The sequence below is a fragment of the Sphingomonas sp. Leaf30 genome (assembly GCF_001422525.1).
Classification (GTDB): domain Bacteria; phylum Pseudomonadota; class Alphaproteobacteria; order Sphingomonadales; family Sphingomonadaceae; genus Sphingomonas; species Sphingomonas aerolata.
The window spans coordinates 642,725-699,486 of sequence record NZ_LMKZ01000018.1 but is presented as its reverse complement, the minus strand read 5'-3'; the positions used below and the strand labels follow the sequence as shown (position 1 = coordinate 699,486).

The window sequence follows — 56,762 nt, the reverse complement described above, 5'->3', positions numbered from 1 at the left end:
CACGCTCGTCGTGCCGCCGCGGATTTCCTTCACCTCCAGCGCACGCTCGGCGACATTGTCGCGGCCGAAGCGGAACGCACCGTCGATGCCCGAAAACCCGTCGCCATCGCGCAGCCGCAACACGGGGAACGCGGTCCCCGGCTTCCAGTCGCGCGCGATCCGCACCGTCAGAAGCACCGAATCATAGCCGAGGCTCGACAGGCGGTACGGTCCGCTGCCGAAGCGTGCACGGTATTTGGCGGCATATTGCCGGTACAGCGTATCCGACACGCTCGCATACCAGGCGCCGTTCAATGCCGGCTTGGCGGCGACGCTCGATTCGGAATTCCACAGCTCGGTGCCGAGGATCCGGGTCGATGCGCCCGCGCCGCGCTTCACCAGCGCCGCCGCCGACGCCGCGGTCGAACCACTGTCGGCGATCAGCACGGCGTCATAGGGTGCCTTTGCGGCGAGCCGCGTGACCGCGCCCGACACACCACCGGCGGTCCGGCCATAGGTCTGCAGCGACACGACCTGGCCGCCCGCCCCCTCGACCGCGCGGAGGAATGCGGTCGAGGCACGCTCGCCATACAGCCCGTTCGGGACCAGCCCGGCAAAGTTCGACACGCCGCGCTCGCGCGCAAAATCGACGACGCGCGAAATCGACTGGGTTGGCACATAGCCCATCAGATAGGCGCCGTTGCCGGCCACCCCGAGATCGTTCGAGAAGCTCAGCACCGGCACGCCCGCCGCGCGCGCGATCGGCGCGACCGTCCGCACGTCCTCGGACAGCAGCGGCCCCAGGATCAGCTGCGCGCCTTCCGCGATCGCGCGCTGAGCCGCAGCCGCGGCACCCGTCGCTGTATCGTAATTGGTGATCCGCACGCGCTGGTTCTGCGTGTCGAGCAGCGCCATCATCGTCGCATTGGCGATCGACGTGCCGACGCCCGCATTGCTGCCGGACAGCGGCACGAGCAGCGCGACGCGATTGCGCTCGGCATCGCGCGGGATGCCGGTCTCGACCCCGATCGTGGGCGTGTCGGTAGGACGGGTGGTCGGGCGCTGCTGCGACGGCTCGACGGGACCGCGCGGGACGATCGTCTGGCACGCGCCCAGCAGGCAGGCCAGCGTGAGTGCGGCCGAGCGCCCAAACGCGCGCATCCGGTGCCGGGCCGATTGCCCTATCGTCGCTGCGTCTGCCATGACAATCCCCATGAACCCTGAAACTCCACTGAACCCCGGCCTTTACATCGTCGCGACGCCGATCGGCAATCTCGGTGATCTGTCGCCGCGTGCCGCCGATATCCTCGCGCGTGCCGATGTCGTCGCGGTCGAGGACAGCCGTGTCACCGCCGGTCTGCTCCGCCATGTCGGGACCAAGACGCCGATGGTCCCCTATCATGATCACAGCGCCGAGGGCGTCCGCCCGGCGCTGATCGCGCGGATGGCGACCGAGGCGGTGGCGCTGGTGTCCGACGCGGGCACGCCGCTGATTTCCGACCCCGGGTTCAAGCTGGTGCGCGACGCGCGCGCGGCGGGGCATCTCGTGGTGACGATCCCCGGCCCCTGCGCCGCGGTCGCCGCGCTCACGCTGGCGGGACTGCCGACCGACCGGTTCCTGTTCGTCGGCTTCCTGCCGTCCAAGGCGCATGCCCGGTCGGAGGCGATCGCCGAGATCGCCACGATCCGCGCGACGCTGGTGCTCTACGAATCGGGTCCGCGGCTCGGTGCCAGCCTTGCCGCGCTCGCCGAAGGACTCGGCGACCGTGAGGCGGCGGTCACGCGCGAGATCACCAAGCGGTTCGAGGAGGCGGTGACGGGCACGCTGACGACCCTCGCCACCCGCTACGCCGACGCCCCGCCGCGCGGCGAGATCGTCATCGTCATCGCGCCGCCCGGCGACGCCCCCCCGGCCAGCGCGGCGGATGCCGACACGGCGCTGGCCGATGCCCTCACCCGCCTCTCCACCGGCCAGGCCGCGAGCGAGGTTGCGAAGGCACTCGGGCTCGACCGCAAGACGCTCTACGCCCGCGCGCTCGAACTGAAGGCGAAGGGGTGACCCTCCCGGCCCCCCGCCCCTCCCGCAGGCGGACGGCGAGCACCGCCGATCGACAAGTCGCGGAAGCTGCGGGGCGGCGCGGGGAGCGGCTGGCCGGCTGGTGGCTGCGACTGAAGGGCTGGAGCATCCTCGACCGTCGCGTCCGGACGCCTGCGGGCGAGGTCGACATCGTCGCGCGCAAGGGGACGCTGGTCGCGTTCGTCGAGGTGAAGACGCGCGCGACCGCCGCCGAACTCGACTTCGCGATCGACGAGCGGCGGCTCGCGCGGGTCGCCGCGGCGGCAGAGTTTTTGATGCCGCGCTATGCCGGACCCGGCGACGATATCCGCGTCGACGTGATCCTGCTCGCCCCCGGCACACGCCCCCGCCATATCGAGAATGCATGGATCGGCTGAGCGGGTCGGGTGACTTGCGGCCCGCGCGCACCTACATGCGCTCGACCGCATAGAAGGAAGACGCATGAGCCTCACCGTCGCCGTCCAGATGGACCCGCTCGACAGCATCAATATCGCGGGCGATTCGACCTTCGCGCTGATGCTCTCCGCACAGGAGCGCGGGCATCGCCTGTTCCATTACGCGGCGGAGGATCTCAACTACCGCGACGGCCGGGTCTGGGCGAAGGCGCACCCTGTCACCGTGCAGCGCGTGACCGGCGATCACTTCAGCGTCGGGCAGCCGGTGGACCTCGATCTCGGCGACGAGGCCGACGTCGTGCTCATGCGGCAGGACCCGCCCTTCGATCTCGGCTACATCACCGCGACGCATCTGCTCGAGCGGATCGCCGGCAAGACGCTGGTCGTCAACGACCCCGCACAGGTCCGCAACGCACCCGAAAAGGTGTTCGTGCTCGACTATCCGCAGTTCATGCCGCCAACGCTCGTCACGCGCAGCCTCGACGAGGCGCGCGCCTTCCTGGCCGAACACGGCGCGATCGTGATCAAGCCGCTCCACGGCAATGGCGGCAAGGCGATCTTCAAGGTCGAATCGGACGGCGCCAACCTGTCCGCGCTGATCGAGGTGTTCAACATGACGTGGCGCGAGCCGCACATGGTCCAGGCGTTCCTTCCCGACGTGGCCAAGGGCGACAAGCGCATCGTGCTCGTCGACGGCGAAGTCGCCGGCGCGATCAACCGCCTGCCGGGCGAGGGCGAGATCCGCTCCAACCTCGCGGTCGGCGGCTCGGCGGAAAAGACCGAGCTGACGCCGACCGAGCGCGAGATCTGCGCGGTCCTCGGGCCTGAACTCAAGAAGCGCGGGCTGCTATTCGTCGGCATCGACGTGATCGGCGGCAAATGGCTGACCGAGATCAACGTGACCTCGCCCACCGGCATCGTCGCGATCGAACGGTTCGACGGCACCGACGTCTCCGCGATGATCTGGGACGCGATCGAGGCGAAGGTCGCGGCGCGGTAGGAAAACCACCATCCCGGCTCAGGCCGGGATGGTGCGACCGCACTGTCGAGGGAACACATGAGGCTCCCCGGAAGTATCGGTTAGCCATGACCGAATTCATCATCAACCTGATCGCCTGGGGCGGCTATTTCGGCATCTTCCTGCTGATGGCGCTCGAGAATATTGTGCCCCCCGTGCCGTCCGAGGTGATCATGGGGCTCGGCGGCATTGCCGTCGCGCGCGGCCATATGGCGGTCGTGCCGCTGATCGTCGCGGGCACGGTCGGATCGGTCGCGGGCAATTACTTCTGGTATTATATCGGCCGGAACATCGGCTACGAGCGCTTCCGCCCGTTCGTCGAGCGGCATGGCCGCTGGCTGACGATCGAATGGTCGGATATCGAGAAGGTCCACCGCTTCTTCGTGAAGCGCGGCGGCTGGGTGATCTTCGTCTTCCGCTTCATGCCGACCTTCCGGACGATCATCTCGCTCCCGGCCGGCATGACGTACATGCCGTTGTGGAAGTTCGTGATCTGGACCGCTGCGGGCAGCGCGATCTGGAACACCGTGCTCGCCTATGCCGGCATCCTGCTCGGCTCGCGGTTCCAGCAGCTCGACCGCTATGTCGGCCCTGTCTCGGTCGCGACGTTCGTCATCATCGCGCTGGCCTATGGCTGGCGCGTGCTGACATGGAAGCCGAAAGGCTGACCCTGCGCTACGCCCGCGGATGCGCGTTGCGGTACACGTCCATCAGATGCGCGGCGTCGACCTGCGTATAGATCTGCGTCGAACTGAGGCTCGCATGGCCGAGCAGCTCCTGCAGCGCGCGCAGGTCCGCCCCGCGTCCCAGCAGATGCGTCGCAAAACTGTGGCGCAGTGCGTGCGGCGTCGTCCGCTCGCCAAGCCCGAGCCGCCCGCGTGCCCCGCGGACCGCGCGGCGCACGATCGCGGGGGCGAGCGGGCCACCCTTCGCGCCCCGGAACAGCGGCTCCCCCGGCACCAGCGCCCAGGGGCACGTTGCGACATAGGCCTCGACCGCGGTCCGGACCTGCGGCAACAGCGGCACGATCCGCGTCTTGGCGCGCTTGCCGGTTACCGACAGCGTCTCGCCGAGCGGCAGGATCGCTGGCGTCAGCAGCAATGCCTCGCCGATTCGCAGCCCGGCACCGTACAGCAGCATCAGCACCGCCCAGTCGCGCGCGCCGATCCACGGCTCGGCAGCATCGTCGGCGACCTCCCCGGCCAGCGCCACCGCTTCGGCCGGCGAGATCGGCCGCGGCACGCCGCGCTGGACCCGCGGCCCCTTCAGCCGCGGCGGCTCGGCATCCGCATTCGCCCATGCGAGGAAACCGCGCACCGCGGACAGCTCGCGCGCCGCCGATGCATTCCCCAGCCCCTGCCCGCGCCGATAGGCCAGATAGGCGCGAAGATCCGCCGTGCTCGTCCGGCCCAGCGCCGCGCGGTCGACCGCCCCCGCCCAGTGCCCGACGAGGAACGCCGTCAACCGCTCGGCGACTGCGCGATAGGCGCGCACCGTGTGCACCGACCGCATCCGGTCCCGCGCCAGATGCGTCGCCCAGAGCATCGACGGGGTAAGCGTGTCGGGTGAGGTCATTCCGGCATGCTAGAGCGTTTGAACGACAAAGAAAATTAACTAACGCAGGCCTATTCGAAGACATGTCGCTCCCCGAGTCCACCCCTCGCGAAATGCCCGGATCACCATCGCGTTTTGCCTCGGCCGACGAGGAACGCCGGGTGGCGACGCTCAACGCGCTCGCGCTGCTCGATACCGAACCGGAGCGCGAATTCGACGCGCTCGTCGCGCTGGCGGCCGAAATGCTCGACTGCCCCAGCGCAATGATGACGCTGATCGATCGTGACCGCTTGTGGATCAAGGCGGCCAATGACGGCGAACGCGGCGAGATCGCGCGCGACGTGACCATGTGCAACGTCACCATCCAGGGATCGGCGCCGCTGGTCGTGGAGGACCTGTCGGGTGATTCGCGATTCGCTGCCAACCCCCTGGTTGCCGCATCCGACGGGGTGCGATTCTATGCCGGTGCCCCGATCCACGCGATCGCCGACGACGGACGACGTCACCCGATCGGCGCGCTGTGCGTGCTCGACACCCATCCGCGCAGCCTGAACGCAGCAGGGCGGAAAGCGCTTGTGCATCTCGCCACGCTTGCCGAGGCTGCGATCGCCGCGCGGACCGCGGCAATGCAGGCGCTGGCGATCGCGGTGACCGCGGATCGCCAGTCGTCCGTTCTCGCTCGCCAGGATCGCATCTTCCGCCAGGCGGAACGGATGGCGGCGATCGGATCGTGGCGGGTGCTGTGGCCCGACGGTCCGCTCGAATGGTCCGACGGCGTCTTCCGGATCCACGAGCTGCCGCTTGGCGCGCAACCCGACCCGTCGAAGGCGATCGATCACTATCCCCCCCATGCCCGCGAACAGATCGCGCAGGCGCTCACCGACGTCATCCGGACCGGTGTGCCGATCGATCTCGAACTCGATTTCACCACTGCACTGGGCAATCCACGACGCGTGCGCGTGCAGGGCGAGCTCGAACATGCGGCCCAGCGGAACGTGGACGGTCCCGTCGCGATCGTCGGCATCTTCCAGGACGTGACCGAGCGTCACGCGCTCGAACTCACGCTGCGACGCACGGCCGAAACCGATGCGCTCACCGGTCTCGCCAACCGGGCCGCCTTCGACCGGGCGCTCGACGCGGCCATCACGCGCGCGCGTACAGCGGCAACGCCGTTGCTGCTCGCGCTGGTCGATCTCGACGGGTTCAAGGCGATCAACGACACGCTCGGCCACAACGCGGGCGACGACGTGCTGCGCGGCGTCGGCCAGATCCTGCAGGCGCCATGGCTTCGCGGCAGCCTAGCCGCGCGGCTTGGCGGTGACGAATTCGCGGTGATCGTCGACGACCCCGCGCTGGTCGGTGCACCCGAAGAGATCGTCAGCCGCCTGCAGGAGGCGTTGCAGGTGCCGGTCTCGGTCGACGGCCTGGCGATGATCAGCGCGGGCACGGTCGGCATCGCCGCGCTCGAAGCCGATTGCCAGACGGTCCGCGATTTCGTCCACCGCGTCGACATCGTCCTCTACCGCGCCAAGCGCGAACGGATCGGCGAACGGCGCCGCGCCGCCTGATCGGGTTCAGCCCGATGGGCGCCGCGACAACGACCACACGCCGCTAAAAGGTTTCCGTCGAGTCGATCTGCCCCCATATGCATCGGCCATGTCGTCGCGCGCCCGTGTCCTGATCCTCAACGCCGCCCTTGGGCCGCTCGACTATCGCGTGCCCGCGGGCATGGACGTCGCGCCCGGCTCGATCGTCGTCGCGCCGCTCGGCCCGCGCCAGCTGCTCGGCGTGGTGTGGGAGGCGGAGCGGATGCCGTCCGATGCGGAGGTCGGCGACAACCGCCTGCGCAATCTGCTCGCGGTTGCGGACGTACCGCCGCTCGGTGCGCCGCTTCGCCGGCTGATCGAATGGACCGCCGATTATTATCTGGCGCCCCCCGCCTCGGTGCTGCGGATGTCGCTCGCCTCGACTTCCGCGCTCGAGGGCGCGCGCACCGCGACCGAATATCGCGCGACCGGCACGATCCCCCCGCGCCTGACGCCGCAACGCGAACAGGCGCTCGAACGGATCGGCGATCGCCAGGGCCTGATCCGTGAACTGGCGCAGCTCGCCGAGGTAAGCGACGCGGTCATTCGCGGCCTCGTCAAGGTCGGCGGGATCGAAGCGGTCGAGGTGGATATCGACAGCCCTTATCCTGTCCCCGACCCGCTGCATCACGTTCCCACGCTGTCGCCCGATCAGCGCGCGGCGGCGGACTCGCTCGTCAAAGGCGTCGCCGACCACATCTTCACGCCGACTTTGCTCGACGGCGTGACCGGTTCAGGCAAGACCGAGGTCTATTTCGAGGCGGTCGCGCAGGCGATCCGCGACGGCCGCCAGACTCTGGTGCTGCTGCCCGAGATCGCATTGACCGAGCCCTTCCTCAAGCGCTTCCACGACCGGTTCGGCTGCGAGCCGATCGCGTGGCATTCGGGGCTGCGGTCGACCCAGCGAAGGCGCGCGTGGCGTGCGATCGCGAGCGGGGAAGCGCTGGTGACGGTCGGCGCACGATCCGCGCTGTTCCTGCCCTATCGCGATCTTGGCCTGATCGTCGTCGACGAGGCGCACGAGACCAGCTTCAAGCAGGAAGAGGGTGTGCATTATCATGCGCGCGACGTCGCGGTGATGCGCGGCAAGTTCGAGGGGTGCCCGGTCATCCTCGCCTCCGCCACCCCCGCGATCGAGACCCGCCAGCAGGTCGCGACCGGCCGCTATGCCGAACTGAAGCTGCCCGGCCGGTTCGGCGTGGCGGAGATGCCGACGATCGAACCGATCGACCTGATCAAGGAGCCGCCCGAGCGCGGTCGCTGGCTCGCCCCGCGACTGGTCCAGGCGATGCAGGCGACGCTGGAGAAGCGCGAACAGGCGCTGCTGTTCCTCAACCGCCGCGGCTATGCGCCGCTGACGCTGTGCCGCACCTGCGGGCACCGGTTCCAGTGCCCGAACTGCACCGCATGGATGGTCGAGCACCGGCTGACGCGGCGGCTTGCCTGCCATCATTGCGGCCATGCCGAGCCGACGCCGCGCGTCTGTCCCGAATGCCAGGGCGAGGATACGCTCGTCGCCTGCGGTCCCGGCGTCGAGCGGATCGCGGACGAGGTCGCCGCGCTGTTTCCCGAGGCGAAGACCGCGGTCGTCACCTCCGACACGATCTGGTCCCCCGCCAAGGCGGCGGAATTCGTCGACCGGATGGAGGCGGGCGATATCGACATCGTCGTCGGCACGCAGCTGGTGACCAAGGGCTATCACTTCCCCAATCTGACGCTGGTCGGCGTCGTCGATGCGGATCTGGGGCTCGACGGCGGCGACCTGCGCGCGGCCGAGCGCACTTTCCAGCAGATTCGCCAGGTGTCGGGGCGTGCCGGGCGCGGCGAGAAGCCCGGCCATGTCTTCATCCAGACGCACAGCCCCGCCGCGCAGGTGATGCAGGCGCTGATCACCGGCGACGCCGACGCCTTTTATGCGGCGGAAACCGAGGCGCGCAAGGATGCGGGCGCGCCGCCCTTTGGCCGTTATGCCGCGATCGTCGTCTCGTCCGAGGATCAGCGTTGCGCGCACGACACCGCCAATCTCGTCGGGCGAAGCGCGCCGCAGGTCGAGGGGATGCATGTCTATGGCCCCGCGCCCGCGCCGCTCGCGATGCTGCGCGGCCGGCACCGCTACCGCCTGCTCGTCCACGCGAAGCGCGCGCTCGACGTGCAGGACGTCATCCGTGCATGGCTCGGCACGCTCGACTGGCCGTCCAAGGTACGCGTCACCGTCGACGTCGATCCCTATAATTTTCTCTGATACGACAGCAACCGACGCTTAACCGCTAGCACGCTATCCAGGGTGGATGTCGGCGCAGCGTGTCACCCCGGTCCAATGGCTGCGCGCGCTCGCTGCAACGATCGTCGTTGCCGCGCATGCAGCGAACCTGGTCGAAGCGGGTCCGGTCCGGATCACCGGCGCGTTCATCCCGTCGGTGCCCAATCTCGCGGTGGTCGGCATCAGCGGCGTCGATCTCTTCTTCGTCATCAGCGGCTTCGTGATGGCGCAGTCGCTCGCGACCGCACCACGCGATCCCTGGGGCTTTCTCGTCCAGCGCTGGCGCCGCATCGTCCCGCTCTTCGCGCTCGCCAGCATCGCCTATATCCTCGTCGCGACCGAGCCGCAGCCGGTCGAGGCGATGCTGATGTCGATCACCGTCCTCCCGCTGCTCGATGGCGCCGACTATCATCAGCCTTCGCTCTATGTCGGCTGGACGCTGGGGTTCGAATTCGCCTTCTACGCGCTCGTCGCGCTCGCGATGACTGCCCGCCATCACAGGATCCGGTGGCTGCTGGTCGCGACGCTGGCCGTTGCGCTGATCGGCTGCATCGTTCAGCCCGGCTGGGCGCCGGCGCGGCTGCTCTTCAACCCGATGCAGCTGGAATTCGCGTTTGGCCTGCTTGTCTGGATCGCCTGGCGACGGGGCATCACCGCACCCGTCGCGGCGATGGCCACGGTTCTGGGGATCGCGCTGCTCGCCATCGGCATCGCCGTCGGGCTGGGTCCCGCGGTCTCGGGCGATGTCCAGGCGGCGGTCGCCGGCATCTCCGGTCTCGCCCGCAGCTGGACCTGGGGGCTGCCTTGGGCACTCGTCCTGCTCGGGGTGATCGACACGCCGGGTGGCGGCCGGTTCGACCGGATCGTCGCGCGGATCGGCGACGCCTCCTATTCGACCTATCTCGTCCACCCCTGCCTGATCGCCCTGCTGTGGCGCATCGGCGGGGTCCTGCCGGACTGCCCGGCGGGTGTCTTCGTCGCGCTCTTCGTGATGCTGTCGACGGTCGCGGGGCTCATCGTCCACCGCTGGATCGAACGGCCGCTGCTGCAGGTGCTAGCCCGGCAGCGCAAGGCGGCGGCGCCCGTCGCTACCGACGCGGCGCTCGCCTGAGGCTGTTTACTCGCCCGCCTGCTCGGCGAGGATGGTCAGGCCCGTGGCGTTGACCTCGGCGAAACCACCGCGGATCGCGATCGTCTCGGGCGTGCCGTTCTGCGTCCGATGCACCTGTACGCTCCCGTCACGGACGGTCGACATGAACGGCGCATGGCCTTCCAGCACGCCGAAGTCGCCTTCGGTGCCGGGGACGACGACCATATAGACCTCCTCCGACCGGACGAGCTTTTCTGGCGTGACGAGTTCGAAATGCAGCATGTCTATCTTCTCACTCCCCTCCCGCATGCGGGAGGGGCCGGGGGTGGGCTCGCGCTATCGGCCTCGCGCGACGTGGAGAGCGGGTGCCCACCCCCCAGCCCCCTCCCGCTTGCGGGAGGGGGAGTCAGGTTGGCTTACGCCTCCGCAGCCATCTTCTCGGCCTTGGCGACCGCTTCGTCGATGCCGCCGACCATGTAGAAGGCGCTCTCGGGCAGGTGATCATATTCGCCCTCGACGACCGCCTTGAACGAGCGGACGGTGTCCTCGAGCTGCACGAACTTGCCGCTGATGCCGGTGAAGACCTCCGCGACGTGGAACGGCTGGCTCAGGAACTTCTGGATCTTGCGCGCACGCTGCACGGTGAGCTTATCTTCTTCCGAAAGCTCGTCCATGCCGAGAATGGCGATGATGTCCTGCAGCGACTTGTACTTCTGCAGCGTCGACTGGACCGCACGCGCGGTGTCGTAATGCTCCTGGCCGACGACGCGCGGCTCGAGCAGACGCGACGTCGAGTCGAGCGGATCGACTGCCGGATAGATGCCCAGCTCCGAGATCGCACGGTTGAGGTTGGTCGTCGCATCGAGATGCGCGAACGACGTCGCCGGCGCCGGATCGGTAAGATCGTCCGCGGGAACGTACACGGCCTGCACCGAGGTGATCGACCCCTTGTTGGTCGAGGTGATGCGCTCCTGCAGCGCGCCCATGTCGGTCGACAGCGTCGGCTGATAGCCCACGGCCGACGGAATGCGGCCGAGCAGTGCCGACACCTCTGCGCCCGCCTGCGTGAAGCGGAAGATGTTGTCGACGAAGAACAGCACGTCCTGGCCTTCGACGTCGCGGAAATATTCGGCGATCGTCAGACCCGACAGAGCCACACGAGCACGTGCGCCCGGCGGCTCGTTCATCTGGCCGAATACGAGCGCGACCTTCGAGCCTTCCGACTGCGGATTGCCGTCCGCATCCTTGGCGATGACGCCCGCGTCGAGGAACTCGTGATACAGATCGTTACCCTCGCGGGTACGCTCGCCGACGCCGGCGAACACCGAGGTGCCGCCGTGACCCTTGGCGATGTTGTTGATCAGTTCCTGGATCAGCACGGTCTTGCCGACGCCGGCGCCGCCGAACAGGCCGATCTTGCCGCCCTTTGCATAGGGTGCGAGCAGATCGATGACCTTGATGCCGGTGACCAGGATCGCGCTCTCGGTCGACTGGTCGACGAACAGCGGTGCCGATGCGTGGATCGGGGCGGTCTGCTCTGCGCCGACGGGGCCGCGCTCGTCGATCGGCTCGCCGATGACGTTGAGGATGCGGCCGAGCGTCTTCGGGCCGACGGGCACGCGGATCTGCGAGCCGGTGTCGGTGACGGTCTGGCCGCGGGTCAGACCCTCGGTCGCGTCCATCGCGATCGTGCGGACGGTGTTCTCGCCGAGATGCTGCGCGACTTCCAGGACGAGCCGGTTGCCGTTGTTATCGGTTTCGAGCGCCGACAGAATCGCGGGCAGGTTGTCGGGGAAATGCACGTCGACGACCGCGCCGATCACCTGCGAGATGCGACCCGTGTTGTTCGTTGCCGCCACTGGGGCGATGGTCTCTGGGGCGGTTGCCATTATCTGCTTCCTTGGGCTTACTTGAGCGCTTCGGCGCCCGAGATGATTTCGACCAGCTCGGTCGTGATCGCGGCTTGGCGTGTACGGTTATACTGGATCGAGAGGCGCGTGATCATGTCGCCCGCGTTGCGCGTGGCGTTGTCCATCGCGTTCATGCGGCTGCCCTGCTCCGACGCTGCGTTTTCGAGCAGCGCGCGGAAGATCTGGATCGCGACGTTGCGCGGCAGCAGATCGGCCAGGATCGCTTCCTCGTCGGGCTCATACTCGACCACGGCTTCCGCAGGTGCGTTGGGTTTTGCCTCTGCGCCGGGGATTGTCGAGAGCGGCACGGGAACGATCTGGATGCCGGTCGGCACCTGCACGAGCGCCGAGACGAACTTGGCGTAGAACAGATGCGCGACATCGAACTGACCCTCGCCGAAGCGCTTGATCAGGTCTTCGGAGATCGCCTGCGCGTCGCTGAACGCGAGCTTCTTGATTCCGCCCATCTCGTGATCGGCGAGAATGTCGTTCGGGAAGAAGCGCTTGATCACACGCCCCTTCTTGCCGGCAACATAGAATTTCACGGTCTTGCCGGCCGCGATCAGCTCCTCGGCGTTGCGGCGTGCCGCACGGACGATGTTGGTGTTGAACGCACCGGCCAGACCACGCTCCGACGTCGCAATGACGATCAGATGGACCTGGTCCTTGCCGGTCCCGGCCAGCAGCGGCGATGCGCCCGGCGCGATGCCGACGCGCCCGGCAAGGCTCGCCATCACCGCTTCGAGCCGCTCGGCATAGGGCCGGCCGGCAACCGCCGCGTCCTGCGCACGGCGCAATTTCGCAGCGGCGACCATCTTCATCGCCTTGGTGATCTTCTGTGTCGACTTCACCGAGCCGATACGGATCTTGAGTGCCTTGAGGCTCGCCATCTACGTCCCTTTGTTCCCCCGCGAAGGCGGAGGCCCAGCCTGCCCCCGCGTCAGCGGGGGCATGTTCTACTTATGCAAACGTCTTGGCGAACGCCTCGAGCGCTGCCTTCAGCTTGTCCTTCGCCTCGTTACCCAGATCGCGGGTATCGCGGATCAGCTTGAGCACATCGGCGTGGTTCGCGCGCATGTCGGCCAACAGTGCCTGCTCGTAGCGGGTCACGTCGGCGACGGGCACCTTGTCGAGGAAACCGCTGGTGCCGGCGAAGATCGACACGGTCTGCTCTTCGAACGGCAGCGGCGAGAACTGCGCCTGCTTGAGCAGCTCGGTCAGACGCGCACCGCGGTTGAGCAGCTTCTGCGTCGACGCATCGAGATCCGACCCGAACTGCGCGAACGCCGCCATCTCGCGGTACTGCGCCAGCTCGAGCTTGATCGAGCCCGACACCTTCTTCATCGCCTTGGTCTGTGCGGCCGAGCCGACGCGGCTGACCGAGAGACCGACGTTGATCGCCGGGCGCACGCCCGAGAAGAACAGGTCGGTTTCGAGGAAGATCTGGCCGTCGGTGATCGAAATCACGTTGGTCGGGATGTACGCCGAAACGTCGCCCGCCTGGGTCTCGATGATCGGCAGCGCGGTCAGCGAGCCGCCGCCATTCGCGTCCGACATCTTGGCCGCACGCTCGAGCAGACGGCTGTGGAGATAGAACACGTCGCCGGGATAGGCTTCACGGCCCGGCGGACGACGCAGAAGCAGCGACATCTGGCGGTAGGCGACGGCCTGCTTCGACAGATCGTCGTAGCAGATGAGTGCGTGCATGCCGCGATCGCGGAAATACTCGCCCATCGCGACGCCGGTATAGGGCGCGAGATACTGGAGCGGTGCGGGGTCCGACGCGGTGGCTGCGACGACGATGGAATATTCCATCGCGCCATTCTCTTCGAGCGTCTTGACGAGCTGCGCGACCGTCGAGCGCTTCTGGCCGATCGCGACATAGACGCAATACAGCTTCTTCGACTCGTCGTCGCCCGCGTTCGCGGTCTTCTGGTTGATGAACGCGTCGATCGCGACGGCCGACTTGCCGGTCTGGCGATCGCCGATGATCAGCTCGCGCTGGCCCCGGCCGACGGGAACGAGTGCGTCGATCGCCTTGAGACCGGTCTGGACCGGCTCGCTGACCGACTGGCGCGGAATGATGCCCGGTGCCTTGACCTCGACGCGGCTGCGCTCGGTCGTGTGGATCGGGCCCTTGCCGTCGATCGGGTTGCCGAGACCATCGACCACGCGGCCGAGCAGCTCCTTGCCGATCGGCACGTCGACGATCGTGCCGGTGCGCTTGACGATGTCGCCTTCCTTGATCTCCGAGTCAGACCCGAAGATCACGACGCCGACATTGTCGGCCTCGAGGTTGAGCGCCATGCCCTGCACGCCGTTCGAGAATTCGACCATCTCGCCGGCCTGGACGTTGTCGAGGCCGAAGATGCGCGCGATGCCGTCGCCGACGCTCAGCACCTGGCCGGTCTCGCTGACCTGGGCCTCGGTGCCGAAATTGGCGATCTGATCCTTGATGATCTTCGAGATTTCTGCGGCGCGGATATCCATGGTCAGCCTTTCATCGCCTGCGCGAGCGTGTTCAAACGGGTGCGGATCGACGAATCGATCATCTGGCTGCCGACGCGGACGACGAGTCCGCCCAGCAGCGATGGGTCGACGTTGAGGTCGACGGAAACTTCACGGCCGACCCGCTGGCGGAGCTGATGCTTCAGCTCGATCACCTGCTCTTCGGACAGCGGATGCGCAGAGGTCACTTCGGCTGCGATCTCGCCGCGATGCTGCGCGGCAAGCGTGCGATACGCCTTGATGATCTTGGCGAGCGCGCCGAGCCGGTGGTTCTCGGCCAGCACGCCCAGGAAATTCTTCGTGGTCGCATCGACGCCAAGTTCGTCGGCGACGGCGGAGATCGCCTTCACCGCCGTGCCGCGCGATACCATCGGGCTCGTCGTGAGGTCGCGGAGCGTGTCGGACTGCGCCAGCGCGTCGCGCACGGTCGACAGGCTCTGCTCGACCGCGTCGATCGTCTTGGCGTCACGCGCCAGTTCGAACAGAGCGAGCGCATAACGCCCACCTAAGCTCGCCTGGATAGCGCCGCCGCCGTTACCGGGAAGTGTCTCCACGGACCTGTCAATCCTCGTCTGAAACCGAATGTCGCCGTCCCACAAGGGAAGAGGGCGCGAAAGCACCTCTACCGGGACGCGGCGCGGGTAGCATCGGGTTCCACCATTGGCAAGCCGGGCGGGCGGAGGAGACGACTGGTTTGTGACTGTTTTGTCATCGGCAGATGGTTGGAGGGCCCCACCTCGCCCTCATCGTCATACCCGCGCAGGCAGGGATCCATATCCTCCGGACCCAGCGCATTCATCGCAGGGCCTTCCACTATGGGTTCCCGCCTCCGCGGGAATGACGATAATGGTCGGAACAGGATCACATGACAAGGAATCGGAATGACCGGCACGATGGAAACGATGACCATGTCCGACGGCGCGACGATCGCGGTCTATCATGCGCAGCCGACAGGAGACCGTCGCGGCGGCCTCGTCCTCGTGCAGGAGATCTTCGGCGTCACCGACCATATCCGCGATCTGTGCGACGACTATGCGGCCGATGGCTATGAAGTGCTGGCACCCGCCCTGTTCGACCGGGAGCATCCAGGCTTCGAGGCGGACTATTCGGGTGACGGCCTCGCCCGCGGGATCGAGCTTGCGCGGCAGCTCCATCCGTTCGAACTGTCGCTGACCGACGTCCAGACCTGCATCGACTCGCTCGCCCCCGCCGGGCCGGTGTTCGTCGTCGGCTATTGCTATGGGGGATCGGTCGCGTGGTTCGCGGCCACCCGCCTCACCGGCGTGGCCGCCGCGAGCGGCTATTATGGCAGCATGATCCCGGCGGCGGCGGACGAAGAGCCCAAGGTCCCCGTCATCCTCCATTTCGGTCGCCATGATCACGGCATCCCGATGGAGGGCGTCGAGCAGGTGATCGCCAGGGACTGGCCGACCGCGACGGTCCATGTCTACGAGGCGGGCCACGGCTTCAACTCGGATCGCCGCAAGGATTATCACGAGCCGAGCGCCGATCTGGCAAAGGCGCTCACGCTTGCGCTGTTCCACGCGAATGGCGGCTGAAAAGCGCGGGCATCTGCTCCCCGGTTTGACCGCAAGCCGCGGGATGCAGCGCCCCGACCGACGCGCTACACCTTGGCCATGACGCACATCGCCCCAGATCCGGACACCGCCTGGACCGCCTTTGCCAACCGGGACCGGGCGTGGGACGGTCGGTTCATCGTCGCGGTGAAGACGACCGGCATCTATTGCAAGCCGAGTTGTCCGGCCCGCCATCCCAGACGCGAGAATGTCGTCTTCCATGATGACCCGGCCAGCGCCCGGGCGGCCGGGTTCCGGGCCTGCCTTCGCTGTACCCCGGACTCCGTGGGCCGCGACCGGATCGCGGTCGCCGCCGCCGTCGCGCTGCTCGAAGCCACGGACGACCGCCTTTCGCTCGACCAGCTCGCGGCGCAGGCGGGCTATGCGCCGCATCATTTCCACCGGCTGTTCAAGCGCGCGACCGGGGTCACGCCGGCCGCCTATGCCCGCGGCCTGCGCAGCGCACGCGCCGCCGACGCGCTGACCCGGGAGGCGCACGTCGCCGCCGCGATCTACGATGCGGGCTATGCCGCACCGAGTCGCTTCTATGCCGGCGCCGCGTCGCGCATGGGGATGCCGCCGAGCGTCTGGGCGCGCGGCGGCGACGGGGTCCGGATCCGCTGGACGGTCGTCGCGACCAGTCTCGGGCCGCTACTGATCGCCGCGACCGATACGGGGCTGTGCCGCGTGGCGTTCGACGAGGACGCGGCAGCCCTCGTCGCGCGCTTCCCCCGGGCGATCGTCACGCCCGGCGATACGGCACTCGCCGAGCTCGCCGCGCGCGTTGTCGCCACCGTCGAATCACCCGACCGCCAGCACGACCTCCCGCTCGACGTCCGCGGCACCGCGTTCCAGGAGGCGGTCTGGCAGGCGCTTGCCCGCATCCCCGCGGGCGAAACGCGCACCTATACGCAACTCGCCGCTGCCGCCGGCACCCCGGCCGCGGTTCGCGCCGTGGGCAGCGCGTGCGGCGCCAATCCGATCGCCATCCTCATCCCCTGCCACCGCGCGCTTCGCACCGACGGGACACTTGGCGGCTATGCCTATGGCCTCGATCGCAAACGTGCGCTGCTGGCGAAAGAGGCTCCGCGCGAACCCGCCATGTCGCCAGCACATTCAGGCGATCCTCAAACGTCGACATCGTGACGACGGTGGGGTTGGCGCCCTCCCGCTAATTCGCCGGTGTCGGCCCAGACGGCGTTGCCGCCACCGTCTCCCCCCGTGCCTTCGCAAGCGCGAGCATCGCCGCGGGCCCCGTCACGCCGGTATCGAGGATCGCGATCAGCCGCGCCGCCGGGTTGTCTGCCGACTGGTGCGGGTCATAGGCGAGCGGGCGCAGTGCGCGTCGGGCAGCATCGGTCTGACCATCCAGGATCGCCTGCGCCGCGACCTTGAAGCGCAGCGCCGGGTCCTGCGGCACCAGCTCGAGCGCGCGACCGATCCCCAGGATCGCAGCCGCGCTAGGAGCCTCGCCTGCCGCGGCGAAGCTGTCATAATAGAGCGACAGCGCCTCGGCATCGTCCGGCGCCTGGCGATTGGCCGTGACGATCCAGCGCCGTGCCGCACTCCATGCTGAAGCATCGCGCGGTGTCGCCGCAGCGGCGCGCCGCATCATCACCTGCGCCTTATACAGCATCGCCTGCCGGGACGTCGGATCGGCGGCGAGCGCGCGGTCGGCAGCACCCAGCGCCACATCGTCCTGCCCCGCATCATACGCCATCTCCGCCAGCCAGCCCTGCGCGAGCGCATCGTCGGGATAGGCCGCCGCGATCCGGGCGGCGCGCGCAAAGATCGGTGCGGCGGTGGCACGATTGACGCCGCGCTCCGACTGCATCCGCAGCTCGACCATCGCCGCGGCGCCCGGCGGCAACGGCGTCACGGCCACAGGCGCGACGGGCAGCTTATCGTACGCGATCCGCAGCCCCGGGATGCGCGACTGGCGAAGATACGCATCGAGCGCCTTGTCGAGCGCGCGCAGGTCGCCGAACGCCGCGGTGGCCGCGGTTACGCTCGGCGTTCCCGCGTTCAGCGCGGTCAGATACTGCTGGAGCTGCCGGCCGCGCGCCGCGTCGAACATCAGGTAGTGCGTCAGCAGCCATCCGCGCCCGTACATCACCCCGCGCTGCTCGTCGGTCAGCTGCTGCCCGGTCGCGAACAAAGTCGCCGCGGGCACCGGCTTCGCCGCGAGCAGGCTGTACGCCCGGTGCTGCGCCGCGCCGCCGAGCTGGACATACTCCTTCTCGAACGCGGCGGTCGAGACGAACTCGGCATAGCCCTCGGAGAACCATGCCGGATAGGCGGCGGCGTAATTGCCCAGCAGGAAGTGATGCGCATATTCGTGGAACAGGACGATCTGCGGAATTCCGCCGCCGCGCGTCGAACGGCTGCCGTCCCCGCCCTCGTCGATCCGCGGGGTGAAGGCGACCGACCCGCTCGCGCGCGGCAGGTAGAATCCGGCGATGCCGCGATCGCCCGACAATCGGCGGATCGCCGCGACGTCGTTCGCGACATAGACGGTGACGCGGTTCGCGCCCTTCGCGTCGGTGCCCTCCGGCGTACGATGGAGATGGCGGATCGCCCCGTCGAACTGCTCGAGCCGCGTCGCCATCGTCGTGAGCGCGGCGGGCGACATGTCGGCATAGATCTCGAAATGATCGGAGGTCGCGTGCGCCCATTTCGCCGCTGCCGGCGTCCAGGCCGCGACCAGTCCCGCCATGATCGTGACGCTCCACGCCACCCCATGCCTAACTCTGTGCATTACCCGCATCGCCATCCCCCTCAACACCGCCATCCTGCCATGCGGATCGGCGCGTGCCGAGGGGGTAAACGAGCCTCGATCAGTCTGCCGACGTGCAGGAATAGACGAGCTTCTCATTGGGCAGCGGCGGCAGCGTGGCCCGGACTGCAGACTGCTGGCCGACCAGCCGCGTGATCGCCGCCGGATCGGTCGTGCACTGCCCCGGCGTGTCGCCACGCGCCGCCCGCGCCGCGGTCATCCCCGCCGCCGACATCAGATAGCGCGTATTGGCGTAGGTGCGCGTCGCCGGGTCGAACGACAGCAGCGACACCGTCTGTTCGGCCTCGGGCACCAGCACGCGTTCCCACCGGCCATTGCCCGCGACATATTGGGTCTTGCCGTTGACGCAGCCACCCGCGCCCCAGCTGAGCGGCACGTCTTCGCTCGACGAGATCGTGATCCGGCTCCGTTCGGGGATCAGCCGGCACATTAGCCGGCCGAGCGCCTTGTCCTCGACCACTGGCCCCGAGCGCGCGACCGACGCCGCGGGAAGGTCGACCGCGCCCGACGGCCTGGCCACGAACACGACGACCGCCGCGACTACCGCGACGCCACCGCCTGCTGCCGTCCAAATCGCCGCACGCCGCCGGCTGCGCGATTCGAGCAGCCCCGCCGCACCGATCCCGAGCGCGCCTGCGACCAGCAGCAGCCCCGCGATCGCCATGACGTTCTCGCGCCGGCGCTCCGCCTCGATACGCGCCTGTTCCAGCGCGCGTTCGCGCGATAGCGCCGCCTGCGTCGCCACATCACGCCGCGCCGCCGCCGCATCGGCCGCCGCGCGCACGTCTGCGTCGCTGTCCTGCCGCAGCCGCTCCTCGATCGAGGTGCACGGCGTTCCGACCGCGCTATAGGGCTGCTTCGCCTCGCGCAGGAACGCGGCGAGCTCGGTATCCGCGATCGCGAAACCGAACGTCGAATCACCCTCCTCGCCGCGCGTGACCGCCGAATTGACGCCGATCACCCGCCCGCACCGGTCGAGCAGCGGGCCACCCGAATTCCCGCGCGCGATATTGGCGGTGTGCAACAGCACCTCAACATCGCTCAGACTGCGCCGGCCCGAGAACACGCCCTCCGACCGCACCGGGCTGGTCGGCCGGATATAGTCCGCGGCCGAGCGCGCGGTGGCGAGGTCGACATTGCCGGGAAAGCCCAGCGACACCACCGCCCCGCCCTCATCGATCGGTCCCGTATACAGCGCGGTCTGCGGCAGGCGCGCGCCGGTGAACTCGATCAGCGCCAGATCGCGCTGCACGTCATAGGCAATCACCTTGCCCTGATAGGATTTGTCCCCCTCAGTCGGCACAACGCCCACGACGACATTGTCGGGATAGCGTTCCGCCAGCTCGACGACATGCGCGTTGGTGACGATCCGGTTGGGCGCGACCGCGAAGCCGCTGCCATGACCGAAGCCGACGACCTGATCGTCGACCACCGCGATCGTCACGACACGCACGACCCCTCGCCCGGTCGCGCTGATGTCGTCGGCGCTGGCGGGGGCGGCGATGCCGATGAGCGCGGCGAGCGGAAGGACGAGCAGGGTTAGCAGGCGGATCAGCATGCGCCCCCCTTATCCGCCCGCGCGCCGCGGCAGAACCCGTTTCCGGACGCCGCGCGGTCGCCGACCGATTGGTTAGCGAATTGGCAAGGCTTCGCCGGTAACCCCGGCATTAACGATCGAGGGACTGGTGCATGAGCGCGTTCGGACGACGCAGTGGGATGAGTGGCGGAACGGCAGCGCGGCCCGCGTTCGGAGTCGCGCGACCGATGCAGGGCGGTGGCCCCGCCCCGCGACCCGATCCCGAGGGCGGCGCGCAATTCCCTGCGCTCGACACCCTCCTGCCGATGCCCGGCGAGACCGAGGGCGGCGTGCCGATCGGCCAGGTCGACGCGATGCAGCGACTCGCCGATCGTCAGGCCGCGTCGGGCGATGCGGGCGCGAGCAAGGTCGAGGGCTTCGAACAGTCGATCCACAAGATTAAGGAACAGGTACTCCCCCGCCTGCTCGAACGCGTCGATCCCGAGGCTGCGGCGACGCTCGGCAAGGACGAGCTGGCAGAGGAATTCCGCCCGATCATCGGCGAGGTGCTCGCCGAGCTGAAGCTGACGCTCAACCGCCGCGAACAGTTCGCGCTGGAAAAGGTGCTGGTCGACGAGCTGCTCGGGCTTGGGCCGTTGGAGGAACTGCTCGCGGATCCGAACATCACCGACATCATGGTGAACGGCCCCGAACAGACCTATGTCGAGCGCAAGGGCAAGCTCGAACTCGCCCCCATCCAGTTCCGCGACGAGGAGCATCTGTTCCAGATCGCGCAGCGGATCGTGAACTCGGTCGGCCGCCGCGTCGACCAGACCACGCCGCTCGCCGACGCCCGCCTCAAGGACGGCAGCCGCGTCAACGTGATCGTGCCGCCGCTGAGCTTGCGCGGCACCGCGATCTCGATTCGTAAGTTTTCGGCCAAGCCGATCACGCTCGACATGATGGCCGGGTTCGGCAGCATGAGCCCCAAGATGGCGACCGCGCTGAAGATCGCGGGCGCGTCGCGCTTCAACGTCGTCATCTCGGGCGGTACCGGCTCGGGCAAGACAACGATGCTCAACGCGCTATCGAAGATGATCGACCCGGGCGAGCGCGTGCTGACGATCGAGGACGCGGCCGAGCTTCGCCTGCAACAGCCGCACTGGCTGCCGCTCGAGACGCGGCCCGCCAATCTGGAGGGCCAGGGCGAGATCAGCATCCGCGATCTCGTCAAGAACGCGCTGCGTATGCGCCCCGACCGGATCATCCTGGGCGAAATCCGTGGCTCCGAGTGTTTCGACATGCTCGCGGCGATGAACACCGGTCACGACGGCTCGATGTGCACGCTCCACGCCAACTCCCCGCGCGAGGCGCTCGCGCGTATGGAGAACATGGTAATGATGTCGGACATCAAGGTCCCGAAGGAAGCGATCAGCCGCCAGATCGCCGATTCGGTCGAGCTGATCATCCAGGTGAAGCGCCTGCGCGACGGCTCGCGCCGCGTCACCAACATCACCGAGGTGATCGGCATGGAGGGCCCCGTGATCGTCACGCAGGAGCTGTTCAAGTTCGAATATCTCGACGAGAGCGCAGACGGCAAGATCCTCGGCGAATACCGCTCGATGGGCCTGCGCCCCTACACGCTCGACAAGGCCAAGCAGTTCGGCTTCGATCAGGCCTATCTGGAGGCGTGCCTCTGACCCCTGCCGGCTGCGTCAAGGGCAGGTGGTCGAAACCGTGCTAAAACTGGCCGGTCCGCTTACGCCCAGTTTCGACCGTCCCGGAACTTGATCCACGTTCCTGATTGCGGCCATTCATTCAGGTGCTAAAGACGAAGGCGAAGCCTGAAACATGGGTATGCGGTGCCATAAAGGCGTCAGTTTGGTGGAGTTAAGCCCTGCCCTTCGATTTCACATACCTAAAGTCGATCGCGCACGCTCGATCTCAGCGGTTCCGCTTTTCCGCCGACACTAGAGGTTGGCCGTATCGAATTTTTGATCTGGATTGGCGAGAGTGATAACGCTGCAGAAGCTGCCTATGGTTCACGATGTGGAGGAACTCTTTTGAAGTACCGCGTCCTGTTGGTTGCCGTTGCGTTGACGAGTTGGCCGGCGTCGTCACAAGTTCAGCGGCCCATGCCATATCCGACAACTGCGCAGCTTAACGCAGCCGGCGATAATTATCAGTCGCGAACGCTTCGGGATGGTCGTTCGCTAACTGATTTTTCCAAAGATCGGCGTGAATGCCTAACCCGCCGCAAGACGGGGCGCGTCGAATGTAGGACGCGCGAGCAGTGGCAGCGGCTTGCGGCCCATATGGGGACTAAAGATCGTTAAACGCGATTTTTTCATAGGCGGGCCTATCGACGCGGGCGTCTCGATCGCCATTCTCTACCGACATTAAGGCCGATCCGGTCCGTTCTTTGATTTAAACAACCGACGTACTTGGTAGAATATGGAGTGCCAGCTTTCTTAAAAGAGACCTCGAAAGAGGAAGGTCCGCTTTCCACCATCAATGGTCCATCTGGGGCAGGCGAGCACCGCACCAAGGGCAGAAGGCAATTTCAATAGCGCTGCTACCGCCATCGTGAAGCCGTAGCCGCCGTTCATTTCTGTAACGAAGGCATCGGGACAGTCCGTACGATCCGCGTGGACGACGCGAACCCGGTTCAAATTGTCGTCCATTCGAGCGCAGCATGGGATCGAAGTCATGGCGCAAAGTGGCGCTAACGCGACCAAAAGCAATGTCCGCTATCCTCCCCATACCAGACATTCCGCTTACGCCCACTTGCAGACGTTCAGATTCGCACTCGCCTTCCCTGAAAACAGCCGTTCGTTAGGAATGTACGCCTCTTAGTTGGCAGATTGCCGGCGCGTACGTCTGTATTCCACAATACCGAGTGTCAGGAAGAGGATGGTACCTATTCCAAATACCGCCGCCCTTGTGGTTTCGCCGCGAATTCACCCCCCGTGTGCCATCCAGAGATGCAAAACTGCGAGAAGCAACGTGCCAAGCCAACCCCACCTTGCCAACGCCGGTGCCAAGCGGCTCCAGTTCTGCACGCTGATGATGATCGCTGCTGCGAGTCCGATTGCGAGTAGGGAAGATATAAACAGCGCGGACCAAGTCATAAGGTAGATCTAGCCATAATATTTGACAGAACTATTGCTGGTACCGAGGATTTTCCCCCGGTGGCTGCCCTCACGTGTAGCCCTTAGCCCTCGTTGGCGTTTGCCAAGAGAATGCCCGCTATCTCATGCCCGGCTCCCGAAAGTCGTCTGACCGCTTACCACCACAAGCCGCCTGCTCGACCCTGCGCACGCGTAGCTTGTAAGGCCCCGCCAACGCGCTAGGGACGATTCACATGCGTTTGCTTATTCTCGCCATCGTCCCGCTGTTGGCGGCCCTGAGCATCACGACGCGGCAGCCGGCATCGCAGGCCGCGGCCGCGCCCATCCAGGCGAGCTCTACCCCAAGCACCTCGCCCGCCGACCGCGACCAGGGCGTCGCCCGGCTCGCCGCCGATACCGAAAGTCGCTGGGTGCCGTTCAACCTGACGCCGGGAAACCAGATCCGGTTCGCGATGCAGATTGACGGGCGCAGCATCACCGCGATCCTCGACACGGGGGTCAGCTACACGTTGCTCGCCGACACCTCCCCCGCGGTCGTCCGCCGCGCGCTGAAGCCCGGCGGGCGGGCGAGCGCGATCGGCGGGTCGGTTGCGCTGCGCTGGATGCCGACGCGGTCGATCGTGCTGGGCGGCCTGACCCGCAGCGGCGGCGGTGTCAGTGTCGCCGCCCTCCCCGCGCTCGCGACCGGCAGCGCGACGGCGGTCGACCTGCTGGTCGGGCGCGACCTGCTCGCCGCGCACGCGCTCGACATCGATTATGCCGCGCGCCGCTTCCGGCTGATCCCGACCGGGCGGCTGCCGTTCGCGGGCGAGACCGCGCCGCTGACGATCTCGTCCGATCGGCGCGTCTATGAAAGCGCGATCCGGATCGGCACGCACGCGCTGGCGCCGATCGTCGTCGATACCGGCGACGGATCGGCGATCACCGTAACCGCCGCCGGCTGGCGCCGTGCCGCGCCGCCGGGGCTGCCGACCACCACCGCGATCGCCTATGGGCTCGGCGGCTCGGTCGTCAGCGGCCTCGCGATCGCCCCCGAGATCCGCGTCGGCACGCTCGTCGCGCGCGACACCGAGGTGCGGATCGAACCCGAGGCAGGCTTTTCGCAGTCGATCGGCGCCGCCGGGCGGCTCGGCTCGGGGTTCCTCCAGCATTATCGCGTGCTGCTCGACCCGAGCGCAGCACGGATGGTCCTGCGCCGCGGTGACGTCGCCGATCCCCGCCCGATCCGGTCGACCAGCGGCCTGCTGATGGGGGTCGAAAGCAACCGGCTGAAGGTCCTGCACGTGATGCGCGGCGGCCCGGCCGAGGCGAGCGGGTGGCAGGTCGGCGACCTGATCTGTTCGATCGACGGCCAGCCCATCCCCCGCGACTATCCGACCAGCCCGCTGGCGAACTGGACCATCCGCCCACCCGCCAGCGTCGTCCGACTCGGGCTGTGCGACGGGACGACGCGCACGCTGACGCTCAGGACCTTCTACTGATGACATCGGCCACGACTGCACCGCCCGGATCCCGCTGGACGCCCGCGCTGATCCTGCTCCTGATCGCGCTGGCCATCCGCGCCTGGGATTTCGGCAATCCGGTGATCGCCGTCGACGAGCAATATTATCTGCTGGTCGGCGACCGGGTGCTGCACGGCGCGATCCCCTTTGTCGACATCTGGGATCGCAAGCCGATCGGGCTGTTCCTGCTGTTCGCGGCGATCCGGCTGCTCCCCGGCGACGGGATCCTCGCCTATCAGCTCGTCGCGACCGGCTGCGCCTGGCTGACTGCGGTCCTCGTTCATCACGGCGCGATGCGGATCGGCGCGACGCGGCGTGGTGCGCTGGCGGCGGGAGCGACCTATCTGGCCGGGCTGTCGCTGCTCAGCGGCGGCGGCGGGCAGGCGCCGGTCTTCTACAATCTGCCGATCGCCATCGCCGCGCTGCTGACCTTCCGCCTGCCCGCACTCGCGGCGGCGAACGACCGCCGCGCGATCGTGCGTGGCGGCGCGCTGGCCTGCCTGCTCGCCGGGATCGCGATCCAGATGAAATACACGCCCGCCTTCGAGGGCGCGTTCTTCGGGCTGGCGCATCTCTGGTTCCACCGCCGCACCGGCGCGCCGGTCTCAGCGACGCTGGGCGCGGCGCTGCTGTGGATCGCCGTCGGGCTCGCGCCGTCGCTCGCCGCGCTTGGCTGGTACACCGCGCACGACCTGTTCGCGACCTTCTGGTTCGCCAACGTCACCTCGATCTTCCTGCGCCCCGGCTATCCGCTCGCGCAGGTGGTAATGCGGCTGCTCGGCATCCTCGTCCAGCTGCTCCCGCTGATCGCCGCCGCGGCGATCACCTGGCATCGCCGCGCGCATCTCGGGACCGACCGCGCGGTCGCGCGGCTCGCCTTTGGCTGGCTGATCGCAGCGTCGCTCGGCTTCCTCGCGATCGGTACCTTCTTCGATCATTACGGCCTGCCGCTGATCGCCCCGCTGGCGATCGCCGCCGCGCCCGCGCTGTCACGCCATGCCAAGCTGCTCGCGATCGCGCTGATCGTCCCCTTCACGATCCTCGCGGTCGAACGCGTCGTCCGGCGCGACGACGCCGCCGGCGCCTATGCGCTGGCCCGCATCGTCCAGGCGAACAGCGGCGACGAATGCCCCTATGTGTTCCGCGGCGACACCGTCACCTATCTGCTCGCACGGACCTGCGTACCGACGCCCTACGCCTTTCCCAACCTGCTTAGCCTGTCGACCGAACAGGGTGCGACCGGGATCGACGAGGCGGCCGAGGTTCGCCGCATCCTCGCCAACCGCCCGCCGGTGATCGTCACCTCGACGCGCCACCTGTCGATCTGGAACGTCGGCAGCCTGCGCGCGCTGAAGGCGACGCTCGCGAGCGACTATCGCCTCGTCTTCACCACGCGCCGTCTGAAGGATCGCAGCGCCGTCTATCTGCGCAACGACCGCATGTTCGTCGCCCCCGGTCAGCGGGCTCCGTCGAGCCCCGTGCCCACCGCCGCCGACGGCAGGTAACGCGGCGCGCTCCGCGCCTTGGCCCGCTGTTCATAGGCATAGCCTGCGTTCAGCACGGTGCCGTCGCCGTAGCGCGTCGCGATGAACGACAGCCCGACCGGCAGTCCGCGGACCAGCCCCATCGGCACGGTCAGGTTGGGATAGCCGGCGACCGCGGGCAGTTCGCTCGCGCTCGGCCCGCCATATTGGTCGCCGTACACTGGCTCGCTGAGCCAGGCGGGACCATAGGTCGGCTCGACCAGCACCGTCGCCCGTGCGGTCTTCAGCATCGCGTCGATCCCCTCCGCGCCTGCCAGTCGCAGCGATTTCGCACGTGCCGCCTTGTAGGCCGGGTCGTCGAGCCCCTTGGTCTTGGCCGCCGCCTCGAACGTCTCCTGCGCGAAGAACGGCATCTCCGTTGCTGCATTGGCGCGGTTGAACGCGATCACCTGGTCGAGCGTCCGGGTCCGCACCGCCGCCGGGGTGGTCGCCAGATAGGTGTCGAGATCGGCCTTCAGCTCGGTCTGGAGTACCAGCAGCTCCGCCTCGCCGATCCCGTCGAGCTTGGGCTGCTTGACCTCGACGAGCACCGCGCCCGCGGCCTTGAGCACGCCCAGCGCGACCTCGTACCGCGCCGCGACGTCCGCGGTCATCTCGGGCCGGACGACCCCGATCCGCAACCCCGAGAGTGCGCTGGTCGACAGGGCGGCGGCATAGTCGCGCTTGTACGCGCCCGCCCCCGCGGTCGCGGCATCCGCCGGATCCGCCGCGATCATCGCCGAGAACATCGTCGCCACGTCGCGCACGCTGCGCGCCATCGGCCCTGGCGTGTCCTGGCTATGGCTGATCGGCACGACATGCGTGCGGCTGACCAGCCCGATCGTTGGCTTCAGCCCGACCAGCCCGTTGATCGATGACGGGCACACGACCGAGCCATCGGTTTCCGTGCCGATCGCGGCTGCTGCAAAGCTCGCCGCGATCGCTGCGCCCGACCCGCTCGACGATCCGCACGCGGTCCGGTCGAGCGCATAGGGATTGCGGACCAGCCCGCCGACTGCGCTCCACCCGCTCATCGACCGCGTCGAGCGGATGTTCGCCCATTCGCTGAGGTTGGTCTTGCCGAGGATTACCGCCCCCGCCGCGCGCAGCTGCGCGACCACGGGCGCGTCGCGGCGCGTCATATTGTCCTTGAGCGCCAGGCTGCCCGCGGTGGTCGGCATCGCGTCGGCGGTCTCGACATTGTCCTTGATCAGCACCGGCACACCGTGCAGCGGTCCGCGCACCCGCCCCGCCCGACGCTCGGCGTCGAGCGCCTTGGCCTGGGCCAGCGCGTCGGGGTTGAGCGCGATCACGCTGCGCAGCGTCGGCCCCTTGCGGTCCATCGCCGCGATCCGCGCGAGATACGCCCGGACCAGATCGACACTGCTCGCCGTCCCCGCCGTCATGCTTGCCTGAAGCTGATCGATCGAGCGTTCCTCGACCGCGACGGTCCTGGCCACCGCCGCCATTGGCATGGCGGCGGTGGCGAGCAGGATTCCGGTGATAATCTGGCGCATTTTCAGTCCCCTTTAGCCTGACGCTATCGGGGATCGGACGGCGCGCCAAGCGCCCTGGCGGGTCAGCCGACGAAGGCGCGCTCGATCACGAACGTGCCGGGCTTGGAATTCGCGCCCTCCTCGAAGCCCTGCGCCTCGAGCATCACCGCGAACTCCTTGATCATCTCGGTCGATCCGCACAGCATCGCGCGGTCGGTCTCGGGGTTCAGCTTCTGGTCGCCGCGCACCGGATGGCCGAACAGCGACGCGTCCTCGATCAGCGCACCGATCCGCCGCGTGGTACGGAAGGGCTCGCGCGTCACGGTCGGGATGTAGTGGAACTGCGTGGCCGCCTCCTCGGCGATTAGCGGATCCTCGGCGAGCAAGGCGACCATCTCGTCGTGATAGGCAAGGTCGCTGACGCGGCGCACGCTGTGCACGACGATCACCTGCTCATAGGCCGAATAAACGTCGGGATCGCGCATCAGGCTGAGGAACGGGGCAAGGCCGGTGCCCGTCGAGAACATGAACAGCCGCTTGCCCGGGAGCAGCGCGTCGAGCACCAAAGTGCCGGTCGGCTTCTTGCCCAGATACACCTCGTCGCCCGGCTGGATCAGCTGGAGCTTCGAGGTCAGCGGGCCGTCCTCGACCTTGATCGACAGGAATTCGAGCTCTTCCGAATAATGCGGGCTCGCGATTGAATAGGCGCGCATGATCGGCTTGCCGCCGTCCTGGGGGAGGCCGATCATCACGAATTCGCCCGAGCGGAAGCGGAAGGTCGACGGGCGCTCGATCGCGAAACTGAACAGATGCTCGTTCCAGTGGCGCACCCACAGAACCTTGGCGTTGAGGAACGCGGGCGTCTCCGGGATGAGCACAGGCGCGCGGGTTTCGAGGGTTTCGGCGGTCATGCGTCTATTCCTTGGCCGCGCGGAGTCGCGCCGGCGGGTCGATGGCTTGCGAAACGGTCGCATTATGGATGCGCGTGCAGTGGGTCAACATTAGCAAAGCTTGGGGCCGCACAATGCTCGCCGCATTAGAACGGCCGTCATTGGTGCGCAGGCGGGAATCCCTACTGGCAGCGCTCTCCCTTAAAATGCTGGCGGGGTAGGCTATGGATCCCCGCCTTCGCGGGGACGACGGGTGGTTTGCGGATTGACGAATGCCGGCAATGGCGGCGTTGTCGTCGTGCCACCTGTTCCCCATATTCCCCCTCGATGGCCATCCAGATCCGCACCAGCCTCGCCGAGCCCGAAACCGGCGACACCTTCGTCCCGCACCGCCCGACCGCGCGCCCTGCAAAGGTCGAGGGCGGCAAGCGGTTCAAGCTCGTCAGCGACTATGCGCCTGCGGGCGACCAGCCGACCGCGATCGCCGAACTCGTCTCGGCGATCGGCGAGGGCGAGAAGGATCAGGTGCTGCTCGGCGTCACCGGTTCGGGCAAGACCTTCACGATGGCGAGCGTGATCGAACGCGTGCAGCGGCCTGCGCTGATCCTCGCGCCGAACAAGATCCTCGCGGCGCAGCTCTACGGCGAGATGAAGTCGTTCTTCCCTGACAACGCCGTCGAATATTTCGTCAGCTATTACGATTATTACCAACCCGAGGCGTATGTCGCGCGGTCGGACACGTATATCGAGAAGGAATCCTCGACCAACGAGTCGATCGATCGGATGCGGCATTCGGCGACTCGCGCGCTGCTCGAACGCGACGACGTGATCATCGTCGCGTCGGTTTCGTGCCTGTACGGCATCGGCTCGGTCGAGACCTATTCGGCGATGATCTTCGACTTGAAAAAGGGCACGACGGTCGACCAGCGCGAGATCGTGCGCAAGCTCGTCGCGCTCCAGTACAAGCGCAACGACGCGGCGTTCCAGCGCGGCAATTTCCGCGTGAAGGGCGACACGCTCGAGATCTTCCCGTCGCATTACGAGGACAGCGCGTGGCGCATCTCGTTCTTCGGCGACGATATCGAGGAGATCACCGAGTTCGACCCGCTGACCGGCAAGAAGGTCGCGTCGCTCAACTCGGTGCGCGTCTATGCCAACTCGCATTACGTGACGCCCGGCCCGACGCTGAAACAGGCGGGCGAGGCGATCAAGCACGAGCTTGCCGAGCGGTTGAAGGAACTGGTGCTCGAGGGCAAGTTGCTCGAGGCGCAGCGGCTCGAGCAGCGCACGAACTTCGATCTCGAGATGATCGCGGCGACCGGCAGCTGCGCGGGGATCGAGAATTACTCACGCTTCCTCACCGGCCGGATGCCGGGCGAGCCGCCGCCCACTTTGTTCGAATATCTGCCCGACAACGCGCTGCTGTTCGTCGACGAGAGTCACGTCACGATCGGCCAGATCAACGGCATGTCGCGCGGCGATCACCGCCGCAAGCTGACACTTGCCGAATATGGCTTCCGCCTTCCCTCGGCGATCGACAACCGGCCGCTACGGTTCAACGAATGGGACGCGATGCGCCCGCCGACGACCTATGTCTCGGCGACGCCGGGCAGCTGGGAGATGGAGCAGACCGGTGGCGTATTCGCCGAACAGGTCATCCGCCCGACCGGGCTGATCGATCCGCCTGTCGAGATCAAGCCGGTCGAGGAGCAGGTGCAGGACCTGATCGTCGAGGTCGGGAAGACCACCGCGCTCGGATACCGTACGCTCGTCACGACGCTGACCAAGCGGATGGCGGAGGATCTGACCGAGTATATGCACGAGGCGGGGATCAAGGTCCGCTACATGCACAGCGACGTCGAGACGCTGGAGCGTATCGAGCTGATCCGCGACCTGCGGCTCGGCGTGTACGACGTGCTGATCGGCATCAACCTGTTGCGCGAGGGGTTGGACATTCCCGAATGCGGGCTGGTCGCGATCCTCGATGCGGACAAGGAGGGCTTTCTGCGGTCCGAGACCTCGCTGATCCAGACGATCGGTCGCGCGGCGCGTAACGTCGACGGGCGCGTGATCCTGTACGCCGATCGTGTCACGGGCTCTATGGAGCGCGCGATGAACGAGACGGCGCGCCGTCGCGAGAAGCAGGTCGCATACAATACCGAGCACGGCATCACGCCGACGACGATCCGCCGCAACATCGGCGACATCATCGCGCACGTCGCCAGCCAGGATCAGGTCACCGTCCCGATAGACGAGGACCGCCCGCACATGGTCGGACATAACCTGCGTGCGTATATCGAGGATCTGGAAAAACAGATGCGCAAGGCCGCGTCGGATCTGGAGTTCGAGACCGCCGGGCGGCTGCGAGACGAGATCCGGCAGCTGGAGAATGAGGAGCTTGGCCTGCCGGTGGACCAGCAGAAGGCGCCGGTCATGGGCCGTTCGAACGAGGGCAAGCCAGGCACCCGAAAAACGCGCTACGGGAAGAGCCAGAAGATGCGGATGGGTGGCTCGCGGTCTCGCTAAGGTCGCGCCTTGCTGCCGTTTTAAACGCCGGTTAAGGCTGGTAACCCTGGATCCTGACTTTCGTCAGGATGACGAGGAAGGGGTGGACAGCGCAAAGCTTAAATCCATTCCGTCATCCTGACGAAAGTCAGGATCCAGAGCCGCAAAAACCGCCCCTTCCCCGCGCTCGCGTCAGCCGACGACGAGATCCTCGCTGCTCGACCCGTAATAGCTCGCCACCCGGTCGGCATAGGCCTGATCGAAGACCGGCGCGTTGTTCGACCAGCTCGGGCCTCCCTCGAGCACGCGCTTGTCGATCGTCACCACATACAGATCACGCACCGCGTCGAACTGGAGCAACGCGAACGGCAGCGGGTAGAAGCTCTTGCCCATGCCCAGGAACCCGCCAAGGCTCAGCACGGCGTGCGTCGCGCGCCCGGTACCCTTGTGCACCATGAAGGCATAGACCGTCCCGACCGCGTCGCCGTCACGGCTCTCGACCTTCATCGTCCCCGAAATATTGGCCTGCACGAGCAGCTGGGTTGGGGTCTGGGCAACGGTATCGGACATGGATCGTCTCCTGATTTACAGTGTTCCGTCGCTGAACCGGTAGCAGCGTGCGCCGGTTCCCACGCGATCGCCGTCCTCGCGCCTTGAGCGGCCGCCGGGCGTGCCGCATAGCGGGTCATGCGCGCCCACACCCCTATCGCACCCGGCTGGCCCATCGCCGCCGGCCTCGCCACGCTGACGCTGATCGCCGGTTGCGTCGCGCCGCCCCGCGCCGAACCGACGCCGCCGCCGCCGCGCGTCGAGGCGCCCGCCCCCGCCCCACGCCCCGCCCCGCTCGCGGCGGATTGGCGCGACTGGCCCTATACGCCGGGAAGCTGGACCTATCGCCGCGATCCGCGCGGATCGGTGGCGAGCTTCGGAACGCAGGCGGCGCTGCCAGTGCTCACCCTGCAGTGCGATACCGGCACGCGGCAGATCCATCTGTCGCGCACCGCGGCGGCCGCCACGCCGATGACGATCCGCACGTCGAGCGTCACGCGCGCGCTGTCGGTCCAGCCCGGCAGCACGCCCGGCACCGTGACGGCGACACTGCCGGCCAGCGATCCGTTGCTCGAAGCGATGGGGTTCAGCCGCGGTCGGTTCGTGATCGACCAGCAGGGTCAGCCCGCCCTCGTCATCCCCTCATGGGCGGAGATCGAACGCGTGACCGAGGATTGCCGCGGGTAAGGGCGGGCATTCGCCCAGCGTGCCGCACAGCCTTTGAGGATTGCGCGAAATCTTCTGCAAAACAAGACTTGTATCAACAGGGCGCCCGGCACACATTGCGGTTGCGGTCAGGCTTGGCCGCGTTTTTTCAACAAGCGAAAGGAGGTGATCCGATGTCTCATGGTTCAGCAGTGAGTTCGGTTCGGTTCGTTCGGGGGACGCGCTACTGATATCCGACGGCATGTGCGGGAGGTATCGCCCTCCAATCAACGCACATGGCACAGGATGAGGTGGTACGCATGGTCCTCCGGGCTGGAGCTCTCCGGCCGCTGACCATGTCAGGAGGTTGTCGGGTCGTCGTGAGACGCCCCGGCAACCTCTTTTCATTTCCGGGTGGTTTTGTTTGGAGGATGCGGACGTGGCCCCACATCTTTAACAGAACGGTCCTCCCCCAACCCACACCGTCATCCTGACGAAAGTCAGGATCCAGAGCCACGCAGGTTGCCCCTAATTACCCTGGATCCTGACTTTCGTGAGGATGACGGGACGGGCGATGGCTAGCCGCCCTAGCGCACGCGCCGGTTACAGAAACGCCTTGGCCCGGTTGAGCACGAGGCTGCACATCTTCGTCTTCACCTGTCCGCCGAGATTGTCGAGCGACAGCCCCTGACCGTTCGGCGCCTGAAGCTCCCCCGCCTGTCCCGCTGCAAAGCCGGGCGACGTCCGCACGCCCTGCCGCCCTGTCAACCGCTGCAGGATCGACTGCGCGCCCGCTGCCTGGCCCGTCGCAGGAGCCTGCGTCCGGGACTGGGGCGCCGTTTGCCGCCCGGTTAACGCGCCAAGTGCCCCGCCCTGACCCAGCAGGTTGTTCTTGAGGCAATAGCCGAGCAGACCTGCCGCGTTGCCCGCACCGATCGAACCGATGCCCGACGCGCCACCGCCAAGCAGGCCGCCCAATCCGCCACCCAGTCCGCCGCCAAGCCCGCCGAGACTGTCACCCAAGCTGCCGAGGCCCCCGCTGGACGTACGGGGCGCGGGCGCAGGTGCCCCGCTCTGGGCAACGGCGCTCGTCGTCATCAATGTTGCGACCGCGATCGCGACGACGGGGTTGGCGGGCTTGAACATACGAAACTCCTCTGGTTCGCAAGCTCAACGGAAGGGCCGCCCTCCCCGTTCCACGTCATCAGGACGAACGGTCACGCCGGCGCGAGCAGCCCCTCCCGCGCGATCTTCTCGCGCCAGACGAGCGGCGCCAGCTGGTGGACGTTCTCGCCCGCCGAATCGACCGCGACCGTCACCGGGAAATCGGCGACCTCGAATTCGTAGATCGCTTCCATACCCAGATCCTCGAAGCCGACGACCTTCGATCCCTTGATCGCGCGCGCTACCAGATAGGCCGCACCGCCGACCGCCATCAGATAGGCCGACTTGGCCTCGGCGATTGCCTTGGTCGCATCGCCGCCGCGCTCGGCCTTGCCGACCATCGCGAGCAGGCCCTGGTCGAGCATCATGCGCGTGAACTTGTCCATCCGCGTCGCGGTAGTGGGGCCCGCGGGCCCGACCACCTCGTCGCCGACCGGATCGACCGGCCCGACATAATAGATCACGCGACCACGGAAATCGACGGGCAGCTCCTCGCCCCTGGCCAGCATATCCGCGATCCGCTTGTGCGCGGCGTCACGCCCGGTGAGCATCTTGCCGTTCAGCAGCAGGCGGTCGCCATGCTTCCACGTCTGCACGACCTCGGGCGTGAGCGTGTCGAGATCGACGCGGATCGCGGCCTTGTCGGGCGTCCAGTTGACGTCGGGCCACTCCTCGAGCTTTGGCGCCTCCAGATAGACCGGCCCCGAGCCGTCGAGCACGAAATGCGCGTGGCGCGTGGCGGCGCAGTTCGGAATCATCGCGACCGGCTTTGACGCGGCATGGGTCGGCCAGTCGAAGATCTTGACGTCGAGGATGGTGGAGAGTCCGCCTAGCCCCTGCGCGCCGATGCCGAGCGCGTTGACCTTGTCGTAGATCTCGATCCGCAGCGCCTCGATGTCGTTCTTGGGGCCCCGTTCCTTCAGCTGCGCCATGTCGATCGCGCCCATCAGCGACTGCTTGGCGAGGATCATCGACTTTTCCGCGGTGCCGCCGATGCCGATGCCGAGCATCCCCGGCGGGCACCAGCCCGCGCCCATCTGCGGGATCATCTCGAGCACCCAGTCGACGATCGAGTCGCTTGGGTTCATCATCTTGAACTTGGACTTGTTCTCGCTGCCGCCGCCCTTGGCCGCGACGTCGATCGACACCGTGTTGCCGGGCACCATCTCGACATGCATCACGCTCGGCGTGTTGTCCTTGGTGTTGCGGCGCGTGAAGGCGGGATCGGCGAGGATCGACGCGCGCAGCTTGTTCTCGGGGTTGAGATACGCCTTGCGCACGCCTTCATCGACGACCTCCTGCAAGGAACGGGTCGAGTCGAGGCGGCAGTCCTGGCCCCATTTGACGAAGATCGTGACGATGCCGGTATCCTGGCAGATCGGGCGATGACCCTCCGCGCACATCCGGCTGTTCGTCAGGATCTGCGCGATCGCATCCTTGGCGGCGGGGCTCTGCTCGGCTTCGTACGCGACGCCCAGCGCACGGATGTAGTCCATCGGATGGTAGTAGCTGATGAACTGGAGCGCGTCGGCGACGCTTTCGATCAGGTCGGCTTCGGTGATGACGGTCATGCAGCGCCTTTACGGATACGGGTTTGCAGGCGTCTTAGCGGCGATCGGGTGATTTATGAAGATAGGGTCGGCCGGGCGATCGCCGCGCGACCCGCCACGACGTCCGCGCCTGCACGAGGTCCGACGTGTGAGGTTCTCCAAACAAAAGGGGCTGGAGTGGACACATCACCACTCCAGCCCCTCACTTTAATTACGTGCAGCAGTCTTACATCGGCGGCGTCAGGCCATCCTTGCCGACCGCGACGGACCTCGCCCCCGACGCGCCGGTCGAGGTGATCGCGAACAGCTTCTGGCCCTTTGCGAAGATCGAACGCTCGGCCGGCTCGAACCGGACGATCGGCGTGCCGACGGGCACGACGACCTGCGCCTTGCCGCCCTTGTACGAGATGCTGAGCTTGGTTTCGCCGGCCTTGCCCGCGCCGCCGGTTACCGTCCCGTTGGTCATCCCGCTCTGTTGGTCGACGGTGCCGTTGGTCATCGCGCTCTGCCCGTCGACGGTGCCGTTGGTCATTGCACTCTGCCCATCGGCCGCGCCGCCGCCAGCGGCCGCGACCACGCCGGGAACGTCCCAGGGATAATGGCCCTCGCCGGTCCCGCGCATCGCCTCGGGGAAGATGACGAGCTCGACCGCGCGCAGCGCGTCGTCGGGACCGGTCGTCGCGGTGCCGATGAAGTCCCCGTCCTTCAGCGTCGACAGATCGGACTTCACCACCCAGGCGACCTTGGTTTTGGCGTCGAGCGGCACGCTGACCGACTTGCCGTCATAGGTCTGGACGGTCACTGTATCGGCGCCGACCGCGGTGATCACGCCGCGGACGCGGGTGACGTCGGGCGCTGCGCTCGCCGCCGCGCTGGTATTGACGGTGGCAGTGTTGGCGCCAGTCGATGTCGTGTCGCCACAGCCGCCAAGGACCGCGATCACGCCACTCAACAGCATCAGTTTTTTGGTCACCATCGCATTGGATCCTTCGAATATCATGGCGCGCGGTGCCATGACGGCATCGGCGAACGGTGTGCGGCCGGCCACAAAGACATGGTCGGTTCGGTTCAACGCCGTAAACGAGCAACCGGGCGCATCCCGCCGACCCGATGCTCGGAGACGCGAGATATCGGCGTGACTGCGGCTATCCTGGCGACAGCGCCATACGTAGAGGGTGACGATGCAGGATCTACGAAACATCGTCATTCTGACGGGTGCAGGAATTTCTGCCGAAAGCGGCATCGCGACGTTCCGCGGCCCGGGCGGCCTATGGGAAGGACACCGGGTCGAGGACGTCTGCACCCCCGAGGCACTCGCGGCGGATCCGGAGCTGGTGCACCGCTTCTACGATCTCCGTCGGGCGGCGCTGGCGACGGTCGAGCCCAATGCCGCGCACCGTGCGCTGGCGCGGCTGGACGAAGCGTGGGGCGGCGGATTGCTGATCGTCACGCAGAATGTCGACGACCTGCATGAGCGGGCGGGCGCGACGCGGATGCTGCACATGCATGGCGAACTGCTTTCCGCGCTATGTGCCGTTTGCGGTGCGCGCGAGCCTTGGACCGGCAGCTTGCCGGAGGGGTCGATATGCGGCGCCTGCGGGTCGGCGGCGCTGCGGCCTGACATCGTGTTCTTCGGCGAGATGCCGTACCAGATGGAGCGGATCGAGGCGGCACTGGCGCAGGCCGATCTGTTCGTGTCGATCGGAACGTCGGGCGCGGTCTATCCGGCGGCGGGGTTCGTACAGACCGCGGCCTATCACGGCGCCGCTACCTTGGAGCTGAACCTCGACCCTTCGATGGGGAGCGTGTTTTTCGAGGAGACGCGGATCGGCGCGGCCGGAATACTGGTGCCGGCCTGGGTCGATGAGGTGCTGGGGCGATAGTCACGGGGCGACGCGCGCGCGCTTGAGCGACCGGACGTAGAACCAGATGCCCGCGCCGATCATCGGCACGCTCAGCGTCTGCCCCATCGTCAGCCCCCACCACAGATGGTCGAGCCCGGCATCGGGCTGGCGGACGAATTCGAGCAGGAACCGCGCGGTGCCGTACAAGATCAGCCCCGCGCCGAGCAGGTGGCCGGGACGAAGCCGCGCGTCGGTGCGCCAGAACAGATAGGCCAGGACGATCATGCTGAGTCCGCCCTCAAGCGCGGCTTCGTAGAGCTGGCTCGGGTGCCGGGGGATGCCGTCATGCGTGCCCGGAAAGATCACCGCCCAGGGAAGCGAACTCGGCCGGCCCCACAACTCCCCGTTCACGAAATTGGCGATCCGCACCAGCACGAGGCCGAACGGCGTCGCGCAGGCGACGTAATCGCACATCCGGAGCAGCGACAGCCGATGACGCCGTGTGAACAGGACCGGGCTGACAATCACCCCCAGGAACCCGCCATGCAGCGACATGCCGCCCTGCCAGAGCTTCAGCACGTCGAGCGGCGCGCGCCAGATCTCGGGCCGGTAGAACACGCAATAGCCGAGCCGACCACCGATGATGATGCCCAGCGTCAGGTAGAAGACGAGATCGTCGACATGCCCCGCCGTCATCGGCGCACCGGACCGGCGGAGCATCCTCCGCAGACACGACCAGCCCAGCGCGATCATCGCGATATAGCTGAGCGCGTACCATCGGAGCTGGAACAGGCCGAAATCCAGCGCCACCGGGGACAGATGCAACTGGTCGTAGCGGATCGCGGACGTCGCATCGATCAGGGTCGGCATCGCGTGGTCCTCGTCCGGGTCAGCCGGTGAGGTCTACGGTAGCATCAATAGATTTCAGGAGGTCGCGGGTTTGGTACAATAGGCGTCGGTGTGACGCAGTGCCGAGCCAAAGCCTGCTCTCCCGCGAAGGCGGGAGTCCAGTCTGGGCCACCGCCTTCGCGGGGGAACATCCTTTTGCATCGAACACTACCACCCCGGCGGAGGCCGGGGCCCAGTTGGGAAGGCCCGAGTAACGGAGCGCTGTCCGTCGTGACCATCGTCCCCCAACTGGGCCCCGGGCTTCGCCGGGGTGGAGCGTGGTGGTCGCGGGTCAGTCGACCCAGTCTAGCCCGATATCGCGGTACACTTCCCGGTCTTCGTCCCAGCCCGGCTTCACCTTGACGTGCAGATACAGATGCACCGGCTTGCCCGTGATCGAGGCGAGCTCGATCCGTGAGCGCGCGCCGATTTCCTTGATCCGCACGCCGCCCTTGCCGAGCACGATCGCGCGCTGCGTCGGGCGTTCGACGAGGATCTGCTGGTGGATTTCCAGCGACCCGTCCTGGCGCTCGATATACTGCTCGGTCTCGATCGTGCTCGCATAGGGGAGCTCGGCGTGGAGCTGGAGATAGAGCTGCTCGCGCGTGACCTCGGACGCCAGCGCGCGCTCGGTCGAGTCGGACACCTGGTCTTCGGGATAATGCCACGGACCTTCGGGCATCGCCTTGGCGAGCTGCGTCTTGAAGTGCGCAAGGCCGTCGCCGGTGCCCGCGCTGATGAAGAACGTCTCGGCAAATGGAAGCAGTGCGTTCAGCTTTTCTGCGTGGATCAGCAGCTTGGTCTTGTCGGCGAGATCGACCTTGTTGAGGATCAGCCAGATCGGCTCAGGTCGACCGACCAGCGACTCGACGATCGTCGTGACCTTGCCGCCGATCCCGCCCTTGGCGTCGACCACCAGCGCGATGATGTCCGAGCCCTCAGCGCCGCCCCAGGCGGCGGCGACCATCGCGCGGTCGAACCGGCGCTTGGGCTCGAAGATGCCGGGGGTGTCGACGAGCAGGATCTGGGTGTCGCCCTCAATCGCGACGCCCATCAGCTTGGCGCGCGTAGTCTGCGCCTTGGGGCTGACGATCGCGACCTTCTGGCCGACGAGCGCGTTGACGAGCGTCGACTTGCCTGCGTTCGGGGCGCCGACGATGGCGACTAGGCCGCAATGCTTTGGATCGGGCTTGGTATTCGTTTCAGTCACATATGCTCTTTTCGAACTGGTGTTGCGGACACCTGTACAGCGAAAACGGCTGTTCGTCATCGCGTCGCGACAAGGCAGTTTGGTTCACGCGGAGCCGCGGAGGCGCGGAGATGATGTGGATGGGGATCGCGCCCGCTTCGATCATACGCCGCCGATTATCTCGGAGTCGTTCGGAGCGAGATCGGAGTTCCACTCGCTGCCGCCTCCGCGGCTCCGCGTGAACCATTCTTGTCAGCCCAGCTTCTCCAGCAGCGCCTTGGCCGCTGCGGTTTCGGCTTCCTGTTTGCTCGATCCCATGGCGGTCGCTTCGGCGAGCTTGCCGATCGAGACGAGGATCGTGAATTTGGGGGCGTGTCCGGGGCCGGAGCGTTCGACGACTGTGTATTCGGGGGGCTTGCGGTTATGCGCGGCCGCCCATTCCTGAAGCGCGGACTTGGGGTGCTGCGGCGCCTTGGCGCCGGCCTGGACGCGGTCACCCCATGCGCCGCGGACGAACGCACGTGCGGCGTCGAGCCCGGCCTCCTGGTACCAGGCGCCGATCAGTGCCTCCATCACGTCGCCCAGCACATTGTCGCTGTCGCTGGCGCCGTCGTCGCGCGCCTGCTTGCCGAGCTTCAGATGCGCGCGCACTCCGAGCTCACGCGCCACCTCGGCGCAGACCGGGCCCGTGACGAGCGCGTTCAGGCGTTTCGAGAGCGACCCTTCAGGATCAGTCGCGAACAGTTCGTACAACCATTCGGCGACGATTAGCCCCAGGACGCGGTCGCCGAGGAATTCCAGCCGCTCGTAATTCGCCTTCGCCTGGCTGCCATGCGTCAGTGCGCGCTCATAGGGTGCCAGATCGCGCGGCCGGCGACCGAATACGCCCGCCAGCCAGTCGCCGAGATCGCTCAAAAGCCTTCCCCGATCCGCTCCCAGCGCGCGGCGCTGACCCAGGTCCAGGGTTTCAGCCATTCGGCATTACCGTCGGTCGAGAAGAAGCTGACGACCGCCTTGCCCTCGACATTCTCGAGCGGGACATAACCCATCCCGCTTGGTGCGGGGAACCGGCTGTCACCGCTGTCGTCGCGGTTGTCGCCCATCACGAAGATATGGCCGGCGGGTACCGTATAGACGCCCGTGTCGTCGCGATCGGGCAGCTGCGCCTGGTCGAGCACGGAATAGCTACGGCCGCCGGGCAACGTCTCGCGGTAGCGCGGATAGCGACAGATCTGGACGCCGTCGGCGACGTCGACGAACGGCGCGCCGCATTTCTCCGCATCGAAATTGGCGGTCAACGGGATCGTGAAGTCGGCGATCCGCGCCTTGGGGATCGCGGTGCCGTTCAGGTACAGCGTGCCCTGCCGCATCTGCACCGTCTCGCCGGGCAGGCCGATCACGCGCTTGATGACGTCATGGTCGAGCACTTCGGGCGCGCGGAAGACGACGACATCGCCGCGCGTCGGCGTGCTGGCGAAAATCCGTCCCGGGATCAACGGCACGCCACCCGGCAGCGACCAGCGCGAATAGCCATAGCTCCACTTCGACACGAACAGATAATCGCCGATCAGCAGCCGGGGCAGCATCGATTCGGACGGAATGCTGAACGGCGCGAAGATGAAGCTGCGCAGGATCAATACGACCACCGCCAGCTTCAGCAGGAAGCGGAACGTCTCTGCGGTTTCGGATCGGGCCGGTTTGGTCTTCGCGTCTTTTGCCATGGCCGCGGGTTTGCTCAACCGGCGCGCGCCGTCAAGCATATGCAGCATCCGCCATGTCCGGAGACGATCCGGACACCCCCGGAGACCCAATCGCCTCCCGGGACGTTATGGTGTTCTTGCTCGCGTCGCCGTATCGGTGCGCACGAATTCCAAATCGGAGACTTTGCATGACCGCCGACTGGTCCAAACTCGAAGCCCTGCCCGCCGCCAAACTCACCGACCTGTTCGCCGCCGACTCTGAGCGGTTGTCCAAGCTGAGCCTCGACGTCGCAGGCATCCACTTCGACTGGTCGAAGACGCACCTGACCGCGGACATGGTCAGCGCGTTCGAGGAGATGGCCAAGGCGCAGGACCTGTCGGGCAAGCGCCAGGCGATGTTCGCGGGCGAGATCGTCAACGTCACCGAAGGCCGCGCGGTCGAGCACACCGCCGAGCGCGGCGAGGGCAAGCCCGAGAGCGTCGCGATCGCACAGGCGAGCCATTCGCGGATGCGCACGCTGATCGACGCGATCGAGGCGGATGCGCTCGGTCCCGTGCGGCATATCCTGCATGTTGGCATCGGCGGGTCCGCGCTGGGGCCGCAATTGCTGGTCGACTCACTCGGGCGCGACGACAAGCGCTATGATGTCGGGATCGTCGCCAATGTCGACGGCGTCGCGCTGGAGGATGTGTTCGAACGCTTCGATCCGGCCGCGACGTTGCTGGTGGTCGCGTCGAAGACCTTCACCACAACCGAGACGCTGATGAACGCCGAAGCGGTGCTTCAGTGGATGAACGAGCATAATGTCGAGGATCCGTACGGCCGCGTGATCGCGCTGACCGCCGCGCCCGAAAAGGCGATGGAATGGGGCGTCGACGAGACGCGGATCCTGCCGTTCGCCGAGAGCGTCGGCGGGCGCTATTCGCTGTGGTCGACGATCGGTTTTCCGGCCGCGATCGCGCTCGGCTGGGACCGGTTCGAGGAACTGCTCGAGGGGGCGGCCGAGATGGACCGCCATTTTCGCCTCGCCGCGCTGCACGAGAATGCGCCGGCACTCGCCGCGTTCGCCGACCTCTATTACACGCAGATCCGCCATGCCGAGACGCGTGCGACCTTTGCCTATGACGAGCGGTTGCGGTTGCTGCCAAGCTATCTCCAGCAGCTGGAGATGGAGTCGAACGGCAAGTCGGTGACCGCGGATGGCCAGCCGCTCGGGCGGCCGTCGGCGGCGATCACCTGGGGCGGGGTCGGCACCGAGGCGCAGCATGCGGTGTTCCAGCTGCTCCACCAGGGCACGCACCTGGTGCCGGTCGAGTTCGTCGCGTCGATCGAGCCGGGCGATACGTTGCCCGAGGAGCATCACAAGGCGCTGTTGCTCAACGCCTTTGCGCAGGGTGCGGCGCTGATGGCGGGTAAGCAGGTCGAGGATCCCGCGCGCAGCTATTCGGGCGACCGGCCGTCGTCGACACTGCTGCTCGACGATCTCGACGCGCGCACGCTGGGCGCGCTGATCGCGTTCTACGAGCACCGCGTGTTCGTGAACGGCGTGCTGCTGGGGATCAATTCGTTCGACCAGTTCGGGGTGGAGCTGGGCAAGGAGATGGCGAAGGCAGCGGAGAAGGGCGGGCAGACGTTCGATCCTTCGACCGACGATTTGATCAAGCGCGCGTTCGGGTAAGGGGGGGGCGTGCGCTGAGTGCGCCCCCCCCCCACTCCGCCACCCCGGCGAAGGCCGGGGTCGAGTTGGGCGAACCCCAGTTTATCACAGTGAGGCCTTCCCAACTGGGCCCCGGCCTTCGCCGGGGTGGTATTTGGGGGGACCGTGCGCGCACCTCGAGCGTTACCGCGGTATGGTCATCCTCCTCGCCGTAGCGCTCGCCGCCTCCCCTACCCTCGCGCAGATGCGCTGGGATCGCCGTGTGTTGATCGTCGCGGCCCCCTCCCCGCAGGACCCGGAACTTGCCGAGCAGCGGCGCATCCTCGACAATTGGACCACGAAACGCGACGAGCGCGACCTCACCGTCGTCGAAATCGTCGGTGATCAGGTTCGCGGCGCCGGTGACAACGCCCCCGCGCTGCGCCGCAAGTTCCGCCTTCCCCCCACCTTCACCGCGATCCTCATCGGCAAGGATGGCGGCGAGAACCTGCGCAGCGCACACCCCTTCCCCGCCGTCGTGCTGGAGCGGACGATCGACGCGATGCCGATGCGGAGGGCGGGTCGGCGATAGAGCCAGCCGATCACCCTGATCGCCGCATCGGTCTTGTCCGCGCATCCCCCCTGCCCCAGATGGCATCCAAAGCCGCAGCGCGACGTACAAGGATAGCCCGTGACCGATACCCAATTCGACTATGACCTCTTCGTCATCGGCGCCGGCTCGGGCGGTACGCGTGCATCGCGCGTTGCCGCCGCGCATGGCGCGCGCGTCGCGGTCGCCGAGGAATATCGCGTCGGCGGCACCTGCGTCATCCGTGGCTGCGTGCCGAAGAAGCTGCTGATCTATGGCGCCCATTTCGCCGAGGATCTGAAGGACGCCAAGCGCTTCGGCTGGCAGGTGCCCGACGATTGCGCGTTCAGCTGGCCGACGCTGCGCGACAACGTGATGGAGGAGGTCGACCGGATCAACGGCGCCTACACCCAGACGCTCGAGAACAACCATGTCGACATCATCCACCAGCGCGCGGTCGTCTCGGGCCCCAACGAAGTCACGCTCGCCGACGGCAGCAAGAAGACCGCGGCGAAAATCCTGATCGCGGTCGGCGCGCACCCGCTGGTGCCCGACTGCCCCGGTGCCGAGCACGGCATCACCTCGAACGAGGTGTTCCATCTCGACGACGTGCCGAAGCGCGTGCTGATCGCGGGCGCTGGCTACATCGCCAATGAATTCGCCGGCATCTTCCATCAGTTCGGATCGCACGTCACGCTGATCAACCGCACCGACGTGATCCTACGCGGCTATGACGAATCGATCCGCGATCGGCTGCTCCAGATCTCGATGAGCAAGGGCATCGACTTCCGCTTCAACGCGGCGTTCCAGGGAATCGACAAGGGCGAGGACGGTTGCCTGACCGTGCATACCAGCGGGCACGAGCCGATCGTCGTCGATCTCGTCCTGTTCGCGACCGGCCGCCTGCCGAACACCAAGGGCCTCGGGCTCGAGACGGCCGGGGTCGAACTCGACGCGGCGGGCGCGGTGGTGGTCGACGAGGACAATCGGTCGAGCTGCGACAGCATCTTCGCGGTCGGCGACGTCACCAACCGCATCCAGCTGACCCCGGTCGCGATCCGCGAGGGACAGGCGTTCGCCGACACCTTCTTCGGCAACAAGCCGACCCGCGTCGACTACGCCAACGTCCCCGCCGCGGTATTCAGCCACCCGCCGATGGCCGGCGTCGGCATGACCGAATCGCAGGCCAAGCAGGCGCTGGGCTCGGTGAAGGTCTACACGTCGGACTTCCGGCCGATGAAGAACGTGCTGGCAGGGCGCAACGAGCGCTCGCTCTACAAGATGATCTGCGACGGCGAGACCGACCGCGTTGTCGGCATCCACATGATCGGCCCCGACTGTCCCGAGATCCTCCAGTCCGCCGCGGTGGCGGTGAAGGCGGGGCTCAGCAAGGCCGATTTCGACGCGACGGTCGCGCTGCACCCGACGATGGCGGAAGAGCTCGTCCTGATGAAGTAGCGCCTAGTCGACGAACACCGCCGCGCGCTTTTCGAGATTGGCGCGGACCTGTTCTATCTGATTGGGCTTGCGCATGACCTTCCCCTGCACGTCGCTTTCGGCGCGCAGGATCGCCACCGAGTCCGCATCGGCGGCGAGCGTGTAGAGCGCTTTCGACCCCCGGATCGCCTGCGGATTCTTCGCGGCGATCGCACGTGCCATCGTCATCGCCGTGGCATGGGGATCCTCGTCCAGCCGGGTGACGAAGCCGTGGTGCAGAGCTTCCGCCCCGTCGAACTCGCGCGCGGTGTAGGTCAATTCGCGCAGCACGTCGTCGCGCGCCAGCGTCCGCCACAACGCGATCCCCGCCATGTCGGGTACCAGTCCCCAATGCGTCTCGCGGATCGCGAACCGCGCCTGCGGGTGGGCGATGCGGATATCGGCACCCGACATGATCTGGAACCCGCCGCCGAACGCCACGCCGTGGACCGCGGCGATCACCGGCATCGGCAACGTTCGCCAGCCCCAGGCGACCTGCTGCACCAGATTGGCGTCGCCATACGCCCGGTCGTCGAGTGACAGCCCCGACCCGCCGCCCGCCATCGACGCCATGTCGAGCCCCGCGCAGAACGCCCGCCCCTCGCCCGACAACACAACGACGCGCACCTCGGCCATTCCCGAAAGCCGATCGATCGCGGCGGCGATCCCCTCGAACATCGCCGGGTCGATCGCGTTCATCTTGTCCGCGCGGTTGAGGCGGACATCGGCGATCCCGTCCGCGACGGCGATGGTGACCCGGTCGTTCATGGCGATCCTCTCTCCTGATCTCGTTGCGCCCGATGCTAGCCCCGCCCCGCATGTGCGGCAATGTTGCGTGGCGGTCGCTGGCGTGTAGAGGTCGGGGCATGGATGGCTTCGACGCAGAGCGGTTTACACGACACGGGTTCGGCGGGCACGGCGCCGCGCTGGGGATGCGCTATCATGCGCATGGCGCGGACTGGGCTGAGCTTGCGCTGCCCTATGACGAAAAGCTGATCGGCGATCCGGCCAGCGGCGTGATCGCGTCGGGGCCGATCATCACGATGATGGACATGGCCGCCAGCATCGCGATCTGGATCCGCCGCGCGGCGTTCGTGCCGTACGCGACACTCGACCTGCGCGTCGATTATCTGCGCCCGGCGACGCCCGGCAAGACGGTGATCGGGCGCGGCGAATGCTACCGCATCACCCGGTCGATCGCGTTCGTCCGCGGCCAGGCGCATGACGGCGATCCCGCCGATCCGCTTGCGCATGTCGCGGGCACGTTCATGGTGCTGGGGTCATGGTGAGCACCCTGCCACCCTATGCCGCAACGCTGGGCGTCGAGATCGAACGCGACGCGGAGGGTTGGCCGGTGCTGCTGATGCCGTTCGGCGACGACGTGATCGGCCGCCCCGGATTCCTCCACGGCGGCGCGATATCGGGGCTGCTCGAGGTCGCGGCGATCGCCGCGCTCTACCATGCGATCGAGACCGAGGGGCCCGACGACGCCAGCGTACGGATCAAGCCGGTGACCGTCACCGTCGATTTCATGCGGGGCGGCCGCGACAAGCCGACGCGCGCGGCGGGCGTGGTCACCCGGCTCGGCACGCGCGTTGCCAATGTCGAGGCGATCGCGTGGCAGGACGACCGCGACAAACCAATCGCGGCCGCGAGGATGAATTACCTGATCGTTCGCGACTGACCCCGCCCCCCGCCCGTGGTCGGGGGGCGGCACAGCCTTACCGCGCCGTCAGCTTGATCAGACGTCCCTGCGATTCGCCACCGTCCTCCAGCACCCAGATCGCGCCGTCGGGACCCTGTTCCACTTCGCGAATACGCGCCCCCATGTCCCACTGGTCGCCTTTGGCGGCATTGCTGCCGTTCAGATCGACGCGGACGAGTGATTTTGACGACAGCCCGCCGATGAACGCATCGCCCTTCCACTGGGGGAACATGCTGCCCGAATAGATCATCAGCCCGCCCGGCGAGATCACCGGATTCCACGACACCTTGGGCGCTGCATAGCCGTCGCCGGGCTTGTGGTCGGGAATGTCGCGCCCGTCATAATGGCTGCCGTTCGACGCTTTGGGCCAGCCATAATTCTGGCCGGGCGTGATCAGATTGACCTCGTCGCCGCCCTTCGGCCCCATCTCCTGCTCCCAGAGATTGCCCTGCGCGTCGAATGCGATGCCAAGCAGGTTGCGATGGCCATAGCTCCAAATCTCGGGTGCGAAGCCCTTGGCCGCGAGCGGATTGCCGGGCGCGGGCTTGCCGTCGAGCGTCAGGCGGAGGACTTTCCCCAACGTGACCTTGGGATCCTGCGCCGGGGTAAATTTCTGGCGGTCGCCATTAGTGAAGAACAGATATTTGCCGTCCGGCGAAAACGCGATGCGGCCCGAATAGTGACCATTGCCCTCGACGAACGGCCGCGCGTTGAAGATCACTTCGATCTCGCCGAGCCGCTCGCCCCCACCACCGTCGGGCCGCAACCGACCCCGCGCGAGAACCACGCCCTTGCCGCCAGCACCCGCCGACGAATAGCTGAAATACACACGCTTGCTCGTCGCGAAGTCGGGCGCGAGGACGACGTCCATCAACCCGCCCTGCCCTGCCGAATCGACGGTGATCGTCGCGACCGTCTGGCGCTGTTTTCCATCGGCCGAGACGAGGAGCATTTCACCGGCCTTCTCCGTCACCAGCATCCGCCCGTCGGGCAGCACCGTCATCGCCCAGGGTGACTCGAAATCGGCGACGACCGTTTGCTGGAACGGCATATTCCCCGGCGCGGGCTGTGCGGAACAGGCGGCCGCGGCGAGCAAAGTGGCGGATATCAGGCCGGTGGCGGCCAATGTGCGACGGATCATGATCTTCTCCCGGAAATCCCTGCGCCAACGCGGCGTGACGAACGAAGGTTGCTCCCGCTTGCGAAGCGTTGCCATCGCGGGTATGGAGATCCTACTTTCTCTACATCGCCAGATGAAGAGGCTGCGGGGTTCGCTCCGCGGCGCTGATCACCTGTGCTTTGGCCCTGTTTGGAATTGCGATGGCGAATATCGCCCTGTTGACCGAATTGATCGAACCCGAAGCCAAGGCGCTCGGGCTCAGCCTCGTGCGCGTGCGCATGCAAGGCGGCAAGTCCGATCCGACGCTGCAGGTGATGGCCGAGCGGCCCGACACCCGCCAGCTCGTGATCGAGGATTGCGCCGAGCTGTCGCGCCGCATCTCGGACAAGTTCGATGCGCTCGAGGCCGAGGGCAAGGACCCGGTCGGCGAGGACGCATATCGTCTCGAGGTGTCGAGTCCCGGTATCGACCGCCCGCTGACCCGGCTCCAGGACTTTGCCGACTGGGAAGGCCAGGAGGCGCGCATCCGCCTCGTCGAGCCGTTCGAGGATCGCAAGCAGATCTCGGGCAATCTGATGGGCGTCGAGGGGACCAAGATCACCGTCGACGTGAACAAGCACAAGATCATGACGATCGACTTCGCCCAGGTGGCCGACGCCAAGCTCGTCATGACCGACCGACTCATCGCCGCGACCGCGCCGCTTTCGACCGAAGGCGCGGACGAGGTTTTCTATCAAGATACGTCCGATGAGCCTGATGCTCGCGGCGTCGAGACCGAAGAAGGACAGCATTGATGGCCACGGCAGTCACCGCAAACCGCGCGGAACTGATCGCGATCGCGAATTCGGTCGCGTCGGAGAAGATGATCGACAAGGCGATCGTGATTGAGGCGATGGAGGACGCGATCCAGCGCGCCGCCCGCTCGCGCTACGGCGCCGAGAACGACATCCGCGCCAAGCTCGATCCGAACACCGGCGATCTGCGCTTGTGGCGCGTCGTCGAAGTGGTCGAGGCCGTCGATGACTATTTCAAGCAGGTCGACGTCAAGGGCGCACAGAAGCTCCAGAAAGACGCAGCACTCGGCGACTTCATCGTCGACCCGCTGCCCCCGATCGAGTTCGGCCGCATCGCCGCCCAGGCCGCCAAGCAGGTCATCTTCCAGAAGGTCCGCGACGCCGAGCGCGAGCGCCAGTTCGAAGAGTATAAGGACCGCGCAGGCGAGATCATCACCGGCGTCGTCAAGCGCGTCGAGTTCGGCCATGTCGTCGTCGACCTGGGCCGCGCCGAGGGCGTTATCCGCCGCGACGCGCAGATCCCGCGCGAAGTGGTGCGCGTCAACGACCGCATCCGCTCGCTGATCCTGAACGTCCGCCGCGAAAACCGCGGGCCGCAGATCTTCCTCAGCCGCGCGCACCCCGACTTCATGAAGAAGCTGTTCGCGCAGGAAGTCCCTGAAATCTACGACGGCATCATCGAGATCAAGGCTGCGGCGCGCGATCCTGGCAGCCGCGCGAAGATCGGCGTCATCAGCCATGATTCGTCGATCGATCCGGTCGGCGCCTGCGTCGGCATGAAGGGGTCGCGAGTTCAGGCCGTCGTGCAGGAAATGCAGGGCGAGAAGATCGACATCATCCCCTGGTCGCCCGACATCGCGACTTTCGTCGTCAACGCACTGCAGCCGGCTTCGGTCAGCCGCGTCGTGATCGACGAGGAGGAAGAGCGCATCGAGGTGGTCGTTCCCGACGACCAGCTTTCGCTGGCAATCGGCCGTCGTGGCCAGAACGTCCGCCTCGCGTCGCAGCTGACCGGCAAGGCGATCGACATTCTTACCGAGGCCGATGCGTCCGAGAAGCGCCAGAAGGACTTTGTCGAGCGCTCGGCGATGTTCGAGAAGGAGCTCGATGTCGACGAGACGCTCGCACAGCTGCTGGTCGCCGAAGGGTTCACCAGCCTCGAGGAAGTCGCCTATGTCGAGGTCGAGGAGATCGCCGGCATCGAGGGCTTCGACGAGGATCTGGCGGGCGAGTTGCAGAACCGCGCGACCGAGGCGCTCGAGCGTCGCGACGCGGCCAGCCGCGAAGAGCGTACCGCGCTCGGCGTAGAGGACGCGCTGATCGACATGCCGTATCTGAACGAGGCGATGCTCGTCACGCTCGGCAAGGCGGGCATCAAGACGCTCGACGATCTCGCGGATCTCGCGACCGACGAGCTGGTCGAGAAGAAGCGCGCCGAACCGCGCCGCCGTAACGACGATGCGCCCAAGCGTCCCGAGCCCAAGGGCGGGATTCTCGCGGAATATGGTCTGAGCGACGAGCAGGGTAACGAGATCATCATGGCCGCGCGTGCGCACTGGTTCGAGGACGAGGCCCCCGAGGCTGACGCCGTCGAGGCGGACGAGGCTTCGGTGGAAGAGGCTTCGGCCGAGGACACTGCGGCTGAGGACGTCGTGGCTGAGGACACTGCGGCGGACGACGTCGCGGCGGATGACGCTGCGGACACGACCGACGCGAAGAGCGAGGACGACAAGGCCTGATGCCGTTTGTCAGCATCCGCATTTCGGGGTCCGCCACCAAGGACCAGAAGGCCGGCATCGTCGCCGACGTCACCCAGTCGCTCGTCGAGCGGCTGGGAAAGAACCCGGCTGCGGTGCAGATCGTGATCGAAGAGGTGTCGACCGAGAATTACGCCGCGGGTGGCCAGCTGCTGGTCGACCGCGACGCCCCGAAGACGACTCCGGCGCAGGAGGACGCACATGCGGAACCCTCCCGATGAGACGCTAGGCGCTACCAACGGCCTTCCTTCCTCCCTTCCCGCAAGCGGGAAGGGACCGAGGGGTGGGCGCCCGGCTTCGGCCAAGGGCGATGGCGGCAATGGGGGAAAGCGCGTGCCCACCCCTGGCTCTTCCCGCATGCGGGAGGGGGACGAAGACTCGCCCGTGCGCAAGTGCATCCTGTCCGGCGAGCGTGACGTGCGGCCGCATCTCGTGCGACTCGCGCTTGCGCCCGACGGGCAGATTCATCCCGACGTGCGCGCCAAGGCGCCCGGGCGCGGTGCGTGGATCGGCGTCACCCGCGTCGAGCTCGAGGCTGCGATCAAGAAGGGCAAGCTGAAAGGCGCGCTCGCGCGTGCGTTCAAGACCGGCGAGTTCGCAATTCCCCCCGAACTGCCCGCGCAGATCGAAGCCGCGCTTGAGCGCAACGCACTCGACCGTCTCGGCCTCGAATCGCGCTCGGGCACCGTGCTGATCGGTTCGGACCGGATCGAGCAGAATGCGCGCCAGGGCAAGTTGAAGGCGCTGTATCATGCGTCCGACGCGGCCGAGGACGGCAACCGCAAGCTCGACCAGGCGTGGCGCATCGGCAACGATGTCGAAGGCTCGGGCCTGCGGGGGTTGGCACTGCCTGCGTCACGTACCATATTGGCATTGGCGCTGGGGCGGGAGAATGTGGTACACATTGGCCTGACTGACCGCGCTGCAGCAAAGCGGGTGAGCGAAGCGCTCGACCGTTGGCTGCATTTTATCGGCCCCGAACCTTCTCCCGTGTCTTGCGAAACGGCCTCGCAGGGCGCATCGGCGTCTCAACAAAACGGGACGTCACCCATAACAGGGGCGTCCGGATCGACCGGACACAGCCCGGCCGTGGACATGACTGAGGAATTTGAGTGAGCGACACGGACAACGAGAAGCCGAAACTTGGCATGCGCGCACCTTTGGGTGTGAAGCGCACGGTCGAGACCGGCCAGGTGAAGCAGAGCTTCAGCCACGGCCGATCGAATACGGTAATCGTGGAAACCAAGCGTGCGCGCGTCCTGCGCCGTCCGGGCGAGCCCGACGGTCCGGTCGCCGATGCGCCGGTTGCCGCGCCCGAGCCGGTTGCGGCCCCCGCACCGGCTCCGCAGGCGCGTGCGCCGCAGCCCGCCCCCGCACCGGTACGCCAGCAGGCACCGAGCAACCTGTCGCCGCAGGAGCGGCAGGCCAAGCTTCTCCGCGAGGCGGAAGAGCAGCGGATGAACACGCTCGAAGAGGGGCGTCGTCGCCAGGAAGCCGAGCGCGCCAAGGCCGCCGAGGACGAGCGCAACCGCATCGCCGAACGCGCGCGTGCCGAGGCGGAAGCCAAGGCTGCACCGGCGCCGAAGCCCGTCGAGGCGCCCGCACCTGCACCGGCACCCGTCGTCGAAGCAGCGCCGGTCGTAGCGCCGACGCCTGCGGCCGCGCCGGTTGAAGCTCCCGTTGCGGCGGCCCCTGCCCCCGCTGCGGCCCCGGCACCCGCGCCGACCCCGACGCCAGCTCCGGTGGCGGCACCAGCACCGGCCCCCAAGCCGGCGCCCGCGCCCGTCGCACCGCCGGCCCCGCCGCCGATTCTCGAATTGTCGCGCGATCCGTCGATGCCGGCACCCCGCCGGTTCTCGCCAGTCGCCCGTCCCGAGCGTCCTCCGCCGCCGCCGAAGCCCGTCCCGGCACCTGCACCTGCAGCGCCGGCGACGACCGCCAATGCCGGCACGACCGCAGCGCGCCCTGGTGCAACCGGTGCCAACGCGCCGGCTGGTGGCGTCCGTCGCGACGCACCCCCGGCACGGCCGCAGCAGCGTGACCGCAAGGGCGACGATCGTCGCACCTCGGGCAAGCTGACTGTCAACCGCGCCCTCGGCGATGGCGATGGCGCCCGCGCCCGCTCGCTCGCCGCGCTCAAGCGTGCGCGTGAGAAGGAGCGTCGTGGCACCGGTGGTCCGCGCGAGCCGCAGGCCAAGCAGGTCCGCGACGTGGTCGTCCCCGAGGCGATCACCGTGCAGGAACTCGCCATCCGTATGGCAGAGAAGGGTGCCGACCTCGTCAAGGCGCTGTTCAAGATGGGCATGCCCGTCACGATGACGCAGACGATCGACCAGGATACGGCCGAGCTGCTCGTCACCGAATTCGGTCACAACCTGACGCGCGTCAGCGATGTCGACCAGGATCTGGCGAACGACACGATCGACGATGCCGAGGAGACTCTGCGTCCGCGTGCCCCGGTCGTCACGATCATGGGTCACGTCGATCACGGCAAGACGTCGTTGCTCGATGCCCTGCGCGGCACCGACGTGGTGCGCGGCGAAGCGGGTGGCATCACCCAGCATATCGGCGCGTATCAGGTCACGCTGAAGGACAAGTCGAAGATCACCTTCCTCGACACGCCGGGCCATGAGGCGTTCACGCAGATGCGTGCGCGCGGTGCGGACGTCACCGACATCGTCATCCTGGTGGTGGCGGCGGACGACGGCTTGATGCCGCAGACGGTGGAGGCGATCGCTCACACCAAGGCGGCTGGCGTGCCGATGATCGTCGCGATCAACAAGATCGACAAGGAAGGCGCCAATGCTCAGAAGGTGCGCGAGCGCCTGCTGAGCGAGGAGATCGTGGTCGAGGACATGGGCGGCGACGTCCAGGACGTCGAAGTCTCCGCGACCAAGAAGATCGGTCTCGACACGTTGATCGAGAAGATCCAGCTCCAGGCCGAACTGCTTGAACTGCGCGCCAATCCGGATCGTGCGGCCGAGGGTACGGTGATCGAGGCCAAGCTCGACAAGGGTCGTGGCCCGGTCGCGACGATCCTCGTCAATCGTGGTACGCTCAAGGTCGGCGACATCTTCGTCGTCGGCGGCGAGAGCGGCAAGGTCCGTGCGCTGGTCGACGACAAGGGCAAGCAGATCAAGGAAGCGGGTCCGGCGATGCCGGTCGAGGTCCTCGGTCTGTCGGGCGTGCCGTCGGCGGGCGATCCGTTCCAGGTGGTCGAGAACGAGGCACGGGCCCGCGAAGTCGCGGAATATCGTCGCAGCGTGAAGACCGACAAGCGGACCGCATCGGTTCCGGCCAGCCTCGAGAGCATGTTCTCGGCGCTGAAGGAAAAGCAGGCAATCGAATATCCGCTGGTCGTGAAGGCGGATACGCAGGGCACGGTCGAGGCAATCGTCGGGGCGATCAACAAGATCTCCACCGATCTGATCAAGGCGCGCGTGCTGAGCTCGGGCGTCGGTGGCATCACCGAATCGGACGTCACGTTGGCGGCGGCATCGGGTGCACCGATCATCGGCTTCAACGTTCGTCCGAACGCCAAGGCCCGCGAGATCGCCGAGCGCCAGAAGGTCGCGTTCAAATATTATGACGTGATCTACGACCTGATTGACGAGATCCGGGCGGGGATGGCCGGCGAGCTTGGGCCGGAAGCGTTCGAGACGGTTGTCGGTCGTGCCGATATCCGCGAGGTCTTCTCGGCGGGCAAGCATGGCAAGGCGGCGGGTCTGCTCGTCACCGAGGGCAATATCCGCAAGGCGCTCAAGGCACGTATCACGCGCAACGACGTCATCATCTACCAAGGCGAAATCGCATCGCTGCGTCGCTTCAAGGATGATGTCGCCGAAGTCCGCGCCGGGCTGGAGTGTGGCGTGACGTTCACGTCGAACTTCGTCGACATCAAGGCCGGCGACGTCCTCGAGACGTTCGAAGTCGAGATGCGCGACCGCACGCTGTAATACTGAAACCCTCTCCCCCTCGGGGAGAGGGTTGGGTGAGGGGCAGTACCGGGCGGTAACGCCTGCGGCCGCCCCTCATCCCCACCCTCTCCCCGGAGGGGCGAGGGAGTTAGAAGAATGAAGACCGATACCCCAGAGATCAAAACCGTCCGCGCGCTGCGCGTGGGCGAGCAGGCGCGTCACGCGCTCAGCGACATCCTCGCGCGCGGCGACGTGCATGATCCGGTGCTCGAAAAGCACCTCGTCACGATCACCGAGGTGCGCATGTCCCCCGACCTGCGTCACGCCACCGTCTTCGTGAAACCGCTGCTCGGCAAGGACGAGGAAAAGGTGCTGAAGGCGCTGCGGACGAACACCGCCTATCTCCAGCGCGAAGTCGCGACCCGCGTGCAGACGCGCTATGCCGCCAAGCTGAAATTCGTCGCCGACGAGAGCTTCGACGAGGGCACGCACATCGACACACTGCTGCGCGATCCGCATATCGCGCGTGACCTGTCCGAGGATTGACGCCGCCGCGCGACGCGTCTTTGGGTTGAGCCGATGGCCAAGCTGTATTTCTATTATGCGTCGATGAACGCGGGCAAGTCGACCAACCTGCTCCAGGCGGACTTTAACTACCGCGAGCGCGGGATGCGGACGATGCTGTTCACCGCCGCGATCGATGACCGCTTTGCGGCGGGCACGATCACGTCGCGGATCGGGCTGGAGGCACCGGCGATCGCGTTCGACGCGGAGACCGATATCGGAGCCTGCATCGCCCGGCAGCACGCCGAGGATGCTATCTCCTGCGTGCTGGTGGACGAGGCACAGTTCCTGACTGCGCCTCAGGTCGACCAGCTCGCGCAGATCTGCGACGTGGTCGGCATCCCGGTGCTCGCCTACGGCTTGCGGACCGATTTCCAGGGCGCGCTGTTCCCCGGCTCGGCGCGGCTGCTCGCGCTGGCGGACTCGCTGGTCGAGATCAAGTCGGTGTGCATGTGCGGGCGCAAGGCGACGATGAACCTGCGCGTCGACGCGAACGGCCGCGCGATTGCCGAGGGGCTGCAGACCGAGATCGGCGGCAACGACCGCTATGTCGCACTGTGCCGCCGGCATTTTACCGAGGCTTTGGGGTAGCTCCCTGCCCTTCGCCCCTTCCCGTCATCCTGACGAAAGTCAGGACCCAGGGTACCAAACACCGTCTCTCGTGGCTCTGGGTCCTGACTTACGTCAGGATGACGGAGTGGGTGGGGCTCGCCCTGCCCCGATATTCAAGGACCCAACGACATGCATGGCTGGATCATACTCGACAAGCCGCTGGGGCTGGGCTCGACGCAGGGCGTATCCGCGGTGAAGCGCGCGCTGCGCAACGGCGGCTATGGCAAGTTCAAGGTCGGCCACGGCGGCACGCTCGATCCGCTCGCGACCGGCGTGCTGCCGATTGCGGTCGGCGAGGCGACCAAGCTTGCCGGGCGGATGCTCGACAGCGACAAGATCTATGATTTCACCATCATGTTCGGGGTCCAGACCGACACGCTCGACGCCGAGGGCGTTAGCATCGCCACCTCCGACGTGCGCCCGACGAAGGCGGCGGTCGAGGCGGTTCTGGCGCAGTTCACCGGCCCGATCGCGCAGGTGCCCCCCGCCTATTCCGCACTCAAAATTGATGGCGAGCGCGCCTACGACCTCGCCCGCGCCGGGCAGGAGGTCGTGCTCGCAAGCCGGAACGTGACGATCTACGCACTCACCCCCCACCCCACCCGTCTTTTGGATGACGAGGTCGGGGAGGAACTGGAGGCGGTCACCCTCACCGCGCACGTCTCCAAGGGCACCTATATCCGCTCCCTCGCGCGCGACATCGCGCTGGCGCTCGGGACCGTCGGCCACGTCACCATGCTACGCCGCGTAAAGGCCGGTCCGTTCGACCTCTTATCGGCGATATCGCTGGACAAACTGGACGAACTCGCTAAGGCCTCCGCGCTTGAAGATGTACTACTGCCCTTGAGGGTGGCGCTGGACGACATCCCGGCTCTCTCCCTCACCCCCGACCAGGCAGGGGCGCTCCGACAGGGGCGTATCTTGGCCGGGATCGCCGCAGACGATGGCCAATACTTCGCCGAACTGGACACCGTCCCGGTCGCGCTGGTCGAGGTCGAGGACGGAGACGTCCGGGTCGTTCGCGGTTTCAATCTGTGATGTCGAAGGACTGAGAATTCATGACGATTACCGCTGAACGCAAGACCGAGCTGGTCAAGATCCACGCACGCCAGGACGGCGACACGGGTTCGCCCGAAGTCCAGGTCGCGATCCTGACCGAGCGGATCAAGAACCTGACCGAGCACTTCAAGGGCCACAAGAAGGACAACCACTCGCGTCGTGGTCTCCTGATGATGGTCAACAAGCGCCGGTCGCTGCTGGACTATCTCCGTCACAAGGACGGCCAGCGCTATCTGGATCTGATCGCGAAGCTCGGTCTCCGCAAGTAAAACGAACGGCTCCCTTCGGGGGGCCGTTTTTGTATATACGACTTTGATTCCGCGCCATCGCGCGCGGAGGCAAACGCCAGGACGCAATTCGGTGGACTGGCAAGGAGCGACAACTCGCTCCACACCGCCGCGAGCCGGCTTAGCTCGCACATAGGCCCCGGTCGGCATCTGGCCGCCGGAGTGAAGGAAATGAAATGTTCGATACCAAAACCGTAAGCGCCCAGTGGGGCGGCAAGACGCTGACGCTCGAGACCGGCCGCGTGGCCCGTCAGGCAAACGGCGCCGTGCTCGCCACCCTCGGCGAGACCGTCGTTCTGTGCGCCGTTACGGCTGCACGGACCGTCAAGGAAGGGCAGGATTTCTTCCCGCTCACCGTCCATTACCAGGAGAAGTTCTCCGCGAGCGGCCGCATCCCCGGCG

Annotated in this window: 52 protein-coding genes (1 of these 52 cut by a window edge); 30 read left to right on the top strand and 22 right to left on the bottom strand. The window is 66.9% G+C overall.

The window, feature by feature from the left end; translation table 11 throughout:
* On the bottom strand, positions 1–1,182 hold the 5' portion of the coding sequence (locus tag ASE89_RS16925; protein WP_056680053.1) for a penicillin-binding protein activator. Its footprint begins 33 nt before the window's first position; 1,182 of the gene's 1,215 nt are visible here — the first part of the coding sequence; it begins with the start codon at positions 1,180–1,182; the stop codon falls past the left edge of the window.
* 10 nt (positions 1,183–1,192) lie between these two features.
* Here ASE89_RS16925 and rsmI point away from each other — a divergent pair, with 10 nt between their 5' ends.
* From rsmI to ASE89_RS16905, 4 genes are all read left to right on the top strand, one after another.
* A complete protein-coding gene (gene rsmI / locus ASE89_RS16920) occupies positions 1,193–2,038 on the top strand; it encodes a 16S rRNA (cytidine(1402)-2'-O)-methyltransferase (protein WP_236701844.1) in 846 nt (281 codons plus the stop codon).
* On the top strand, positions 2,035–2,433 hold the full coding sequence (locus ASE89_RS16915) for a YraN family protein (protein WP_052149316.1): 399 nt from the start codon (positions 2,035–2,037) through the stop codon (positions 2,431–2,433). The genes rsmI and ASE89_RS16915 overlap by 4 nt, the downstream gene beginning before the upstream one ends.
* Before the next feature lie 64 nt (positions 2,434–2,497).
* Complete coding sequence (gene gshB, locus ASE89_RS16910) at positions 2,498–3,451, top strand: glutathione synthase (protein WP_056680047.1); 954 nt, start codon at positions 2,498–2,500, stop codon at positions 3,449–3,451.
* A gap of 86 nt (positions 3,452–3,537) precedes the next feature.
* Positions 3,538–4,137: a DedA family protein gene (locus ASE89_RS16905; RefSeq protein ID WP_031441513.1), complete on the top strand. Its 600-nt coding sequence runs from the start codon at positions 3,538–3,540 to the stop codon at positions 4,135–4,137.
* Positions 4,138–4,144: 7 nt separating this feature from the next.
* Here the strand turns inward: ASE89_RS16905 and ASE89_RS16900 are convergent, their stop codons facing one another.
* Entirely contained in the window at positions 4,145–5,044 is a 900-nt protein-coding gene (locus ASE89_RS16900; protein WP_056680044.1) for a tyrosine recombinase XerC, read from the bottom strand.
* Positions 5,045–5,184: 140 nt separating this feature from the next.
* Here ASE89_RS16900 and ASE89_RS16895 point away from each other — a divergent pair, with 140 nt between their 5' ends.
* The 3 genes from ASE89_RS16895 (at position 5,185) to ASE89_RS16885 (ending at position 9,980) form a co-directional block, all read left to right on the top strand.
* Positions 5,185–6,591 carry a sensor domain-containing diguanylate cyclase gene (locus ASE89_RS16895; RefSeq protein ID WP_236701843.1) on the top strand — a complete coding sequence of 469 codons (1,407 nt, stop codon included), beginning with the start codon at positions 5,185–5,187 and terminating at the stop codon, positions 6,589–6,591.
* A gap of 88 nt (positions 6,592–6,679) precedes the next feature.
* Positions 6,680–8,851: a primosomal protein N' gene (locus ASE89_RS16890; protein ID WP_056680041.1), complete on the top strand. Its 2,172-nt coding sequence runs from the start codon at positions 6,680–6,682 to the stop codon at positions 8,849–8,851.
* A 46-nt stretch (positions 8,852–8,897) separates the two neighbouring features.
* Positions 8,898–9,980 (top strand): acyltransferase family protein, encoded by a 1,083-nt coding sequence (locus ASE89_RS16885; RefSeq protein ID WP_056680038.1) that lies wholly within the window; start codon positions 8,898–8,900, stop codon positions 9,978–9,980.
* A gap of 6 nt (positions 9,981–9,986) precedes the next feature.
* Here the strand turns inward: ASE89_RS16885 and ASE89_RS16880 are convergent, their stop codons facing one another.
* From ASE89_RS16880 to ASE89_RS16860, 5 genes are all read right to left on the bottom strand, one after another.
* Positions 9,987–10,241, bottom strand: a complete 255-nt coding sequence (locus ASE89_RS16880) for an ATP synthase F1 subunit epsilon (protein WP_056680035.1) — start codon at positions 10,239–10,241, stop codon at positions 9,987–9,989.
* A 134-nt stretch (positions 10,242–10,375) separates the two neighbouring features.
* Positions 10,376–11,848 (bottom strand): F0F1 ATP synthase subunit beta, encoded by a 1,473-nt coding sequence (gene atpD, locus ASE89_RS16875; protein WP_037530472.1) that lies wholly within the window; start codon positions 11,846–11,848, stop codon positions 10,376–10,378.
* 17 nt (positions 11,849–11,865) lie between these two features.
* A complete protein-coding gene (locus ASE89_RS16870) occupies positions 11,866–12,759 on the bottom strand; it encodes a F0F1 ATP synthase subunit gamma (protein ID WP_056680032.1) in 894 nt (297 codons plus the stop codon).
* 70 nt (positions 12,760–12,829) lie between these two features.
* Positions 12,830–14,359 (bottom strand): F0F1 ATP synthase subunit alpha, encoded by a 1,530-nt coding sequence (gene atpA / locus ASE89_RS16865; RefSeq protein WP_031394432.1) that lies wholly within the window; start codon positions 14,357–14,359, stop codon positions 12,830–12,832.
* A 2-nt stretch (positions 14,360–14,361) separates the two neighbouring features.
* Positions 14,362–14,931 (bottom strand): F0F1 ATP synthase subunit delta, encoded by a 570-nt coding sequence (locus ASE89_RS16860; protein WP_056680028.1) that lies wholly within the window; start codon positions 14,929–14,931, stop codon positions 14,362–14,364.
* A 327-nt stretch (positions 14,932–15,258) separates the two neighbouring features.
* Between ASE89_RS16860 and ASE89_RS16855 the strand changes: the two genes are divergently transcribed.
* Both ASE89_RS16855 and ada read left to right on the top strand, forming a co-directional pair.
* Positions 15,259–15,936, top strand: a complete 678-nt coding sequence (locus ASE89_RS16855; RefSeq protein WP_056680025.1) for a dienelactone hydrolase family protein — start codon at positions 15,259–15,261, stop codon at positions 15,934–15,936.
* A gap of 78 nt (positions 15,937–16,014) precedes the next feature.
* Positions 16,015–17,100, top strand: a complete 1,086-nt coding sequence (gene ada / locus ASE89_RS16850) for a bifunctional DNA-binding transcriptional regulator/O6-methylguanine-DNA methyltransferase Ada (RefSeq protein WP_056680022.1) — start codon at positions 16,015–16,017, stop codon at positions 17,098–17,100.
* Positions 17,101–17,125: 25 nt separating this feature from the next.
* Here the strand turns inward: ada and ASE89_RS16845 are convergent, their stop codons facing one another.
* Together ASE89_RS16845 and ASE89_RS16840 are read right to left on the bottom strand one after the other, a co-directional pair.
* Entirely contained in the window at positions 17,126–18,712 is a 1,587-nt protein-coding gene (locus ASE89_RS16845; RefSeq protein WP_236701842.1) for a tetratricopeptide repeat protein, read from the bottom strand.
* A gap of 79 nt (positions 18,713–18,791) precedes the next feature.
* Positions 18,792–20,309 (bottom strand): trypsin-like peptidase domain-containing protein, encoded by a 1,518-nt coding sequence (locus ASE89_RS16840; protein ID WP_056680019.1) that lies wholly within the window; start codon positions 20,307–20,309, stop codon positions 18,792–18,794.
* Positions 20,310–20,440: 131 nt separating this feature from the next.
* Between ASE89_RS16840 and ASE89_RS16835 the strand changes: the two genes are divergently transcribed.
* A complete protein-coding gene (locus ASE89_RS16835) occupies positions 20,441–21,967 on the top strand; it encodes a CpaF family protein (protein ID WP_166746812.1) in 1,527 nt (508 codons plus the stop codon).
* 811 nt (positions 21,968–22,778) lie between these two features.
* On the opposite strand, the gene ASE89_RS16830 is transcribed toward ASE89_RS16835, so the two are convergent.
* The gene (locus tag ASE89_RS16830; RefSeq protein WP_443024360.1) at positions 22,779–22,964 is read right to left on the bottom strand and encodes a DUF6980 family protein; all 186 of its coding nucleotides are present in this window, start codon (positions 22,962–22,964) and stop codon (positions 22,779–22,781) included.
* 667 nt (positions 22,965–23,631) lie between these two features.
* Here ASE89_RS16830 and ASE89_RS16825 point away from each other — a divergent pair.
* Positions 23,632–24,879 (top strand): PDZ domain-containing protein, encoded by a 1,248-nt coding sequence (locus ASE89_RS16825; protein ID WP_168427709.1) that lies wholly within the window; start codon positions 23,632–23,634, stop codon positions 24,877–24,879.
* Positions 24,879–26,405 (top strand): hypothetical protein, encoded by a 1,527-nt coding sequence (locus tag ASE89_RS16820; RefSeq protein WP_056680012.1) that lies wholly within the window; start codon positions 24,879–24,881, stop codon positions 26,403–26,405. Before ASE89_RS16825 ends, ASE89_RS16820 begins: the two co-directional genes overlap by 1 nt.
* Here ASE89_RS16820 and ASE89_RS16815 read toward each other — a convergent pair.
* The gene (locus ASE89_RS16815; RefSeq protein ID WP_056680009.1) at positions 26,357–27,940 is read right to left on the bottom strand and encodes an amidase; all 1,584 of its coding nucleotides are present in this window, start codon (positions 27,938–27,940) and stop codon (positions 26,357–26,359) included. The two genes, ASE89_RS16820 and ASE89_RS16815, sit on opposite strands and share 49 nt — an antisense overlap.
* A 62-nt stretch (positions 27,941–28,002) precedes the next feature.
* On the bottom strand, positions 28,003–28,830 hold the full coding sequence (locus ASE89_RS16810) for a ferredoxin--NADP reductase (protein WP_031441376.1): 828 nt from the start codon (positions 28,828–28,830) through the stop codon (positions 28,003–28,005).
* Positions 28,831–29,136: 306 nt separating this feature from the next.
* On the opposite strand from ASE89_RS16810, the gene uvrB reads away from it, so the two are divergent.
* Positions 29,137–31,335: an excinuclease ABC subunit UvrB gene (uvrB, locus tag ASE89_RS16805; RefSeq protein WP_031395810.1), complete on the top strand. Its 2,199-nt coding sequence runs from the start codon at positions 29,137–29,139 to the stop codon at positions 31,333–31,335.
* A 171-nt stretch (positions 31,336–31,506) separates the two neighbouring features.
* On the opposite strand, the gene ASE89_RS16800 is transcribed toward uvrB, so the two are convergent.
* Positions 31,507–31,884, bottom strand: coding sequence for a PRC-barrel domain-containing protein (locus tag ASE89_RS16800; RefSeq protein ID WP_031395809.1), 378 nt, complete (start codon positions 31,882–31,884; stop codon positions 31,507–31,509).
* A gap of 117 nt (positions 31,885–32,001) precedes the next feature.
* Here ASE89_RS16800 and ASE89_RS16795 point away from each other — a divergent pair, with 117 nt between their 5' ends.
* The gene (locus ASE89_RS16795; RefSeq protein WP_056680007.1) at positions 32,002–32,550 is read left to right on the top strand and encodes a hypothetical protein; all 549 of its coding nucleotides are present in this window, start codon (positions 32,002–32,004) and stop codon (positions 32,548–32,550) included.
* 561 nt (positions 32,551–33,111) lie between these two features.
* On the opposite strand, the gene ASE89_RS16790 is transcribed toward ASE89_RS16795, so the two are convergent.
* The 3 genes from ASE89_RS16790 to ASE89_RS16780 form a co-directional block, all read right to left on the bottom strand.
* Positions 33,112–33,654 carry a DUF2501 domain-containing protein gene (locus tag ASE89_RS16790; RefSeq protein WP_056680004.1) on the bottom strand — a complete coding sequence of 181 codons (543 nt, stop codon included), beginning with the start codon at positions 33,652–33,654 and terminating at the stop codon, positions 33,112–33,114.
* A 71-nt stretch (positions 33,655–33,725) separates the two neighbouring features.
* The gene (locus ASE89_RS16785) at positions 33,726–35,243 is read right to left on the bottom strand and encodes a fumarate hydratase (RefSeq protein ID WP_056680001.1); all 1,518 of its coding nucleotides are present in this window, start codon (positions 35,241–35,243) and stop codon (positions 33,726–33,728) included.
* Positions 35,244–35,448: 205 nt separating this feature from the next.
* On the bottom strand, positions 35,449–36,198 hold the full coding sequence (locus tag ASE89_RS16780; protein WP_056680826.1) for a hypothetical protein: 750 nt from the start codon (positions 36,196–36,198) through the stop codon (positions 35,449–35,451).
* Between the two features lie 205 nt (positions 36,199–36,403).
* On the opposite strand from ASE89_RS16780, the gene ASE89_RS16775 reads away from it, so the two are divergent.
* The gene (locus ASE89_RS16775) at positions 36,404–37,105 is read left to right on the top strand and encodes an NAD-dependent deacylase (protein ID WP_056679999.1); all 702 of its coding nucleotides are present in this window, start codon (positions 36,404–36,406) and stop codon (positions 37,103–37,105) included.
* Here ASE89_RS16775 and lgt read toward each other — a convergent pair whose 3' ends face one another.
* The 4 genes from lgt to lepB all read right to left on the bottom strand — a co-directional run bounded on the left by lgt (position 37,106) and on the right by lepB (position 40,903).
* A complete protein-coding gene (gene lgt, locus ASE89_RS16770) occupies positions 37,106–37,936 on the bottom strand; it encodes a prolipoprotein diacylglyceryl transferase (protein WP_056679996.1) in 831 nt (276 codons plus the stop codon).
* A gap of 310 nt (positions 37,937–38,246) precedes the next feature.
* On the bottom strand, positions 38,247–39,164 hold the full coding sequence (gene era, locus ASE89_RS16765; protein WP_031395173.1) for a GTPase Era: 918 nt from the start codon (positions 39,162–39,164) through the stop codon (positions 38,247–38,249).
* Between the two features lie 231 nt (positions 39,165–39,395).
* Positions 39,396–40,118: a ribonuclease III gene (gene rnc, locus ASE89_RS16760; RefSeq protein ID WP_081877668.1), complete on the bottom strand. Its 723-nt coding sequence runs from the start codon at positions 40,116–40,118 to the stop codon at positions 39,396–39,398.
* Complete coding sequence (lepB, locus tag ASE89_RS16755; RefSeq protein WP_156363552.1) at positions 40,055–40,903, bottom strand: signal peptidase I; 849 nt, start codon at positions 40,901–40,903, stop codon at positions 40,055–40,057. The genes rnc and lepB overlap by 64 nt, the downstream gene beginning before the upstream one ends.
* Before the next feature lie 128 nt (positions 40,904–41,031).
* On the opposite strand from lepB, the gene pgi reads away from it, so the two are divergent.
* The 3 genes from pgi (at position 41,032) to gorA (ending at position 44,527) form a co-directional block, all read left to right on the top strand.
* Positions 41,032–42,522, top strand: a complete 1,491-nt coding sequence (gene pgi / locus ASE89_RS16750) for a glucose-6-phosphate isomerase (RefSeq protein ID WP_056679993.1) — start codon at positions 41,032–41,034, stop codon at positions 42,520–42,522.
* Positions 42,523–42,694: 172 nt separating this feature from the next.
* The gene (locus ASE89_RS16745; protein ID WP_056679990.1) at positions 42,695–43,072 is read left to right on the top strand and encodes a DUF4174 domain-containing protein; all 378 of its coding nucleotides are present in this window, start codon (positions 42,695–42,697) and stop codon (positions 43,070–43,072) included.
* Between the two features lie 99 nt (positions 43,073–43,171).
* Positions 43,172–44,527, top strand: coding sequence for a glutathione-disulfide reductase (gene gorA, locus ASE89_RS16740; protein WP_056679987.1), 1,356 nt, complete (start codon positions 43,172–43,174; stop codon positions 44,525–44,527).
* Between the two features lie 3 nt (positions 44,528–44,530).
* Here the strand turns inward: gorA and ASE89_RS16735 are convergent, their stop codons facing one another.
* Entirely contained in the window at positions 44,531–45,313 is a 783-nt protein-coding gene (locus ASE89_RS16735) for a crotonase/enoyl-CoA hydratase family protein (RefSeq protein WP_056679982.1), read from the bottom strand.
* A gap of 98 nt (positions 45,314–45,411) precedes the next feature.
* On the opposite strand from ASE89_RS16735, the gene ASE89_RS16730 reads away from it, so the two are divergent.
* Together ASE89_RS16730 and ASE89_RS16725 are read left to right on the top strand one after the other, a co-directional pair.
* Positions 45,412–45,834 (top strand): PaaI family thioesterase, encoded by a 423-nt coding sequence (locus ASE89_RS16730; protein WP_056679979.1) that lies wholly within the window; start codon positions 45,412–45,414, stop codon positions 45,832–45,834.
* Positions 45,828–46,229 carry a PaaI family thioesterase gene (locus ASE89_RS16725; RefSeq protein WP_056679976.1) on the top strand — a complete coding sequence of 134 codons (402 nt, stop codon included), beginning with the start codon at positions 45,828–45,830 and terminating at the stop codon, positions 46,227–46,229. Before ASE89_RS16730 ends, ASE89_RS16725 begins: the two co-directional genes overlap by 7 nt.
* Before the next feature lie 37 nt (positions 46,230–46,266).
* Here ASE89_RS16725 and ASE89_RS16720 read toward each other — a convergent pair whose 3' ends face one another.
* Entirely contained in the window at positions 46,267–47,391 is a 1,125-nt protein-coding gene (locus tag ASE89_RS16720; protein WP_056680819.1) for a PQQ-dependent sugar dehydrogenase, read from the bottom strand.
* 179 nt (positions 47,392–47,570) lie between these two features.
* Here ASE89_RS16720 and rimP point away from each other — a divergent pair, with 179 nt between their 5' ends.
* The 10 genes from rimP to ASE89_RS21315 form a co-directional block, all read left to right on the top strand.
* Positions 47,571–48,164, top strand: coding sequence for a ribosome maturation protein RimP (rimP, locus tag ASE89_RS16715; RefSeq protein ID WP_037529486.1), 594 nt, complete (start codon positions 47,571–47,573; stop codon positions 48,162–48,164).
* The gene (gene nusA / locus ASE89_RS16710; protein ID WP_082451649.1) at positions 48,164–49,903 is read left to right on the top strand and encodes a transcription termination factor NusA; all 1,740 of its coding nucleotides are present in this window, start codon (positions 48,164–48,166) and stop codon (positions 49,901–49,903) included. Before rimP ends, nusA begins: the two co-directional genes overlap by 1 nt.
* Positions 49,903–50,142, top strand: a complete 240-nt coding sequence (locus ASE89_RS16705) for a tautomerase family protein (RefSeq protein ID WP_056679972.1) — start codon at positions 49,903–49,905, stop codon at positions 50,140–50,142. The genes nusA and ASE89_RS16705 overlap by 1 nt, the downstream gene beginning before the upstream one ends.
* Positions 50,143–50,278: 136 nt before the next feature.
* Positions 50,279–51,037 (top strand): DUF448 domain-containing protein, encoded by a 759-nt coding sequence (locus ASE89_RS16700; RefSeq protein ID WP_056679969.1) that lies wholly within the window; start codon positions 50,279–50,281, stop codon positions 51,035–51,037.
* Positions 51,034–53,877 (top strand): translation initiation factor IF-2, encoded by a 2,844-nt coding sequence (gene infB, locus ASE89_RS16695; RefSeq protein WP_056679966.1) that lies wholly within the window; start codon positions 51,034–51,036, stop codon positions 53,875–53,877. Before ASE89_RS16700 ends, infB begins: the two co-directional genes overlap by 4 nt.
* Positions 53,878–53,994: 117 nt before the next feature.
* Complete coding sequence (rbfA, locus tag ASE89_RS16690; RefSeq protein WP_031396110.1) at positions 53,995–54,384, top strand: 30S ribosome-binding factor RbfA; 390 nt, start codon at positions 53,995–53,997, stop codon at positions 54,382–54,384.
* Between the two features lie 33 nt (positions 54,385–54,417).
* Entirely contained in the window at positions 54,418–54,993 is a 576-nt protein-coding gene (locus ASE89_RS16685; RefSeq protein WP_056679963.1) for a thymidine kinase, read from the top strand.
* A gap of 150 nt (positions 54,994–55,143) precedes the next feature.
* Positions 55,144–56,052 (top strand): tRNA pseudouridine(55) synthase TruB, encoded by a 909-nt coding sequence (gene truB / locus ASE89_RS16680; RefSeq protein WP_056679961.1) that lies wholly within the window; start codon positions 55,144–55,146, stop codon positions 56,050–56,052.
* Between the two features lie 20 nt (positions 56,053–56,072).
* Positions 56,073–56,342 (top strand): 30S ribosomal protein S15, encoded by a 270-nt coding sequence (gene rpsO, locus ASE89_RS16675; protein WP_031394369.1) that lies wholly within the window; start codon positions 56,073–56,075, stop codon positions 56,340–56,342.
* 194 nt (positions 56,343–56,536) lie between these two features.
* Positions 56,537–56,762, top strand: a 226-nt coding sequence (locus tag ASE89_RS21315; protein ID WP_236701841.1) for a hypothetical protein, incomplete at its 3' end; no start/stop codon positions are given.

Coding starts and splice junctions, on each gene's coding strand:
- ASE89_RS16810 (WP_031441376.1), bottom strand. CDS start 28,830: ATGACCGCCGAAACCCTCGAAACCCGCGCGCCTGTGCTCATCCCGGAG.
- ASE89_RS16835 (WP_166746812.1), top strand. CDS start 20,441: ATGAGCGCGTTCGGACGACGCAGTGGGATGAGTGGCGGAACGGCAGCG.
- ASE89_RS16725 (WP_056679976.1), top strand. CDS start 45,828: ATGGTGAGCACCCTGCCACCCTATGCCGCAACGCTGGGCGTCGAGATC.
- rnc (WP_081877668.1), bottom strand. CDS start 40,118: ATGGCTGAAACCCTGGACCTGGGTCAGCGCCGCGCGCTGGGAGCGGAT.
- ASE89_RS16830 (WP_443024360.1), bottom strand. CDS start 22,964: ATGCTGCGCTCGAATGGACGACAATTTGAACCGGGTTCGCGTCGTCCA.
- ASE89_RS16840 (WP_056680019.1), bottom strand. CDS start 20,309: ATGCTGATCCGCCTGCTAACCCTGCTCGTCCTTCCGCTCGCCGCGCTC.
- rbfA (WP_031396110.1), top strand. CDS start 53,995: ATGAAGACCGATACCCCAGAGATCAAAACCGTCCGCGCGCTGCGCGTG.
- rpsO (WP_031394369.1), top strand. CDS start 56,073: ATGACGATTACCGCTGAACGCAAGACCGAGCTGGTCAAGATCCACGCA.
- lgt (WP_056679996.1), bottom strand. CDS start 37,936: ATGCCGACCCTGATCGATGCGACGTCCGCGATCCGCTACGACCAGTTG.
- gshB (WP_056680047.1), top strand. CDS start 2,498: ATGAGCCTCACCGTCGCCGTCCAGATGGACCCGCTCGACAGCATCAAT.
- ASE89_RS16745 (WP_056679990.1), top strand. CDS start 42,695: ATGGTCATCCTCCTCGCCGTAGCGCTCGCCGCCTCCCCTACCCTCGCG.
- ASE89_RS16890 (WP_056680041.1), top strand. CDS start 6,680: ATGTCGTCGCGCGCCCGTGTCCTGATCCTCAACGCCGCCCTTGGGCCG.
- ASE89_RS16855 (WP_056680025.1), top strand. CDS start 15,259: ATGACCGGCACGATGGAAACGATGACCATGTCCGACGGCGCGACGATC.
- ASE89_RS16730 (WP_056679979.1), top strand. CDS start 45,412: ATGGATGGCTTCGACGCAGAGCGGTTTACACGACACGGGTTCGGCGGG.
- ASE89_RS16785 (WP_056680001.1), bottom strand. CDS start 35,243: ATGACCGTCATCACCGAAGCCGACCTGATCGAAAGCGTCGCCGACGCG.
- ASE89_RS16900 (WP_056680044.1), bottom strand. CDS start 5,044: ATGACCTCACCCGACACGCTTACCCCGTCGATGCTCTGGGCGACGCAT.
- ASE89_RS16700 (WP_056679969.1), top strand. CDS start 50,279: ATGCGGGAGGGGGACGAAGACTCGCCCGTGCGCAAGTGCATCCTGTCC.
- ASE89_RS16885 (WP_056680038.1), top strand. CDS start 8,898: ATGTCGGCGCAGCGTGTCACCCCGGTCCAATGGCTGCGCGCGCTCGCT.
- atpA (WP_031394432.1), bottom strand. CDS start 14,359: ATGGATATCCGCGCCGCAGAAATCTCGAAGATCATCAAGGATCAGATC.
- ASE89_RS16775 (WP_056679999.1), top strand. CDS start 36,404: ATGCAGGATCTACGAAACATCGTCATTCTGACGGGTGCAGGAATTTCT.
- ASE89_RS16870 (WP_056680032.1), bottom strand. CDS start 12,759: ATGGCGAGCCTCAAGGCACTCAAGATCCGTATCGGCTCGGTGAAGTCG.
- ASE89_RS16800 (WP_031395809.1), bottom strand. CDS start 31,884: ATGTCCGATACCGTTGCCCAGACCCCAACCCAGCTGCTCGTGCAGGCC.
- ASE89_RS16905 (WP_031441513.1), top strand. CDS start 3,538: ATGACCGAATTCATCATCAACCTGATCGCCTGGGGCGGCTATTTCGGC.
- truB (WP_056679961.1), top strand. CDS start 55,144: ATGCATGGCTGGATCATACTCGACAAGCCGCTGGGGCTGGGCTCGACG.
- atpD (WP_037530472.1), bottom strand. CDS start 11,848: ATGGCAACCGCCCCAGAGACCATCGCCCCAGTGGCGGCAACGAACAAC.
- ASE89_RS16685 (WP_056679963.1), top strand. CDS start 54,418: ATGGCCAAGCTGTATTTCTATTATGCGTCGATGAACGCGGGCAAGTCG.
- nusA (WP_082451649.1), top strand. CDS start 48,164: ATGGCCACGGCAGTCACCGCAAACCGCGCGGAACTGATCGCGATCGCG.
- uvrB (WP_031395810.1), top strand. CDS start 29,137: ATGGCCATCCAGATCCGCACCAGCCTCGCCGAGCCCGAAACCGGCGAC.
- pgi (WP_056679993.1), top strand. CDS start 41,032: ATGACCGCCGACTGGTCCAAACTCGAAGCCCTGCCCGCCGCCAAACTC.
- ada (WP_056680022.1), top strand. CDS start 16,015: ATGACGCACATCGCCCCAGATCCGGACACCGCCTGGACCGCCTTTGCC.
- ASE89_RS16735 (WP_056679982.1), bottom strand. CDS start 45,313: ATGAACGACCGGGTCACCATCGCCGTCGCGGACGGGATCGCCGATGTC.
- ASE89_RS16705 (WP_056679972.1), top strand. CDS start 49,903: ATGCCGTTTGTCAGCATCCGCATTTCGGGGTCCGCCACCAAGGACCAG.
- ASE89_RS16795 (WP_056680007.1), top strand. CDS start 32,002: ATGCGCGCCCACACCCCTATCGCACCCGGCTGGCCCATCGCCGCCGGC.
- ASE89_RS16815 (WP_056680009.1), bottom strand. CDS start 27,940: ATGCGCCAGATTATCACCGGAATCCTGCTCGCCACCGCCGCCATGCCA.
- ASE89_RS16790 (WP_056680004.1), bottom strand. CDS start 33,654: ATGTTCAAGCCCGCCAACCCCGTCGTCGCGATCGCGGTCGCAACATTG.
- ASE89_RS16820 (WP_056680012.1), top strand. CDS start 24,879: ATGACATCGGCCACGACTGCACCGCCCGGATCCCGCTGGACGCCCGCG.
- ASE89_RS16845 (WP_236701842.1), bottom strand. CDS start 18,712: ATGCACAGAGTTAGGCATGGGGTGGCGTGGAGCGTCACGATCATGGCG.
- rsmI (WP_236701844.1), top strand. CDS start 1,193: ATGAACCCTGAAACTCCACTGAACCCCGGCCTTTACATCGTCGCGACG.
- ASE89_RS16720 (WP_056680819.1), bottom strand. CDS start 47,391: ATGATCCGTCGCACATTGGCCGCCACCGGCCTGATATCCGCCACTTTG.
- rimP (WP_037529486.1), top strand. CDS start 47,571: ATGGCGAATATCGCCCTGTTGACCGAATTGATCGAACCCGAAGCCAAG.
- ASE89_RS16825 (WP_168427709.1), top strand. CDS start 23,632: ATGCGTTTGCTTATTCTCGCCATCGTCCCGCTGTTGGCGGCCCTGAGC.
- lepB (WP_156363552.1), bottom strand. CDS start 40,903: ATGCTTGACGGCGCGCGCCGGTTGAGCAAACCCGCGGCCATGGCAAAA.
- ASE89_RS16880 (WP_056680035.1), bottom strand. CDS start 10,241: ATGCTGCATTTCGAACTCGTCACGCCAGAAAAGCTCGTCCGGTCGGAG.
- ASE89_RS16780 (WP_056680826.1), bottom strand. CDS start 36,198: ATGGTGACCAAAAAACTGATGCTGTTGAGTGGCGTGATCGCGGTCCTT.